Annotated in this window: 53 protein-coding genes, 2 tRNA genes and 1 pseudogene; 29 read left to right on the top strand and 27 right to left on the bottom strand. The window is 67.2% G+C overall.

What is annotated here, in order from left to right; all coding sequences use genetic code 11:
- Positions 1-74: 74 nt before the first annotated feature.
- Together BQ8420_RS01590 and BQ8420_RS32545 are read right to left on the bottom strand one after the other, a co-directional pair.
- Complete coding sequence (locus tag BQ8420_RS01590; RefSeq protein ID WP_087096000.1) at positions 75-506, bottom strand: hypothetical protein; 432 nt, start codon at positions 504-506, stop codon at positions 75-77.
- Complete coding sequence (locus tag BQ8420_RS32545; RefSeq protein WP_235005858.1) at positions 503-859, bottom strand: hypothetical protein; 357 nt, start codon at positions 857-859, stop codon at positions 503-505. Before BQ8420_RS32545 ends, BQ8420_RS01590 begins: the two co-directional genes overlap by 4 nt.
- A 381-nt stretch (positions 860-1240) precedes the next feature.
- Between BQ8420_RS32545 and BQ8420_RS01580 the strand changes: the two genes are divergently transcribed.
- The 4 genes and pseudogenes from BQ8420_RS01580 (at position 1241) to BQ8420_RS32540 (ending at position 8393) form a co-directional block, all read left to right on the top strand.
- Positions 1241-2653, top strand: coding sequence for a helix-turn-helix domain-containing protein (locus BQ8420_RS01580; protein ID WP_087095999.1), 1413 nt, complete (start codon positions 1241-1243; stop codon positions 2651-2653).
- A pseudogene (locus BQ8420_RS01575) lies at positions 2646-3179 on the top strand (flavoprotein); the annotation flags it as partial. The gene BQ8420_RS01580 and the pseudogene BQ8420_RS01575, both read left to right, overlap by 8 nt.
- A 2808-nt stretch (positions 3180-5987) precedes the next feature.
- A complete protein-coding gene (locus BQ8420_RS01570) occupies positions 5988-7070 on the top strand; it encodes a Fic family protein (protein ID WP_087095998.1) in 1083 nt (360 codons plus the stop codon).
- Positions 7071-7925: 855 nt separating this feature from the next.
- Positions 7926-8393 carry an HNH endonuclease gene (locus tag BQ8420_RS32540; RefSeq protein WP_235005857.1) on the top strand — a complete coding sequence of 156 codons (468 nt, stop codon included), beginning with the start codon at positions 7926-7928 and terminating at the stop codon, positions 8391-8393.
- A gap of 161 nt (positions 8394-8554) precedes the next feature.
- Here the strand turns inward: BQ8420_RS32540 and BQ8420_RS32160 are convergent, their stop codons facing one another.
- A complete protein-coding gene (locus BQ8420_RS32160) occupies positions 8555-9019 on the bottom strand; it encodes a hypothetical protein (protein WP_200815749.1) in 465 nt (154 codons plus the stop codon).
- Positions 9020-9247, bottom strand: coding sequence for a hypothetical protein (locus BQ8420_RS01550; protein ID WP_087095997.1), 228 nt, complete (start codon positions 9245-9247; stop codon positions 9020-9022).
- A gap of 190 nt (positions 9248-9437) precedes the next feature.
- On the opposite strand from BQ8420_RS01550, the gene BQ8420_RS01545 reads away from it, so the two are divergent.
- Both BQ8420_RS01545 and BQ8420_RS01540 read left to right on the top strand, forming a co-directional pair.
- Positions 9438-10292, top strand: a complete 855-nt coding sequence (locus BQ8420_RS01545; protein WP_255404774.1) for a helix-turn-helix transcriptional regulator — start codon at positions 9438-9440, stop codon at positions 10290-10292.
- Between the two features lie 10 nt (positions 10293-10302).
- On the top strand, positions 10303-10491 hold the full coding sequence (locus BQ8420_RS01540; RefSeq protein ID WP_087096022.1) for a DUF397 domain-containing protein: 189 nt from the start codon (positions 10303-10305) through the stop codon (positions 10489-10491).
- Between the two features lie 96 nt (positions 10492-10587).
- Here the strand turns inward: BQ8420_RS01540 and BQ8420_RS01535 are convergent, their stop codons facing one another.
- The 3 genes from BQ8420_RS01535 to BQ8420_RS01525 all read right to left on the bottom strand — a co-directional run bounded on the left by BQ8420_RS01535 (position 10588) and on the right by BQ8420_RS01525 (position 14395).
- A complete protein-coding gene (locus BQ8420_RS01535; RefSeq protein WP_087095995.1) occupies positions 10588-11502 on the bottom strand; it encodes a universal stress protein in 915 nt (304 codons plus the stop codon).
- A 90-nt stretch (positions 11503-11592) separates the two neighbouring features.
- Positions 11593-12510 carry a universal stress protein gene (locus tag BQ8420_RS01530; RefSeq protein ID WP_087096021.1) on the bottom strand — a complete coding sequence of 306 codons (918 nt, stop codon included), beginning with the start codon at positions 12508-12510 and terminating at the stop codon, positions 11593-11595.
- 94 nt (positions 12511-12604) lie between these two features.
- Complete coding sequence (locus tag BQ8420_RS01525; protein ID WP_087095994.1) at positions 12605-14395, bottom strand: MinD/ParA family protein; 1791 nt, start codon at positions 14393-14395, stop codon at positions 12605-12607.
- A gap of 180 nt (positions 14396-14575) precedes the next feature.
- Between BQ8420_RS01525 and BQ8420_RS01520 the strand changes: the two genes are divergently transcribed.
- Positions 14576-15544: an NAD(P)H-quinone oxidoreductase gene (locus BQ8420_RS01520; RefSeq protein WP_087095993.1), complete on the top strand. Its 969-nt coding sequence runs from the start codon at positions 14576-14578 to the stop codon at positions 15542-15544.
- Positions 15545-15577: 33 nt separating this feature from the next.
- Positions 15578-16129 (top strand): bacterial proteasome activator family protein, encoded by a 552-nt coding sequence (locus tag BQ8420_RS01515; RefSeq protein ID WP_087095992.1) that lies wholly within the window; start codon positions 15578-15580, stop codon positions 16127-16129.
- A gap of 96 nt (positions 16130-16225) precedes the next feature.
- On the opposite strand, the gene serS is transcribed toward BQ8420_RS01515, so the two are convergent.
- A complete protein-coding gene (gene serS / locus BQ8420_RS01510) occupies positions 16226-17521 on the bottom strand; it encodes a serine--tRNA ligase (RefSeq protein ID WP_087096020.1) in 1296 nt (431 codons plus the stop codon).
- Positions 17522-17667: 146 nt separating this feature from the next.
- Here serS and BQ8420_RS32155 point away from each other — a divergent pair, with 146 nt between their 5' ends.
- On the top strand, positions 17668-17838 hold the full coding sequence (locus BQ8420_RS32155) for a hypothetical protein (RefSeq protein WP_200815748.1): 171 nt from the start codon (positions 17668-17670) through the stop codon (positions 17836-17838).
- Positions 17839-17877: 39 nt separating this feature from the next.
- On the opposite strand, the gene pheA is transcribed toward BQ8420_RS32155, so the two are convergent.
- The 7 genes from pheA to BQ8420_RS01475 form a co-directional block, all read right to left on the bottom strand.
- Entirely contained in the window at positions 17878-18825 is a 948-nt protein-coding gene (gene pheA, locus BQ8420_RS01505) for a prephenate dehydratase (RefSeq protein ID WP_087095991.1), read from the bottom strand.
- 38 nt (positions 18826-18863) lie between these two features.
- Positions 18864-19481 (bottom strand): DUF4446 family protein, encoded by a 618-nt coding sequence (locus BQ8420_RS01500; protein ID WP_087095990.1) that lies wholly within the window; start codon positions 19479-19481, stop codon positions 18864-18866.
- Positions 19482-19517: 36 nt separating this feature from the next.
- Positions 19518-20372 (bottom strand): glycosyltransferase, encoded by an 855-nt coding sequence (locus BQ8420_RS01495; protein WP_087095989.1) that lies wholly within the window; start codon positions 20370-20372, stop codon positions 19518-19520.
- 5 nt (positions 20373-20377) lie between these two features.
- Positions 20378-20734, bottom strand: a complete 357-nt coding sequence (locus tag BQ8420_RS01490; RefSeq protein ID WP_255404771.1) for an STAS domain-containing protein — start codon at positions 20732-20734, stop codon at positions 20378-20380.
- A 108-nt stretch (positions 20735-20842) separates the two neighbouring features.
- Complete coding sequence (locus BQ8420_RS01485; RefSeq protein ID WP_087095987.1) at positions 20843-21448, bottom strand: ATP-binding protein; 606 nt, start codon at positions 21446-21448, stop codon at positions 20843-20845.
- 222 nt (positions 21449-21670) lie between these two features.
- Positions 21671-23602, bottom strand: coding sequence for a PAS domain S-box protein (locus BQ8420_RS01480; protein ID WP_087095986.1), 1932 nt, complete (start codon positions 23600-23602; stop codon positions 21671-21673).
- A 67-nt stretch (positions 23603-23669) separates the two neighbouring features.
- A complete protein-coding gene (locus tag BQ8420_RS01475) occupies positions 23670-24002 on the bottom strand; it encodes a rhodanese-like domain-containing protein (RefSeq protein WP_087095985.1) in 333 nt (110 codons plus the stop codon).
- A 78-nt stretch (positions 24003-24080) separates the two neighbouring features.
- Here BQ8420_RS01475 and BQ8420_RS01470 point away from each other — a divergent pair, with 78 nt between their 5' ends.
- From BQ8420_RS01470 to BQ8420_RS01425, 10 genes are all read left to right on the top strand, one after another.
- Positions 24081-24605, top strand: coding sequence for an SSI family serine proteinase inhibitor (locus BQ8420_RS01470; protein ID WP_087095984.1), 525 nt, complete (start codon positions 24081-24083; stop codon positions 24603-24605).
- Positions 24606-24930: 325 nt separating this feature from the next.
- Positions 24931-27357 carry a glycoside hydrolase family 3 N-terminal domain-containing protein gene (locus BQ8420_RS01465; protein ID WP_087095983.1) on the top strand — a complete coding sequence of 809 codons (2427 nt, stop codon included), beginning with the start codon at positions 24931-24933 and terminating at the stop codon, positions 27355-27357.
- 15 nt (positions 27358-27372) lie between these two features.
- On the top strand, positions 27373-28497 hold the full coding sequence (locus BQ8420_RS01460; protein ID WP_087095982.1) for a Gfo/Idh/MocA family protein: 1125 nt from the start codon (positions 27373-27375) through the stop codon (positions 28495-28497).
- A 37-nt stretch (positions 28498-28534) separates the two neighbouring features.
- Positions 28535-29536, top strand: a complete 1002-nt coding sequence (locus BQ8420_RS01455) for an ABC transporter permease (RefSeq protein ID WP_087095981.1) — start codon at positions 28535-28537, stop codon at positions 29534-29536.
- A gap of 1 nt (position 29537) precedes the next feature.
- Complete coding sequence (locus BQ8420_RS01450) at positions 29538-30680, top strand: ABC transporter permease (RefSeq protein WP_143847052.1); 1143 nt, start codon at positions 29538-29540, stop codon at positions 30678-30680.
- A gap of 12 nt (positions 30681-30692) precedes the next feature.
- Positions 30693-31736: an ABC transporter ATP-binding protein gene (locus BQ8420_RS01445; protein ID WP_087095980.1), complete on the top strand. Its 1044-nt coding sequence runs from the start codon at positions 30693-30695 to the stop codon at positions 31734-31736.
- Positions 31726-32781, top strand: coding sequence for an ABC transporter ATP-binding protein (locus BQ8420_RS01440; protein WP_087095979.1), 1056 nt, complete (start codon positions 31726-31728; stop codon positions 32779-32781). Before BQ8420_RS01445 ends, BQ8420_RS01440 begins: the two co-directional genes overlap by 11 nt.
- A gap of 73 nt (positions 32782-32854) precedes the next feature.
- A complete protein-coding gene (locus BQ8420_RS01435) occupies positions 32855-34738 on the top strand; it encodes an ABC transporter substrate-binding protein (RefSeq protein ID WP_087095978.1) in 1884 nt (627 codons plus the stop codon).
- A gap of 1 nt (position 34739) precedes the next feature.
- On the top strand, positions 34740-35657 hold the full coding sequence (locus BQ8420_RS01430; RefSeq protein ID WP_087095977.1) for a PmoA family protein: 918 nt from the start codon (positions 34740-34742) through the stop codon (positions 35655-35657).
- On the top strand, positions 35654-36355 hold the full coding sequence (locus BQ8420_RS01425; protein ID WP_087095976.1) for a cupin domain-containing protein: 702 nt from the start codon (positions 35654-35656) through the stop codon (positions 36353-36355). Before BQ8420_RS01430 ends, BQ8420_RS01425 begins: the two co-directional genes overlap by 4 nt.
- Positions 36356-36734: 379 nt before the next feature.
- Here the strand turns inward: BQ8420_RS01425 and BQ8420_RS01420 are convergent.
- Positions 36735-36817 (bottom strand) — tRNA-Leu (locus BQ8420_RS01420).
- A gap of 236 nt (positions 36818-37053) precedes the next feature.
- Here BQ8420_RS01420 and BQ8420_RS01415 point away from each other — a divergent pair.
- From BQ8420_RS01415 to BQ8420_RS01380, 8 genes are all read left to right on the top strand, one after another.
- On the top strand, positions 37054-37812 hold the full coding sequence (locus BQ8420_RS01415) for a DUF3662 and FHA domain-containing protein (protein WP_087096018.1): 759 nt from the start codon (positions 37054-37056) through the stop codon (positions 37810-37812).
- 244 nt (positions 37813-38056) lie between these two features.
- Entirely contained in the window at positions 38057-38605 is a 549-nt protein-coding gene (locus BQ8420_RS01410) for an FHA domain-containing protein (protein WP_087095975.1), read from the top strand.
- The gene (locus BQ8420_RS01405; RefSeq protein ID WP_087095974.1) at positions 38602-39918 is read left to right on the top strand and encodes a Stp1/IreP family PP2C-type Ser/Thr phosphatase; all 1317 of its coding nucleotides are present in this window, start codon (positions 38602-38604) and stop codon (positions 39916-39918) included. Before BQ8420_RS01410 ends, BQ8420_RS01405 begins: the two co-directional genes overlap by 4 nt.
- Before the next feature lie 4 nt (positions 39919-39922).
- Entirely contained in the window at positions 39923-41329 is a 1407-nt protein-coding gene (locus BQ8420_RS01400) for an FtsW/RodA/SpoVE family cell cycle protein (RefSeq protein WP_087095973.1), read from the top strand.
- Positions 41326-42795 (top strand): penicillin-binding protein 2, encoded by a 1470-nt coding sequence (locus tag BQ8420_RS01395; RefSeq protein ID WP_087095972.1) that lies wholly within the window; start codon positions 41326-41328, stop codon positions 42793-42795. Before BQ8420_RS01400 ends, BQ8420_RS01395 begins: the two co-directional genes overlap by 4 nt.
- On the top strand, positions 42795-44237 hold the full coding sequence (locus BQ8420_RS01390) for a serine/threonine-protein kinase (RefSeq protein ID WP_087095971.1): 1443 nt from the start codon (positions 42795-42797) through the stop codon (positions 44235-44237). The genes BQ8420_RS01395 and BQ8420_RS01390 overlap by 1 nt, the downstream gene beginning before the upstream one ends.
- Positions 44238-44344: 107 nt before the next feature.
- Positions 44345-46168 carry a Stk1 family PASTA domain-containing Ser/Thr kinase gene (gene pknB, locus BQ8420_RS01385; RefSeq protein ID WP_087096017.1) on the top strand — a complete coding sequence of 608 codons (1824 nt, stop codon included), beginning with the start codon at positions 44345-44347 and terminating at the stop codon, positions 46166-46168.
- A gap of 166 nt (positions 46169-46334) precedes the next feature.
- Positions 46335-46589, top strand: coding sequence for a cell division protein CrgA (locus BQ8420_RS01380; RefSeq protein WP_087095970.1), 255 nt, complete (start codon positions 46335-46337; stop codon positions 46587-46589).
- Positions 46590-46762: 173 nt separating this feature from the next.
- On the opposite strand, the gene BQ8420_RS01375 is transcribed toward BQ8420_RS01380, so the two are convergent.
- Both BQ8420_RS01375 and BQ8420_RS01370 read right to left on the bottom strand, forming a co-directional pair.
- Positions 46763-47662, bottom strand: coding sequence for a rhomboid family intramembrane serine protease (locus BQ8420_RS01375; RefSeq protein ID WP_200815746.1), 900 nt, complete (start codon positions 47660-47662; stop codon positions 46763-46765).
- A 35-nt stretch (positions 47663-47697) separates the two neighbouring features.
- The gene (locus BQ8420_RS01370; protein WP_087096016.1) at positions 47698-48222 is read right to left on the bottom strand and encodes a peptidylprolyl isomerase; all 525 of its coding nucleotides are present in this window, start codon (positions 48220-48222) and stop codon (positions 47698-47700) included.
- Between the two features lie 243 nt (positions 48223-48465).
- On the opposite strand from BQ8420_RS01370, the gene BQ8420_RS01365 reads away from it, so the two are divergent.
- Entirely contained in the window at positions 48466-49056 is a 591-nt protein-coding gene (locus tag BQ8420_RS01365; RefSeq protein WP_087095968.1) for a hypothetical protein, read from the top strand.
- A 45-nt stretch (positions 49057-49101) separates the two neighbouring features.
- On the opposite strand, the gene BQ8420_RS01360 is transcribed toward BQ8420_RS01365, so the two are convergent.
- The 9 genes from BQ8420_RS01360 to BQ8420_RS01325 all read right to left on the bottom strand — a co-directional run bounded on the left by BQ8420_RS01360 (position 49102) and on the right by BQ8420_RS01325 (position 55944).
- Complete coding sequence (locus tag BQ8420_RS01360; protein ID WP_087095967.1) at positions 49102-49755, bottom strand: DUF1707 and DUF4870 domain-containing protein; 654 nt, start codon at positions 49753-49755, stop codon at positions 49102-49104.
- A gap of 286 nt (positions 49756-50041) precedes the next feature.
- The gene (locus BQ8420_RS01355) at positions 50042-50371 is read right to left on the bottom strand and encodes a WhiB family transcriptional regulator (protein ID WP_087095966.1); all 330 of its coding nucleotides are present in this window, start codon (positions 50369-50371) and stop codon (positions 50042-50044) included.
- Between the two features lie 738 nt (positions 50372-51109).
- Complete coding sequence (locus tag BQ8420_RS01350) at positions 51110-52531, bottom strand: NAD(P)(+) transhydrogenase (Re/Si-specific) subunit beta (RefSeq protein WP_087095965.1); 1422 nt, start codon at positions 52529-52531, stop codon at positions 51110-51112.
- Positions 52528-52824: an NAD(P) transhydrogenase subunit alpha gene (locus tag BQ8420_RS01345; RefSeq protein ID WP_087095964.1), complete on the bottom strand. Its 297-nt coding sequence runs from the start codon at positions 52822-52824 to the stop codon at positions 52528-52530. Before BQ8420_RS01345 ends, BQ8420_RS01350 begins: the two co-directional genes overlap by 4 nt.
- Positions 52821-53972 (bottom strand): hypothetical protein, encoded by a 1152-nt coding sequence (locus BQ8420_RS01340; RefSeq protein WP_087095963.1) that lies wholly within the window; start codon positions 53970-53972, stop codon positions 52821-52823. Before BQ8420_RS01340 ends, BQ8420_RS01345 begins: the two co-directional genes overlap by 4 nt.
- Positions 53973-54239: 267 nt before the next feature.
- Positions 54240-54428: a hypothetical protein gene (locus BQ8420_RS01335; protein ID WP_087095962.1), complete on the bottom strand. Its 189-nt coding sequence runs from the start codon at positions 54426-54428 to the stop codon at positions 54240-54242.
- 68 nt (positions 54429-54496) lie between these two features.
- Positions 54497-54569: transfer RNA gene (locus tag BQ8420_RS01330), tRNA-Ala, on the bottom strand.
- A 238-nt stretch (positions 54570-54807) separates the two neighbouring features.
- Positions 54808-54930: a DLW-39 family protein gene (locus BQ8420_RS32535; protein ID WP_014912962.1), complete on the bottom strand. Its 123-nt coding sequence runs from the start codon at positions 54928-54930 to the stop codon at positions 54808-54810.
- Between the two features lie 180 nt (positions 54931-55110).
- Positions 55111-55944 (bottom strand): helix-turn-helix transcriptional regulator, encoded by an 834-nt coding sequence (locus BQ8420_RS01325; protein WP_087095961.1) that lies wholly within the window; start codon positions 55942-55944, stop codon positions 55111-55113.
- Positions 55945-56268: 324 nt separating this feature from the next.
- Here BQ8420_RS01325 and BQ8420_RS01320 point away from each other — a divergent pair, with 324 nt between their 5' ends.
- The gene (locus BQ8420_RS01320) at positions 56269-56577 is read left to right on the top strand and encodes a hypothetical protein (protein ID WP_087095960.1); all 309 of its coding nucleotides are present in this window, start codon (positions 56269-56271) and stop codon (positions 56575-56577) included.
- The last annotated feature ends 1094 nt before the right edge of the window (positions 56578-57671 follow it).

Genomic DNA, 57671 nt, shown 5'->3' with positions numbered 1-57671 from the left:
CGTGCCCTGGGCCCCGTGGTCTCGAAGAGACATCAGGGCACGCGGGGGTCACAGAAGCGCCGAAGGAAGGCCCCTCAGAAGGGTTGCCAGTCCTGGGCGCGCTGCACGGTATACACGGTCAGGTTGTCCACCGTCGCCCCGCACACCGCCCGGCGCTCGGACTCCACCAGTGCCGCCGCGACCAGCGCCACGTCATGCCGGGCGGCCGACTCGGAGGCCGAGAGCACCGGAGGCACGACCCGGCGGACATGGTTGCACGCCGCCCCGCCCGCGTCGTGGCAGAGCCCGACGACGTAGGACAGCCGCAGACGCCGCAGCGCGAGGGACGCGGGCAGCACGCACCGGTACCGTTCCACCAGAGGAGTTCCGTCCGGGCCGGTGGAGAGGGCTTCGTAGGTGATGGAATCCCAGTCCTCGAAGGAGATCCGCACCCGCACGCCCTGTTCCCGCGCCCAGGCGGTCAGGGTCTCCCGATCGGCGATCGGGACGGAGGGTTCTGTGGTCATCGCCGCACCGCCCCGACCGCGATGGCCGTGCGCACCAGGTCACGCAACTCGGCCATGTCGTCGAGGGCGGGAGTCGAACGCGCGATCTGCACCAGCAGATCGATCCCCCGCCGGTCCCGTTCGGCCCGCTGCGCGCGGCGCCGGTGCTCCAGGTGGGCGTAGGGGCCGCGTTGGAGGGAGTAGGCGCGGGGGTCGCCCGTGTCCATCACGATGGGGTCCGGTGCGGGCCACAACTCCGCCCGCGCTGGTGCGGGCAGGTAGTAGGCCCGGGGGCCGGTGCGGTGGTGCCTGCCGTGTCGTTTCGGTCGAATCAGAGTCACCCAAGCCCGAATCAGGGCGATAAGGTCGCTCACGTCAGCCTGCTTTCCTCAGGTTGGCCGCGCCCCCGGACGCCTTCCACCGCGTCGCGGGGGTCTGTCTTGTCATGGGTCAGCAGGCGAGACCACTGCCGTGGGACGGAGACGCCATGGTGGAGACCTGTCCCGTCCCCTTGCAGAAGGGGCACATCGCGGTACGCCTGGTCGGCTCCGTATCGGAGGGGACCCGAACGACGACCAAGCGCCGAGGGCGGACGGACTTCCAGCCCCGTCCGCGACATGACCTGCACGTGGTTGCGCTGCTGCTGTCCATGAGGCCAACAATCCCGATTCGGTTTCCCGAAACCCATTCCTCCTCGGGATGACAAGGGGGGATACTGGCCGTCCCCCCTGCACTCGCACCGCCGAGGAGTCACGATGCCGGGACACCCGATGAGCCGGATCACCATCCCGTCGTGGGCATGGGAACGCGAGCACACGGCGGAGTTCCTGAGAAGGCGCGATGTCCAGGCACTTTTCCGGTTCGGGCGCCAGTACGGCGGTGCGAGCCAGATGGCGATCTCGGCGGCGACCGGCCTCTCACAGGGACGGGTGAGCGAGGTACTGAACGGCCGCAAGACCGTCACGGCCTTCGAGGTGTACGAACGGATCGCCGACGGCTTCGGGATGCCCGACCGCGCGCGGATGCTGTTCGGCCTTGCACCGAAGAACCCCGGCACGTTCACTGGATCCGACAGCGCGGAGTCCTCGGCACCACCGAGGCGTCCCGCACCCAGGAGCCCGGGCCCGGGGGAGGATGAGAAGGTGCGACGTCGCGCATTCGTCGGACTGGCCGGAACCGCCCTGTTCCAGGCCACCACAGGTTCAGTGCTGGACATGGACGAGATCGCCGCAGCACTCACCAGGTACGCGGGAGGTCGTCGGTCGGCTGTGCGAGCGGCGACGAGTCTCGGCGAGCTCGCCAAGCGGACGCACGCGGCCAAGGCCGGATACCAGGCGTGCCATTACACGGCGGTGGCCAAACGGCTACCCGAACTGCTGCGCGGCCTGGATGACGCGATGTCCGGTGTCGAAGACGACGACCTCTCCCGGGTGCACGCGCTTCGGGCGGAGGCGTACCACGTGGCGGCGAGCCTCCTGCTCAAGTGCGAGGAGCGCGGTCTGTCCTACCTCGCGGCCGACCGAAGCATGCGCGCGGCCGAGGCGAGCGAGAGCCCCGCGGTCGTGGGTGCGAGCGCCAGGGCGTTCACCCGGGCGCTGATGCGTGAGCGCCACTACAGGGCGGCGACGGAACTGGCGACGAGCACCGCCGAACGGGTGGACAGCGCCACGGACGAGGCCACACCGGAATCCCTGTCGGTGTACGGGTCGCTTCTGCTGAGCGGTGCGGTCTCGGCGGCCAAGCGCGAAAACCGGGGCCAGGCGCTCAGCCTGCTTGACGAGGCCAGCGACGCGGGTGAACGGCTCGGCGGGGATTTCAACTACCAGTGGACCGCCTTCGGACCGACCAACGTCCTGCTGCACCGGGTGAGCGCGGCAGTCGAGTTGGGCGACGCGGGCAGCGCGATCGACTACGCGCGCCAGGTGCGGTTGGACAACATCGACGTGATGGAACGCCGGGTGACGCTGTTCATCGACGCGGCCCGTGCTTATCAGCAGTGGGGAAAGACCGAACACGCCTACCACGCGTTGCGCAACGCCGAGGAGATGGCGAGCGAGGAGCTGACCGCCCGTCCGGTGGTGCACCAGTTGATCAACGACATCCGTACCCGGGCGAGTGGTCACCTGTACGACAACGTCAGCGAACTAGCGGAAAGGGTCGGTGCCTGACTCAGTGAGTGAGCGGAAGACTCTCTACGTGGTGGTGTGCGCGGCAGGTCCGGCTTCGGATGTCGGCAAGCTGGTCGATCTGGCCCAGGAGCAGGGTTGGACCGTTCAGGTCATGGCCACACCATCAGCGGTGAGTTTCATCGACGTCGAGGCGCTGGAGAAGCAGACCGGCAGGCTGGTGCGTAGCCAACATCGCGCTCCAGGAGAACCGCGCTCTCCCAAGGCGGACGCCATCATCATCGCGCCAGCGACGTTCAACACGATCAACAAGCTGGCCAACGGGATCGCCGACAACTACGTCCTGGACGTGGTGAACGAGGCGATCGGGCTCGGCGTGCCGACCGTCGTCCTCCCGTTCATTAATTCCGCCTACATGAACCGTGAACCCATGGAACGCAGTATAAGGATTCTCCAAGAAGAGAATGTAAAAATCCTGATTGGAGAAGAATACTTTGAACCACACCCACCCGGATCAGGGGGCAGCAATATCAAAAACTTCCCATGGGAAAAAACTCTTATAGAAATAAGAAACACTGGCCATGCACTAGAAACAGCCAAGCCAGCACGGCAGAATACTGACCCAGAAATAAAGAAAAACTACCAAGGCGTCGGAATAGCTTCAGCTTTCATTCTTCTTGCCTTTGTAATCGTAGCATGCTCAACATTTTTCAATGTGGGCACGCCATGGCGCATTGCAGCATATATATCCGCTGCAGTTCTAGGCGGAATTGGAGCTGCTGGCGCGCTCTTCGACCTGGCAAAGATCCACAATCGAGAATCCCTCAGCAGCTTTGGAATATCGATCCTTTTTGCTGCATTAACAGCTTCCCTCATTTTTCCCATTTTCTACCTAGACACCCCGAACTGGCTGTCTGTACTCCTCTGGATTCCCGCAGGACTATTTCTACTTATATTTCTAGTCGGCCTTGGCATGGGAACATCAGAATCCATAGCTGAAAGGAAAATCATCATGAACACTGAAAGGCAAGGAGAGATTTCTAGTCAAAGTATTCGGAAAAACGAAAAAGGAACCCCCGAAAGACTCACCAGAGAGAACAAGATCACGCTCCTTGTAGGAGCAGTAACTGCCATATCGCCAGTGATTGTAGCCGCAGTACAGATCTATCTCACTGGAAATCAGCAGTGAGCGAACTTGCCGAGTTGGGCTGTATGGAATCAAGGCGACGGCGCGAGCGCCGTCGCGGTGGCACGCCGTCTGGCTCGGGCTGCGGGCTGGCGCCCGGTCCCGAGCCAGCAGCGGCCGGACCGGAGAGGCGGTACCACGATCGATTTCACAGACCCCGTACCACCTTCGGAAACAAAAATAGTATTCTACAACCAAGGCACATGCAAAGATGCCATTTCAATTATGCATCAATGCACTAGCCTAGACCCCTCCGCCTCAGATCAGCGATCATCCTCCAGTTCTTGTTCACATACATTTTGGATTCTCGCATCTTCTGAGTCTCGCGGAAATTGACCGGAAAATTTATTTTTCCACACCCCTGGAAATCCTCCACTTCCGCTCCAAGGTAATTCTTCGAAAAATTAGCCAGCAGCCTATCACTGGTTAGCAGCGAAGCCCTCCAACTATTCGCCACTGATAGAATGAAGATATCGTTTAAGGAGTTCCGATAGTCCAGCTTCACCGCATAAGTTCCCACAAAAGCGTGGAACATAGGAAGTGCAGAATTCATAGCCTCCCCATTTAGGGGTTTACAGCGAATTCTATGTTCATCAAGATAGTCCGCTCGCGATCTCATCTCGCGCAAAAATTTTAATCCGCCGGCGTCAGCACACATTGGAAAAAGCCACCCTTTTCGCTCATTTACAATCCGAGCGATTGCTGCATGCCCCGTCTCAACGATGGGGGGGGTAGTCGCGGCCGAAGTCGGCGACCAGCCTATCCAAATGGCGATCACGGTGCGCAGCTCCCCGCGAAGAATACTCCTTTACAAGGAGTCTCCAATCTTTTCGTTCCATGAGCTCGGCACGTCTCACTTTATGGAGCGCAGGAATCCAATAGGCAGGCTTCCCGGAACCTCTAACCCTCAAGAAAAAAAGCTCTTGCGCCGTGGTTGAAGTGATAAATACATCACCATCAGGCGGCGGTTTGCCTTTTCTACTAAGAGACACAATCTCCTGCGTGTCAAGGACCATCGCACCCATACAACCTCCTAATTCATAAGACAAAGCAACCTTACCGTCATTGGAAACGAAAAGGCTCGAATTTTCTAACTTAGATTATCTGGCCTGATCATTGTGACTGACAGTGTGCTGGTTCGCCAAGGAAATTCTTCCCTAGCACCCCGGACGTCCTCGGGTCGAGAGGCACCCGGTAGTGCAAGGAGGACTGGTGGTACCAGGGGGCTCGGCGCCCCCTGGACCCCTCCAAGCCCGCATGGGACCTGGCGCCGCATAGGACGCGTGGGGGTACAAACCGATCGCGCCAGAACCCATGCGGGACCGAAGCCGTGATTGCCGAATACTCGGGCTAAGGCATCTGTGGTGAGCCCACCAGGAACGTGAGGCCCACCTAGGTCGAAGGCACGTGGCAGCCCCACAGGGCATCGCACATTCATCGCACATGGCTCTGAGAAGGGGCCGGAAGCGCTGGGAAGCCCTCGGAACATCTACGCAGTTCACAAGGTGTTTCGTCGGTTTGTCGACAGGTCGCCAGGAACCCTCGGCACAACGGGGCTTCATGGGTTCAAATCCCATACCCTCCGCAGAGTCCCCAGGTTAGAGGCCTACGAGGAAGCAGAGAAGGCCGGTGAGCCGGTTCCATCGCACATGGACCGAGTCACTGGCCTTCGTTGTTCCCAGGGTCCGGCGGCGAACACCTTCTGCCGAGCCTCGCCCATCGCGTCCACGACCTTCGGCACTGCGCCGCGAGCCTCGCGCCGGCCTCGGGCACAGATTTGAAGATCGTCTCCGAGACGCTCGGGCACAGCAGCTATGCCTCCATCCGGGGTGACTCAACTGACGGAAGAGACCTGCTCTGCCAGGACACGACCAGCCGGGTAGGGGGTTCAGGTCGGTCACGAGAAAGTAGAGCTGATGTCGTGGGGTGGCTCGAAGCGATTCTTCGGAGACAGGGTCGGACTCTCTCGCCCGGCGTAGCCACGTCGTGGTCGTGATGTTGAGCAGCCAGGGCCTACGGCCGCACAGTCATGGCCGCCACAGAAACCGGTCCAGAACAAGCACTGACGAACGGAACCAACGGGTCGACCCGCGATGAGGACGTGTCAAAAAACCCGACATACTCCGGGAACATGTTAGTTTTTCCCAGGATTCTTAACACGTGACGCGGATATGTCGAAGGAGTTGACGCGTGTCCTGGAGCCCCGATGTTCCCTTCAACGATCTGCCCCCGCTGCCGCCGGCCGACCTCGACCTGGAGCCCAAATCCGTGCTCAAGGCGACCGTCCAAGCCCGAACGGCGCTGGCGACCCTCGCCCAAGCCAGCCAACTGCTGCCGAACCCCAACGTCCTGATCCACGCTGTCCCACTGCTCGAGGCGCAAGCCAGCTCCGAGATCGAGAACATCGTGACCACGGCCGATGAGCTGTTCAAGTACGCCGACTCGGGCGGAGGGGACCAAGCTACCAAGGAGGCACTGCGCTACCGGAGCGCGCTGTTCGCAGGGGTCGAATCGATCAGGAACCGGCCGCTCACGTCTGCGACAGCTGTCCGAATCTGCTCCGAGTTGCAAGGCCGGGAGATGGCCATTCGTGCGGTGGCCGGCACGCGCATCGCGAACCCGACCACACGGCAGGTTGTGTACGCCCCACCCGAGGGGGTCGACCTCATTCGCGAGAAGCTGTCAGCCTGGGAGCGATTCGTTCACGCTGAGGACGATCTTGATCCGCTAGTGCGCATGGCGGTGGCCCATTACCAGTTCGAGGCGATCCACCCCTTCCACGATGGCAACGGACGCACCGGCCGCGTCATCAACATCCTGATGTTGATCGAGGCTGGTCTACTGCACGACCCGATCCTCTATCTCTCACGCGCCATCATCACCCGCAAGAACGACTATTACCGGCTCCTGCGGGCCGTGACAGCTGATGGTTCCTGGATCGAATGGGTCCTCTACATGCTTGACGTTGTTCGCGACTCTGCAGTGTCAACGACACGAAAGATCGGAGCCATCCGCACGTGCCAGGAAGACATTGCCGAGCGAGCTCGCGCCGCCACCTCGGGTGGACGGGACTCACAGTTCTTGGCAGTGCTGTTCGAGCAGCCCTACTGCCGCATCAACACTGTCGCTGACCGATGCGGAGTCTCGCGCCAGACTGCGTCGTCCTGGTTGCACGCCTTGGTGGGGGCGGGGCTCCTGCTCGACGTCAAGGTCGGTCGAGAACGCCTCTTCGTGAACCACGAGTTCCTGGACGTGCTGACACGCCCCGAGTGAGCGGACGAGCGAAGATCGATGATCCCGGTCTCGCCAGTCGTCCACCGACGCCAGTTTGTTGAGCTCGGTGGGGCACTGCTGGATCTTACTTACGAGTTGATGCGCGACATCGGGTGAGGCGTGGTGGACCCGATCGTGGTGCCCGTCAGGTATTCGTGGTGCGGTCAGAGGCCAACCTGGCGATAGCCCGGGAGGTGGACGGAAGGTTCTCCCGCCGGTACGTCCAGCGCGTCAACTGCTTCCAGCGCTTGTACTCAGCCAGACGTAGAGACCGGTGGGCGACCGATCTGCCCGTAATGTTCGGTATCTAGGCTGGCGCCATGGGTCTGGCAGATGTCACACGGGACGCGGTTCTGGAAGCGATTCGGGAGTATGACGAGCTTGGTGGTGAGCTGTTCCTCCGTACCTATGGGTTCGAAGGATCCCGCTCCTACTTCCTGGTGCACGAAGGCAGGAGGTACGACTCCAAGGCCCTCTGCGGTGTCGCACACAAGCACGTGCAGGGCAGGCCCTCTGCTCCCGTCAGAGTTCTCCGGTGGTGCGGCCACTGTCGCGAAGAAGCTGGAGAGCCTGGGGTTCGAGGTCCGATCGTTCCCACAGCTTCCCTGGGTCTGGGAAGAGTTGGTCTTGGCGTGCGACCTCTTGGTGGAACACCGCTGGAAGACCTTGGACACCACTCGCCCAGAGGTGATCGCGCTATCCGAGCTTCTTCAGCTCCTTCCGCTTCACCCAGTGGAGAAGCGTCCGGAGGGCTTCCGGTAACCGAACAGCATCCGGCTCAAGACCGACAACATCCTCAACTGGCATCCGGACCGAGTCACGAAGAAGACCAACGGCAGCGCACTCGACCGCAAGGTGCTCGAAGCCTTTCTCGCGGAACCGGACCGCATGCGTGCAGCGGCCGAGAGCATCCGTCAGGGCGTGCGTTCCGGGGAGCTGATCGACCTCCCACCTGTGGAAGAAGAGGTGGAGCAGGACATCAGCGCACTCGAAGGCCGCCTACTCATACGCAAGCACTACGCCCGTGAGCGCAACCGCAAGCTGCGGTCTCAGAAGATCGATAAGGTCCTGGCTCAAGGCTCTCCCATCGCCTGTGAAGCGTGCGATTTCGACTTCGCCAGAACCTATGGGCCGCGCGGTGGCAACTACATCGAGGTGCATCACATCGTCCCCCTGCACCACATCGGGGAGAGCAAGACCCGTCTTGATGACCTCGCGCTGTTGTGCGCCAACTGCCACCGCATGATCCACGTATCCAGGCCTTGGCTGACCGTGGACGAGCTTCACGTCCTCCTTCAGGAGCAATCTCAGTCTGGGGACTGAGTAAGTCAGTCGGTTTATCGACATCTGCGCGTCGCTTCCCCTCTCCGAACTCTTCGGCGACGAGCAGTGTCCGACCTGGGCCATCTGCTGGCTGTGGTGGAGGGAGTGGGTCCCGCGCCCTCGCCGGGGGAACTCGCACGGTGGCGAGGGCGCGGGGGTCTCTAGCAGCCGTCGGGTTCGGTTAAACCCCAGTCCCGTTTGAAGCGCTCACCTTGGCGCTGCCAGGCCCGTTCCTCTTCGGGGGTGTGGGGGGCGTTCTCGGGGGCGGGGCCAGGAGGGTCACCGTGGTGGCGGCGCAGGCTCGCCTCCAGGAGTTCGGGCGTCGGCTCGATCTCGCTGCGCCAGCGGCTGCGGGGGTTCAGGTCGGTGGCCATCCAGAACTGCCCGGTCCAAGCGAAGCGGTGTGTGAGTCCCCAACGGGCGTACAGACGCGGCAGCACCGTGGTGGGCGGCTCCCACGTGGTGCCGTCGGCCTCCATGTGGTCACCGTCGTGGCCGGTGGGCCGACAGCAGCGACGGGTGAAGCCGCATGCGTTGAGGTGCGTCTCGGTGCACACCGGCACAGGGGCACCGAGCGATTCCGTGCGCGGCTTGGGGGCGGGACGCGGGTTCGTCAGATCGCTCATCTAGGCCACCACCGGGATGCGGTGGAGGCCATCGAGGACCCGGTGGAGCAGAGAGAGGTCGTCCATGGGCGGGCGGGGCTGCGGAATCTGCGGCGGGCGGGTGGCCGGCCACAAGTAGGCGTAGGCGCGCACCCGGGAGGCGCGGCGAGGACGGCGCTGACGAAGCACGTCTTCCGTGCGCCGGGGCACGGAAGCCGATCCGGACGGGTTCAGGTGTCGGGGCGCCATGAACGCACACCTCCTGGTTCGGGTGCCGGCTGGGAGGGCCGGCGGGATGAATACACTTCCCATATTGACCCTGTCAGACTGACACGTCAATAGGACTTTGTCAGACTGACCAGAATGCCCAGTTCTGCGAAGGAGCTTTATGATCCAGGAGGCGGAGAAATCTGAACTGGAAGAGAGAGCGACAGCCCTCGTGGCACCACCGAACCAGCCCAGCATCGAGCGGCGCAGACTCGCCGCCGAACTACGCGGCCTGCGCGAGGGCGCCAAGATGACTGTCGAGGAGGCCCGGACGGCACTCGGATGGTCATCGGGCCGCCTCAACCACATGGAGGGTGGACGTCACTCCGTTCCTGACACGTCCGGGTTCCGAGCCCTCCTCGATCTCTACGGCGTCACCGACCCACTTCAACGCGAAGCTCTTGAAGCACTCCGTCGCGAGGCGAAGGCTCGGCCATGGTGGAAGGACTTCGACGACGTCCTCACCGATGGCTTCCTTGGTTGGGAGGAACGAGCTCGTCGCATCTTCGCCTTCCACCCGATCGTCGTCCCAGGACTGCTACAGACCCCCGAGTACGCTGCGGCTTCGGCACGGGCTTCGCAGGCTCGCACCGAGGAGGAAGTCGAACGCATCGTCGCCGCTCGTGTGGAGAGACAACAGCGCGTTCTCGGCAAGGAGGGTGCTCCCGAGTTCCGGTGCGTCCTCGATGAGTCCGCTCTGCTTCGACTTGCCGCCATGCCATCCGAGCTGGCCAACGCTCAGCTTCGTCACCTGGTGGACATGGCCACCTCCGTCAACACCGTGGAGCTGCTGGTGTTGCCGATCAGTGTCGGCCTGCACGCGTCTCTGCACGGATCGACTGTTCTGCTGGAGTACGACGACGAACGGGACCCGCCGATCGTCTACCTCGAAACGCGTGGCCATGGCACCTACGTGACTGGCCTCGCGCAAGTAGCGGACTACCGCATGGCGTTGGACGCCGTGACAGCGGACGCTCTGTCCAAGAGTGTCGGCATCGAACTGATCGCCGGCATGATCACCGAGTAGAGAGGTGCCCGTGCACTCATCCCGTGAGTTCCACAAGTCCAGCTACAGCGCGAACGAGTCCGCCTGTGTCGAGGTCTCCGAGGGAGCGCACACCTGCGTCCGTGACACCCAGAACAAGGAAGCCGGGTACCTCGTCTTCCCTGCGGCGGAGTGGTCGACGCTGCTGGAACTCACTCGGCACGAGGCTCGAACGAAATAGCGAAAGCCCCCACCGTTGTCCGGTGAGGGCTTTCGTGTATTCATCCCAAGGGCACTCTATCCCGCTCCAGCGGCATGGGACAGGTGTCCTCGGCGACTACTCGTCTTCGTCGGCGTGCTTGGGCAGGACCACGACCGGGATCTTCGACCGGTGCAGGATGCCCTGGCTCACCGAACCCAACAGCAGGCCCCGAACACTCCCCCTGCCCCGGGAACCCACGACGATGGCGTCGGCCTCGGTGGAGGCCTCCAGCAGAGCGCTCACCGGGTTGGACCGGGACCGAACCACGGAGACCTCGACGTTGACGTCCTCGCGCTGGTCATCCATGACGTCCGCCAGCAGCTCCGCGACGAGCGCCTCGGACTGCTGCTCGAAAACGTCGTCCTGGGGCTGGTATCCCGCCGAGGTCATGGCGACCGGATCGTACGGGAACGGCACTTCCCAGCTGTTGACGACGACCAACTCGCCCTCGGTCTCGGCGGCCAGGCCCATGGCCAGACCCAGAGCACGGCGAGCGTTCTTGGAGTCGTCCACTCCGACGACGACACGGCCCAGCTTGGTCCTCGTGGGCTTGCCGTTCTCGGAGGGCACCACCACGACGGGGCAGGGTGCCTGAGCCGCAACACGGACGCTGACCGAACCCACGAAGAGCGCGGCAACGGATCCAAGCCCTCTGCTCCCCACAACGATGAGGTCGTGCGGGTGGCTCTGGCGGATCAGCGCCAGCGGCGCCTCCTCCAGCGCGGTCACGGTCTCGACCTTCAACGATGGCTGGAGCTCCGCGGCCTTCTCCCTCGCCGAGGTGACGACGGCGTCCGCCTGACCCGAGATCTCGCTGGTCGGCTGGAAGCGTTGCGGACCCCCGTAGGCCGAGACGATCAGCGGCATCCCCAGGGCGTGGACGATATGGAGCGAAACACCGCGTCGAACGGCTTCGGCCGCCGCCCATTCGAGTGCGGCCTGGGACTGGTCGGAACCGTCGACGCCGACGACGACCTTGTTGTCTGCCATGAATCCCCCTTAGTGCTGCTCACCATCATCACCGAGTAGAACAAATTCATGCCTGAACGGCACAGGCCGAAGGTCCCCGAAGCATGTCCATTAGTCCGTTTCGTCCGAATGTGGTGGCAGGACCGCCACCGGAACCTTCGCGTGGTGCAGGATCCCCTGGCTCGTGGAGCCCATGATGAGCCCTCGCACCCCTCCCCGCCCCCGGGACCCCACGACGATGAGGTCGGCCTCCTGCGAAGCCCTGGTCAGCGCCTCGACCGGGTCCTCCTGCATCCGCACGGCGGAGATGTCCAGGTCCTCCGTCTGATCATCGATGACCTCGGCGAGCACCCCCGCGACGATCTCCTCGGACTGACGGTCGAACACCTCTTCGTGCATCGCCCCGGCGTCCGCCGCCAGGGACTCGGTGTCCTGGGGCAGGGGCACCTCCCAGCTGTTGACCACCTCGACCGAGGAACCGGTGAGCAGCGCGTGCCGCAGGGCGAAGCGCAGCGCCCGACGTGAGGAATCCGAACCGTCGACCCCGACGACGACCTTCCCGTGACGCCGATCCTCCCCGGCCTCGGGCACCACGATCACCGGACAGGGAGCGTCCGAGGCGGTGCGGGAGCTGACCGAGCCGAGCACCAGGGCACGGACCGCGCCCAGCCCACGGGAGCCGACGACGATGACGTCGCCGTGCCGGGCCTCGTTGAGCAGGACCGCCGGTGCGTCCTCCGGCGCCAGGACGATGGCGACGTCCAGTTCGGGGCGGACTTCGCGCGCGTGCTCGGCGCTGTCGGTGAGCAACCGGTGCCCGGCCTCACGGGCCTGCTCGCTCGCCTCGTACCTCTCGGACCCACTGGTGGAGAAGACGCCCATCACCATGGGCATGTCCAGCCCGTGCACGATCCGAAGTTGTTCGCCGCGCCGGGCGGCCACCTCCGTGGCCCACACCAGCGCCGCGTGCGCGGCCGGTGTGCCGTCCACCCCCACGATGACCGCCGGTGGGCGCTCCTGAGCGTTCATGTCCACCCCTTCCCCTCACTTCCATTGTCGTGCTCGCGCGCCGGTAAACCAGAGAGGAGAGGGACAGAGGGTTGTGACCTCCCTCCCGTCGGGGTCAACGGCGGTGCGCGAAGGCCTCACCGACGTTCGCGGCCAGTTGCAGGTAGGCGTCCTTGGTGGCGGGGGCCAGACGATCGAGGTCGACCTCCGCGCCTTCCTCCAAGTGGCCGTCCCAGGGGACCCGCACGACGGACCGGCAACGACCGGCGAAGTGGTCCTCCAAGCGGTCGAGGTCGACACTGCTCTTGCTGTTGGAACGCACCATGGACAGCACCACGACGGCACCGGCCACGAGCGCGCCGTAGCCGTGCGCTTCGAGCCAGTCCAAGGTGGCGCTGGCGCTGCGCGCACCGTCCACGGAAGCGGAGCTGACCAGGACCACCTGATCGGCGAGGCCGAGGACACCGCCCATGGCCGAGTGCAACAGCCCGGTGCCACAGTCGGTGATGCAGATCGAGTAGAAGTGCTCGACGATGCGGGCGACCTCGCGGTAGTCCTCGTCGCTGAACGCCTCGGAGACGGCGGGATCACGGTCGGAGGCGAGGATCTCCAACCGGTTGGGAGCTTGGGAGGTGAAGCCGCGGATGTCGGCGTAGCGCGACACCAGGTGGCGTTCGTTGAGCAGGTCGCGGATGGTGGCGGCGGTCTCCAACCGCACCTTGTCCGAGAGGGTGCCGCGGTCGGGGTTGGCGTCCACGGCCAGGACCCGGTCACCGCGCAGGGAACCGAGGGTGGCGCCGAGGGCGACCGTGGTGGTGGTCTTGCCGACCCCACCCTTGAGGCTGAGCACCGCCACCCGGTGGTGGCCGGTGGCGACGGGCGTGGAGGCGCGTGCGATGAGTTCGCGTTCGCGCAGGACCTTGGGGGACTCACCGGGGTTGATCAGACCGAGGCTGGCGGAGTGCACGGCACGGCGCCAGCCTCCGGTGGGCCCCTGGCTCCGATTGCGGACCAGGGTGGCGGCGTTGAGCGCGTCGGAGGTCACCCCGGGCTCGCGCTCGGAACGTTGGAAGGGCGAGGACGCGCCACGGGGCACCAGATCGCCTCCGCGGTCCTGTGTCCCGGGACGTCCCGTGGTCCCCGGTCCCGAACCTGTCCCCCGCCCCGACCCCGGTCCCGTGGTCCTCGTCGTCCCAGAGGCTCCTGTCGTCCCGGGGAACTCTGCCGCCCTCGTGGTTGCGGCCAGACCGTTCCGACCACTCGGCGCCTGACCGGAACTCTCCGGGAAGGGGTCGGTGCGTTCCATCGGAGCCGACGAGGGCTCTTCCACGCGTTCGGTCCGCTCCGATTCCAGCGGCGGAAGCTGCTCGGGCTCGGGGACGTCCGAATCCCCGCGTATGCGACGGGGGCCGAGCGGGTCCTGCTCCTCGCGGCCGGGCCGCCCGAGTTTGGTGGGCCGTGGCGGGATCCGGGGTTCCTCCTCCCGCCACGGGTTATCCCCCTGTCCGGGCCTACGGCTCCCGGGCATGAGGCGGACCGTACCGCCGCTCGTCTCCTCGGGTTCGTCGACGGTGCTCTCGCCGTCCTCGTCCACCGCCGCCGCGGGCTCCGGTTCCGTTTCCTCCTCGGGAGCCGGTGCGGCGTAGGCGGTCCCGGGCAACGGCGGCGGTGGGGTGTCCTCGGGCAACCGCGCGTAGGGCGGGGGCGGGGGCGGCTCACCCTCGAACCCGCCGAACCACTGCTCACGAGGGCTGGGCGTGGACGGTCCGGGAACGGACGGGCCGGGCGTGGACTCGGTGGCCGGTTCGTCGAGTTCCTCCGCAGCGTCCAGGGGACGCCAGATCGACTCGGATCGGTCCGGCGACTCCGACTCGGCGCCTGACCCGTTGTGTTCGTGCTGTGCCACCGGGGTTTCTCCTGCGTCAAGGGGGCTGGCTGTGGAGGTGGGCCCTCCCGTGGGAGATGTCGGGATCGGCCCTCGGGGTTCTTTTACCCCCGCGAGACCACCCAAGCATCCTTTCCGGGTAACTGACCAGTGTTCGATCCCCCGATGTGCTCCCGGCCGGTCATGGGTACTGTCGGCCCCATGCACGCGATCCGAATCACCGAACCGGGCGGACCCGAGGTCCTGACCTGGTCAGAGGTACCCGACCCCGTCCTCCAAGAGGGTGAGGTCCTGGTGGAGGTGGCGGCCACGGCGGTCAACCGCGCCGACGTCGCCCAACGCCAGGGCAACTACGCGCCCCCGCCCGGCGCCTCCGAGTACCCGGGGCTGGAATGTTCCGGAACCATCGTCGAAGTCGGCCCCGGTGTCGAAGGCTGGTCCGTGGGCGACCGGGTGTGCGCCCTGTTGTCCGGCGGCGGCTACGCGGAACGGGTGGCGGTGCCGGCCGGCCAGCTCCTGCCGATCCCGCGCGGTGTGGACCCGGTGGAGGCGGCGGCGCTGCCCGAGGTCGCCTGCACCGTGTGGTCGAACCTGGTGATGGCGGGCCGGTTGCGCGCCGGCGAGACCGTGCTGGTGCACGGCGGCGGCAGCGGCATCGGCACGTTCGCGATCCAGTTCGCGCGCGCCCTGGGGGCCCGTGTGGCGGTCACCGCGGGCAGCGACGAGAAGTTGGCGCGCTGCCGCGAACTGGGCGCCGAGATCACCGTCAACTACCGGACCGAGGACTTCACCGAACGGCTGCGCGCCGAAGGTGGAGCGGACCTCGTCCTCGACATCATGGGCGGGTCGTACCTGGACGCGAACCTGCGTTCGTTGGCCACCAACGGCCGGCTCGTGATCATCGGCCTGATGGGCGGGCGCCGATCCGAGATCGATCTGGGCCGCATGCTGGCCAAACGGCTCTCCGTGCAGGCGACCACCCTCCGTTCCCGTCCGGCGACGGAGAAGGCGGAGATCGTCTCGGGAGTACTGGAGCAGGTTTGGCCGTTGGTAGAAAGTGGAGCCGTCCGCCCCGTCATCGACCGTACGGTGCCCTTGCGGGACGCGGCGGAGGCGCATCGTGTCATGGAATCGAGCGCGCACACCGGCAAGATCCTTCTCGCCCGTTGAACGCGCGCCCGACACAGCCGAACTAGGGGATCGATGAGCAAGGCAGACGAAGAGAAGGAGCCCCAGGTCCTGGTGGTGGGCGCGGACGCCGACCACGAAGACGTTGAGGGTGAGGGCGCGGAGGAGCCGCGCTCGCTCGCGGACATGGTGGAGCAGCCCGCCAAGGTCATGCGGATCGGCAGCATGATCCGTCAGCTCTTGGAGGAGGTGAAGGCGGCCCCGCTCGACGAGGCCAGCCGCTCCCGTCTGAAGGAGATCCACACCTCCTCGATCAAGGAGTTGGAGGACGGTCTGGCGCCCGAGCTGATCGAGGAGCTCGAACGGCTCACGCTGCCGTTCGCGGACGGTGCGGCGCCCAGTGACGCCGAGCTTCGGATCGCCCAGGCCCAGCTGGTGGGCTGGCTGGAGGGCCTGTTCCACGGTATCCAGACCACCCTGGTCGCGCAGCAGATGGCTGCCCGTGCCCAGTTGGAGAACATGCGCAAGGCGCTGCCGCCCGGGGTGGTCGGTCTCCAGTCGCAGGGTCAGGGCGGCCCGGGCGAGGAGCAGGACCGCTCGTCCATGGGATCGGGCCCCTACCTGTAGGGTTCCCGCCCTGAGCCCTCCGAACGAACGGGAGCCCGGAAGACCTCGGTCGAGGTCTTCCGGGCTCCCGTGAGTTCGTGCGCATGCGCGGGCGCGCTACTTCTTCTTGCCCTTGTTCTTGTCCTTGGCCGCCTGGATCGGCTCCAGGACTTCCTTGCCCAGGTAGGGACGCAGCGCCTCGGGGACGACCACGGAGCCGTCCTCGCGCTGGTGGTTCTCCAGGATGGCGACGATCCACCGGGTGGTGGCCAGCGTGCCGTTGAGGGTCGCGGCGAAGCGCGGCTTGCCATCCTCGTCCCGGTAGCGGACGTTGAGCCGACGGGCCTGGAACTCGGTGCAGTTCGAGGTGGAGGTCAGCTCTCGGTAGGTCTCCTGTGTGGGGACCCACGCCTCGCAGTCGTACTTGCGGGCGGCGCTGGTGCCCAGGTCGCCACCGGCGATGTCCACCACTCGGTAGGGCAGGCCGAGCTTGTCGAGCATCCGCCGCTCCCAGGCCAGGAGACGCTCGTGCTCCTCGTGGGCCTGGTCGGGGTGGGTGTAGACGAACATCTCCACCTTGTTGAACTGGTGGACGCGGATGATGCCGCGCGTGTCCTTGCCGTAGGAGCCGGCCTCCCGGCGGAAGCAGGACGACCAACCGATGTACCGGTTGGGCAGGGCGTCCGCGGGCAGGATCTCCCCGGCGTGGTAGCCGGCCAGGGCCACCTCGGAGGTGCCCACCAGGTAGAGGTCGTCCTCGGGCAGGTGGTAGATCTCGTCGGAGTGCTCACCGAGGAACCCGGTGCCCTCCATGGTCTCGGGCTTGACCAGGACCGGCGGGATCATCGGGGTGAATCCCTCTTCGATGGCCTGGTTCATCGCCATGTTGAGCAGGGCCAGCTCCAGCTGGGCACCCACACCGGTGAGGAAGTAGAAGCGGGCGCCGGAGACCTTGGCTCCGCGTTCCATGTCGATGGCGCCGAGCATCTCGCCCAGCTCCAGGTGGTCGCGTGGGGCGAAGTCGAACTCGCGGGGCTCGCCCACGGTCTCCATGACCACGAAGTCGTCGACACCGCCTTCCGGGGCGCCTTCCTCCACGAGGTTGGGCACGCGCACCAGGACGGTGTCGAGTTCCTCGCCCAGCTTCCCGGCCTCCGCTTCGGCCTCCTTGACCTCGGCGGCCAGGGACTTGGCCTTGGTCAGGAGCTCCTCGCGCTCCTCCGGGGACGCCTTGGAGACGGACTTGCCCACGCTCTTCTGTTCGGCGCGCAGGGTTTCGAACCGGGTCAGCGCGGAACGGCGGCTGGCGTCCAGTTCGAGCAGTCGGTCGGCGATGGAGGGGTCCTCCCCGCGGGCCCGCTGCGATGCACGGAGTCGTTCGGGGTCTTCTCGAAGAGCGCGAAGGTCGATCACGCCTTGCAGGTTACCGCCCGCCCCGGTCCGACCCCACATCTTTTGCTCACAGTCACGTCATGAACGGGTCGGTCCCCCGTCCTTCCCCTGAGAAGGGCCGCCAGGGGAGAGACACCGGCGGCGCGTTCGGATCGTGGGGGACTGTCATGAAACCGCTGGCTGAGATGACGACCGGGGAACTCACCGAGGCCTTGGAGTCGCTGGACGACATGGGTTCGGAGGACACCGCGCTGAGGTTGGCGCTGTACCTGGAACTGCGCCGGGCGGCGACGGAGGAGTGGGTGTTCGACGAGGGGGGCCTCTCCGAGACGGGGTGAGGAACCCGACCGGGCGACCGCCGGTGGTGGGCGGTCGCCTCAGTCGATCTCGCCGGCGCGGACGCGGGCGAGCCAGCGCTCCGCCTCGGCGAAGTCGGCGTCGGTGGCCGCGCGCGGCCGCAACTGCGGGTCGAGTTCGGTGCCCTTGCTGCGACGCGGGTAGCTGCCGAGGAACCGGACGTCGCGGCAGACCCGACGGATGCCCATGAGCGCCTCGCCGACACGGGCGTCGGCGACGTGGCCTTCGGCGTCGATGCAGAAGCAGTAGCTGCCGAGGCCGTCGCCGGTGGGGCGCGACTCCAGGCGGGTGAGGTTGACGCCGCGGACGGCGAACTGGTTGAGGACCTCGATGAGCGCGCCGGGGTGGTCATCGGCGATGAAGGCGACCAGGGAGGTCAGGTCGGCCCCGGTGGGTTCGGGCAGGGCCCCGGCCCGGGACAGGTAGATGAAGCGGGTGGCGGCGTCGGAGCGGTCGCCGACCCCGGTGGCCAGGGCGTGCAGCCCGTAGCGTTCACCGGCGATGACGGCGCAGATCGCGGCGTCGTAGGGCGATCCGGGTTCGGAGACGGCGCGGGCGGCGGCCGCGGTGGAGGACGCGGTGTGGGTGTCGGCGTCCGGGAGGTGCCGGGAGAGCCAGCCGCGGCACTGCGCGAGGGCGTGGGGGTGGGTGGCCACCCGTTTGACGTCCTCGATCACGGTTCCGGGTCGGGCGAAGAGCGCGAACTCGACCGGGACCGCGGTCTCACCGGTGATGAGCAAGGGTTCGCCGTTGATGAGTTCGGCGATGGTGGTGGTGACCCCGCCCTCGACCGAGTTCTCCAACGGCACGACCCCGCCGTCCACGGCGCCGGCGCGGACCGCGTCGAAGACCGCCGCCACCCCATCGCAGGGGACGCGGTCCTCCGCGAGCGAGTCGGGCCGCAGTGCGCGCAGGGCGGCTTCGGTGAAGGTGCCCTCGGGGCCGAGGTAGGCATAACGGTTGGGCATGCTGTTCAGGCTATACGGGACGTGTGGTCCGGGTGAGGTCAGTTCCGAGAGTTGGGCGTCACGGGTTCCGTCGCCTCGAAGTCGGAGGTCCTGGGTTCGGGAGCCCGCGTCTCCTCGATGCCGTCGGTGTCCTCCTCCGGTTCCCTCGCCGGCTCCTCCTGCGGCTCCTTCTCCGGTCGGGGCACCACGGTGACCAGGTCCTTCTCCGGCTCCGAGGACACGGTCTCGTCTTCGGTCGGTTCCGGCGCGGGCAGTGTCGAGCCGACCCCCTCACCGAGTCGGGCGGATCGGACCGCCCGGTACTCCTCGGGGCTGAGCAAGCCCTCGGACTCGCCCCGGGTGACGACCTTGGCGTAGGTGCGGGTTTCGGTGCGCCCGTTGATGGAGGTGAGCACCACACCGTCGCCGTGGCTGTTGAGCAGGGCGAGGGAGAAGGAGCGTGCGCCCGACATCTCCTCCAGGGCGTCGTAGTGCAGTACGGCGACGTCGCGGACGGTACGCGGGTCCGCACCGGTGCCGTTGACGTCGAGCGCGCGTTTGGCCAGGGTCCGGTATTCGTTTTGGGCCTCGCGTGCTTGAAGCAGCGCGTAGCCGCCGACGGCGAGGCCGATCAGCCCGAAGATCAGTCCGATGAGAGCCAGAGATGTAGTGAACACAGCGCGAGCGTACAGCCACGCAACGCACCGAGTAGGTTACTCTTCGCGTTTTTTGCGAGTAATCTGACCGATTTTCCGGGGTATTTCCCGACCCGTGGCCCGCGCACCATCAACAGTGCGTTCCCAGGTCCGACGCAGGGTCGGTCGCAGCTCCCTGGAGGTCAGCGCCCGGGCCACGTCCACGAACTGGTGCGCCCGGTGCACCTGCGCCCGCAGATCCGCCCCGGTCGCCCGGTGTTCCAGGGGCACCTCGACCTCCATCACACGGAAGCCGGCACGCAGGACGTCGATGCTCAGCCCGGTCTCCACGCCGAACCCCGGGGCCAGTGGTCTCGCCGTCTCGAAGGCCGCCCTGGTCAGACAGCGCTGCCCGTTCAACGGCTGCTCCGGCTCCCAGCCGGTGGCCTTGTGGACCCCTCCCCGGGCCAGGCGGACCACGAACCCGTGGCCGCCCAGGCGCATACGGGTGGCGGGGAACAGGGCGACGGTCATGTCCGCGGTGCCCTCCAGCACCGGGGTCACCAACGGGGCCGCGCCCTTGGCGCTGCCGGCGAGGTCGGCGTCGAGGAACAGCAGGTGGCGCGGTAGGCGCACGAGGCCCGACGCCGCCTCGTGTTCCTCCACGAGGCGGACCCCCTCCGCACCGGTCTCCATGGCGGCGCCCTTGCCGCGGTTGCGGCTGTGCCGGAACACGCGGGCTCCGGCCTCCAAGGCGAGGTCCACGGTGGCGTCCGTGGAGCCGTCGTCGACCACGACGACCAGGTCCACTCCGGGGAGCCCGCGCGCGGCGCCGACGGTCGCTCCGACGCGTTGGGCCTCGTCCTTGGCGGGGATCACCACCGCGACGGCCGCGCCGGCCGGCCCATGGGGCCGATACGGCTCCTGAGGCATGGCCGTTACTGTGCGCTCCCGGTACCCGCGACCACCGGCAACACGTCGAGGTCGGGGTGAATGGTGAAGACCTCGTGGAGCCCGGTGACCTCCAAGACCTTCATGACCGCGGGCCTGGGCGCCACGATCTCCAGGTCGCCGTCCTTCTCGCGGGCGCGTTTCATCCCCGCGAGCAGGACACTGATCCCGGTCGAGTCACAGAACTCCGTCCCTGACATGTCCACGAGCAACCGTCGCGTCCCCTCCTCAAGGGAACCGACGAGCTCGTCGCGCAACTGGGGTGCCGTGTACAGGTCGATCTCACCGCCAACGGTTACCACCGCGACGCCATCTTGAGATCGACTCGATATCTTCAACTCCACAGTCGTGACTGTAGCGCCCATGGCGAGGCCGGGCCACCTCGGCGACGGCGTTTCGCGCCATCGGTCACGTTCATCCGCTCCTGGGGCCGTGACCAGGAGCGAAGGGGGCTAGAGCAACGCGCCCCATGCCGGTTCGTCGCGGTGGACGTCCAGGTCGAGTTCGACGGCACCGTTCCCCTCACCGTGGGTCCCCGCATTCAGGAAGGAGACCGGCAGATCGGTCACGGCGTCGTCGTCATCGCTCGGCAGGTCCTCGGCGGTGATGTCCAGGACCGCCCAGACCGTGGTCGTGGTCGCGTCCATCTCGGTCCCCCAACGTCCTGCCAGGGTCTGGACGATGCCCAGGCCGCGACCGCCCAGTCCGGAGATCGAGGGGCGGGACACCCGCGGCATGGTGCTCGATCCACCGTCGCGGACCGCGATCTCCAACTGGGCACCGGAGGCCTCTTTGCCCGCTGCCAACCGCCAGGAGACACCGACGGTGTCGTCGGGCAGGGGTCCGGCGTGCCGGAGCGCGTTGCTGACCAGTTCGCTGATGACCAATGCCGCGTCGTCGACGAGGGAGTCGCGGATCCGCAGGGAACGCAGATCCGCGCAGAGGCCACGTCTGGCGTCGGTGGCGCTTGCGGGGACGTAGGGAAGAGTGACGCTCCGCTCGACCTTTCGAGGGTTCTGAGGGTCCCCTGCGTCGAGTGCGGTGTGGTCTCCTGTCACGGCTTTCGTCCCTGCGCGTTCGTGCTTAACAGCCGGCCCGGAACTCGCCCGTTGTATGACGGCGAATTCCACCAGGGGTGGAAATGCCCCGATCAACCGCCGAGGAAACCAACCCCGAGGTGAAACTACCGACACGGAACCCCGCACCGAGGCCTGAATCCCCGACATGACAGGAACTCCAGCGGTTTTCGGGTTTTCTGACACCGCTGTGGCCCGTGCGCTCTAGGCGCGTGTCGACGGCACCCCTTCGCTCTCCTCCTTAACGGAGGTTTCGGACAGGACCACGTCCAGGCAGGTGTCCTCGCCCCGGTGTCTCGGCACCGTGATCCGTATCCGGGTGCCCTTGGTCAACCGGTGCGCGCTCACCTCACCGCCCTGTTCCCGGACGAGTTGGCGCACGATGTACAGGCCGATGCCGAGGCCTCCGTAGCCTCGGCGGTCGCCCCGCTCACCGCTCTGGAAGAACCGTTCGAAGATCCGTTCCTCGTCACCGGGGTCGATACCGATGCCCTCGTCGTCCACGTGGATCGTGAGCGTGTCCTCGTCTTCGTCCTCGTCCACGCGCACCCGCACGTGGCCGCCCTCGGGAGAGAACTTCAGCGCGTTCTCCAGCAGTTGGTCCATGACCATGCCGGTGACCAGCGGATCCCCCACCGTGCACAGCGGGCCCTGCGAGTCCAGCACCAGCTCCTGTCGTTCGGCCAGCGGACGGAACGCCGCCACGGACTGACCGAGCAGCTCCACCAGGTCGAACGGGACCCGGTCCAGGGTCATCTCGCCGCTGTCCACGTCCGAGCCGAGCCGTAGCCTCTCCACCAGCTTGGCGAGGGCGCGCGCCCGGTCGAGGATGATCTCGCTGGCCTCCTGACGCCCGTCCGGTCCCAGCCGTTCGCCCTTGCGGGACAGCATCGCCGCGTACCCCTGAATGACCGTGACCGGGGTCCGCAGCTCATGTCCGGTGCTGGCCAGGAAGAACTCCCGTTCCTCCTCCAAGGCCTTCTGCGCCGTGATGTCGCGAAAGTCGACCACCCATTCGTCGGTGCTGGGGATCCGCGCCATGAGGATCTCCAGCCAACGGCCGCCCTCGTTCTTGTGCTTGACGGGATCGCCGTGCGCCACCGGGATGGGGAAGGGCGGGTGCTTGCCCTCCATCTCCTCGAAGGTGTAGCCGGTCAATTCGGCCGCGGAGCGGTTCCACTTACGGACCTTGCCGTTGATGTCCAGCACCGCGATTCCGTCCGCGCTGGAGTCCGCGACCGCCTGTTCCCGCGCCCGCTGAAGTTTGAGCTCCTCGTAGGCCATCGCGTTGCCGATCGCCACCCCGGCGTGCGACGCCAGTAGTTCCAGCAGCTCCAGTTCCACGTGCCCGACCTTGCGCCGGCTGTACAAGGCGTACAGGGCGCCGTAGGGCCGCCCCTGGGCGTTGGACACGCACAACGCGATGGTGTGCAATCCGGGCAGGTCCGCCCAGATGAGGTCCTCCAGGCTGCGGGTGTCGCTGTTGGCCAACAGCACGGACTTGCCGCTGCGCAGCAGCTCACCGAACAGGCTGGTTTCGAGCGAGGCGCTGAACCCGTACAGCTCGTCCGACAGGTGGGTGAGGCTGACCAGCCGCACCCTGTCCTCCTCCAGCAGCACGAACCCACCGGCGTCGGCGCCGGTGAGTTCGGTCAGGCTGCTGATGATCCGGTCCAGGACCGACTTGAGGCTGAGGTCCGCGTTGATGTCGGCGACGACGTCGGTGAGCCGCCGCACCAGGCGGGCACGTTCCATCGCCGAGGCCTGCGCCTGGACCTCCTTCTCCCGGGGGTAGAGGACCAGCACCCACCCGTTGTGGCCGCCCTGGTCGTCGTGCACGCAGCCCGTGCTGACCCGTACGTCCAGGGCGGTCCCGTCCCGGCGAAGCCTGCGGCTGAAGATCGTCAACGGGGTTCCGGCGCGCACCTGTTGGAGCACCGCGCCGTGCTCGGGCCTCAACTCCGGCGGGATGATCGGCAGCTCGCCACCGAGCACCTCGTCCGCGGACCAGCCGAACATTCGTTCGGCCGCCGGATTCCAGAAGGTGACTCGGAGCTCGCCGTCGATACCGATCACCGCGTCCGCCGAGGAGGCGAGCATGGCTTCGGCGCTGAGGGGCGCGCGCTCGGAACTCACGTCGTCATAGTGCCACTCGGGAGCCTCCGCGTGGCAGGCCTTTGCGTAATCCGTCCAGATTCGGCGCTCAGATCACCCGGGGCTCGCTGTCCGAATCGGTCTCCATGTCCCGTCCGGCCTGATCCCAGGCCTGCATGCCGCCTCCGACGTTCACCGCGTCCCAGCCGGCCTGGTTGAGCGCCGTGGTGGCCTGGGCCGAGCGCCCGCCCGCACGACAGATGACGTAGACCTTCTTGTCCTTGGGCACCTCACCGGCGCGCTCGCCCAGCGTGCCGAGCGGAATGTGCACGGCACCCGGGACGTGCCCCGCGTTCCACTCGTCGTCCTCGCGGACGTCGAGAAGGTAGACGCCCTCGGGCACCTCGCCGACCAGTACCTCGGCGACCTGTTCCCCGAACATGTGACCCCCTGTGTCAGGTATGTACAAAAAATGTGAGAACCGGAGGAACCGCGTGATCCGGATCTCCGTCAAAGCGGTATGCGTATGCACACCTTCGCGACGGCCCTGCCGACCCGCCTCGCCGCTCTCGCAGCCCTGGGCCTGCTTATCACGGCCTGCGGCAACGAGCCCGCCGAGGTGGACGCGCCAGGCTCCGACGCGGAAGCCCCCCAAGAGACCGAGACCGACGCCGCCGACGGAAACGACGAGGAGGCCGACGGTGGTGACGCCGCGGTGGAACTCGTGATCGAGACCTCCGTGTCCGGTGAGGACGGAACGCCCGCCGAGGAGGGATTCGAGGAGGGCACGTGGACACTGACCTGCGCGCCCGCCGGGGGCGACCACCCCGACCCGGAGGCCGCCTGTGCGGCGATCGACGAGCTCGGCACCGAACCGTTCACCATGGACACCTCCGACATGGCCTGCACCATGCAGGTCGGTGGCCCCGAAGAGGCTCGGGTGACCGGCCACGTCGAGGACACCGAGATCGACACCGAGTTCAACAAGCGCAACGGATGTGAGATCGACCGCTTCGGCGACGTCGAGGCCGTGCTCAACCCCTGATCCCTCACTGATCCGACGACCCCCGAGGGGCGGACCGAACACCGGTCCGCCCCTTTTTCGTGTGCCGTTTCGGCATGTGGACGTGATCACCTCCACTGATCCGAAAGTTTCGGAAACACATCGAACGAGAATTCCCTTCGGTCTCGCGTCCTCCCTCTCCACGGCCCCTGACCGGTGGAGCCTCGCGCAAATGTGTGATCCACCTCTCCCAAGGGGGGTTGACCCTACGGAGGCGCGAACGTACATTCACCGGCAACAAGTTTCGCGAAAATTTACGAAACTTTCGGAGTGCGCCGGTCATCCCGCGCCACCCCGTGTCCCCACCATGGAAAGGCACTCCTTGACCAGGTCATCCGCTCGCCCCACCGAGACACCCCCGGTGACGGCCGACCAGCACTGGCAGGACCCCACCGCGACGACCGACGAGCGCGTGGACGCGCTCCTGGCCGCGATGACCCTTGAGGAGAAGGTCTCCCAGCTGTACGGAGTGTGGGTCCATGCGAGCTCCGACGGAGAACCCGTCGCCCCGCACCAGCACGACCTCTCCCAGGAGCCCCCCGCCTGGGACCAGGTCATCAAGCACGGGTTGGGCCAGCTCACCCGCCCGTTCGGCACCGTCCCCGTCGACCCCGCCGAGGGTCGCGCCTCCCTGGCCCGCAGCCAACGCGAGATCATGGCCGCCAACCGCTTCGGCATCCCGGCCGTGGCCCACGAGGAGTGCCTGGCCGGCTTCGCCGCCTGGACCGCGACGATCTACCCCGTCCCCCTGGCCTGGGGCGCGTCCTTCGATCCGCCGTTGGTCGAGCGGATGGCCGCGCAGATCGGCCGGAGCATGCGCGCCGTCGGCGCCCACCAGGGGTTGGCCCCCGTGTTGGACGTGGTGCGCGACGCCCGCTGGGGCCGCACCGAGGAGACCATCGGCGAGGACCCCCACCTGGTCGGCACCGTCGCCACCGCCTATGTCCGCGGGCTCCAGTCCACCGGGGTGATGGCCACCCTCAAGCACTTCGCCGGCTACTCGGCGTCCCGTTCGGGCCGCAACCTGGCACCGGTGTCCATCGGTCCCCGCGAGTTCGCCGACGTCATCCTGCCGCCGTTCGAGATGGCGGTCCGCGACGGCGAGGCCCACTCGGTGATGCACGCCTACAACGACAACGACGGTCTGCCGGCCGCCGCCGACGAGGGCCTGCTCACCGGACTCCTTCGGGACACCTGGGGCTTCGAGGGGACCGTGGTCGCCGACTACTTCGGGGTCGACTTCCTGCACAAGCTGCACGGGCTCGCCGAGTCCCCCGCCCACGCGGGGGCCCTGGCCCTGGCGGCGGGCGTGGACGTCGAACTTCCCACCGTCCACTGCTACGGAGACCTGTTGGTCGAGGAGGTACGCGCCGGACGTGTCCCCGAAGCGACCGTGGACCGGGCCGCCCGGAGGGTCCTGCGCCAGAAGTGCGAGCTGGGCATGCTCGACCCGGGCTGGTCCCCGGAGGTCGCCGAGGACGAGGCCGTCGATCTGGACCCGGCCGAACACCGCGCGCTCGCCCGCCGACTCGCGGAGCGGTCCGTGGTGCTGCTCGACAACTCGGGCGCCGCCCTGCCTCTGCCGGAGGCCGGGGACGACGGCGCCGCGGACGTGGCCCTGATCGGCCCGCTCGCGGACACCGAGGACGCCATGCTGGGCTGCTACTCCTTCCCCGCGCACGTGGGGCGCCGCCACCCCGGTACCGAGACCGGGGTCGCCATCCCCACCCTGTTGACGGCGTTGCGCGACGAACTGCCCGGGCACCGGATCACCCACGCCGAGGGCTGTTCGGTGGACGGCGACTCCGTGGACGGGTTCGGCGCGGCGACGGAATCGGCCCGCTCGGCGCGCGTGTGCGTGGTCGCCTTGGGCGACCGCTCCGACCTGTTCGGCCGCGGCACCTCGGGCGAGGGCTGCGACGCCACCGACCTGCGCCTGCCCGGGGTCCAGCAGGAACTCCTGGAGGCACTCGTGGACACCGGCACCCCGGTGGTGGCGGTGCTGTCGAGTGGGCGTCCGTACGTGTTGGGGCCCGTGGCCGACCGCTTGGCCGCCTCCGTCCAGGCGTTCCTCCCCGGCGAGGAGGGCGGCCCCGCCATCGCCGGGATACTGTCCGGCCGGGTCGAGCCGGGCGGACGCCTGCCCGTGTCGATCCCCCGGGACCCGGGCGGCCAGCCCGCCACCTACCTGGGGGCGCCCTTGGCCGGAAAGAGCCAGGTCAGTTCGGTCGACCCCACCCCGCGCCACCCCTTCGGGCACGGGTTGTCGTACACGAGCCTCGAATGGGCCGCCCCCGAGATCGACGGCGGTCCCGTCCCGGAAACGACGGTCGAGGTGGCCACCGACGGCGAGGTGACCGTCGGTTGCACCGTCCGCAACACCGGTTCCCGGCCCGGCTCCGAGGTCGTGCAGCTGTACCTGTCCGACCCGGTCGCCCAGGTGACACAGCCGGTGCGCCGACTCATCGGCTACGCCCGCGTCGACCTCGACCCCGGCCAGGAGCGGACGGTGCGCTTCACCGTCCCCGCCGACATGGCCGCCCACACCGGTCGTGACCTGCGTCGCGTCGTCGAACCCGGAGAGCTCGTCCTCGGCCTGGCCGCCTCCAGCGCCGACATCCGGCACACCGCACGCGTGCGGCTCACCGGCCCCGCCCGGGTCGTCGACCACGGTCGCCGACTCGTCTGCGACACCCACGTGGAATCGGCCGGCGGCCGGATACCGCGTAACTGAGGAGGAAATCCCCCCATGAGCACCACGTCCCCCGAACCGGAGTCCCGCACCCGACCGATCACCGGCCCCGTCCGCACCGCCGTGGTCGGCACCGGCAACATCGCCCGCTTCCACACCGAGGCCCTACGCGGGCTGCCCGACCGGGCCGACGTCGTCGCCGCGGTGGACATCGACCCCGACACCCTCGCCACCTTCCGCGCGCACCACGCCATCCCGCGCGGGTACACGGACCTGACGACGATGCTCTCCGAGGTACGGCCCGACCTGGTGCACGTGTGCACCCCTCCGGGGGCGCACCGCGCCCAGGTCGAGGCCTGCCTGGCCGCCGGAGCGTCGGTCCTGGTGGAGAAACCGCCGGCGTTGAGCCTGGCCGAGATCGAGAGGATGGCCGCTGCCGAGGGCGGTGCGCACGGACCGTGGATGGCCACGGTCTTCCAGCACCGATTCGGTTCGGGCGCGCGCCGGGTACGGGCGCTCATGGACGCCGGTGTGCTGGGTCGCCCGCTCGTGGCGACCTGCCACACCACCTGGTTCCGTCCGCAGGAGTACTTCGACGTGCCGTGGAGGGGCAGGTGGGAGACCGAGGGCGGCGGACCCACCATGGGGCACGGCATCCACCAGATGGATCTGCTCCTGTCGCTGCTCGGCGAGTGGACGGAGGTGTCGGCGGTCGCTCGCCGGCAGACCCGCGACGTCGAGACCGAGGACCTGTCGATCGCCCGGGTGGACTTCGCCGGCGGCGCGGTGGCCAGTGTGGTCAACAGCCTGCTGTCCCCCCGGGAGGAGAGCCGGATCCGGATCGACTTCGAACGGGCCACCGTCGAACTCGTCCACCTGTACGGCTACGGGGACGACGACTGGACGATCACCCCGGCCCCGGGCCGCGAGGAGGAGGTCCTCGCGGCCTGGGAGGCGGGCGAGCACGGGGTGAACAGCGGCCACCACGCCCAGATCGTCCAGGTCCTGGACGCCCTGAGGAAGGGCACCGCTCCCCCGGTGACCTCGCGCGACGCCCTCGACACCATGCGCCTGATCGCCGGTGTCTACGCCTCCTCCTTCGAAGGCCGACCCGTCACCCCGGCCGACCTCGGCCCCGGTTCACCGTTCCACGACCGGATGAGCGGAGGCCGTTCGCTGTGAGGGCGCCCGGCCACGCGGCGGGCGAGGGGAGTCCGGCATGCGCCGGTACGTGACCCGCCGTGTCCTGTACATGATCCCCACCCTGTTCGCCATCTCGCTCGTGGCGTTCCTCATCATCCAGCTACCGCCCGGCAACTTCCTGACCGCCTACATCGCCCAACTGTCCGCTCAGGGGCAGGGCGTGGACGGCGCGCAGATCCGGGCCTTGGAGGAGCGCTACGGGCTCAACGACCCGGTCGTCGTGCAGTACTGGCGATGGATCTCCGGGATCGTCTTCCACGGCGACTTCGGACAGTCCTTCGAGCACCGGCGCGAGGTGTCCGACCTGATCTGGGACCGGATCGGTCTCACCCTGGCCCTGGCCGTCACCACGCTGATCCTGAGCTGGTTGATCGCCTTCCCGATCGGGGTGTACTCGGCGGTCCGCCAGTACTCGGCCGGCGACTACGTCGTCACCTTCATCGGCTTCGTCGGCCTGGCCACGCCGAACTTCATGCTGGCGCTGTTGTTCGCCTGGGTGTCGTTCCGCTACTTCGGGCAGAGCGTGGGCGGGATCGTCTCCCAGGAGTACACCGACGCGGCGTGGAACCTCGGCAAGGTCATGGACGTGGTGTCCAACCTGTGGATCCCGGTACTCATCATCGGGACCGCGGGGACCGCGGCGCTGATCCGCGTCCTGCGCGCCAATCTCCTCGACGAGCTGCGCAAACCGTACGTGACCACCGCCCGGGCCAAAGGGCTCCCGGAGTGGCGGCTCATCCTCAAGTACCCGGTGCGCATGTCCCTGAGCCCGTTCATCAGCACCATCGGCTGGATCCTTCCGACCCTCGTGGGCGGCGAGGTGATGGTCTCCATCGTCCTGAGCCTGGAGACCACCGGCCCCCTCCTGGTCAACGCCCTTCAGAGCCAGGACATGTACCTGGCCGGGAGCTTCATCCTCGTCCTCGGCTCCCTCACGGTCGTGGGGACGCTCCTGTCCGACCTGCTGCTGGCCTGGTGGGACCCCCGGATCCGACACCAACACGTGGAGAGGGTCTGACATGGGACTGTTCCCCGACCGCCCCCTCCCGCGGGACGCCGCCGCCGACGACGCGGGCGGGTCCCCCGGCGACGTCTCCCAGCGGGTCCTCATCCGTCGTCGGTTCACGCGCAACAGACTGGCCGTGTTCGGCGCCCTGATCCTGTGCGGGTTCGTACTGGTGTCGGTCTTCTCCGAGTTCCTGTCACCGAGCACGCCCTACGCCTACGACGCGGACCGCACCCACGCGCCGCCGCAACGACTGCACTTCGTGGACACCTCCGACGGGTTCGACCCCGGCATGTACGTGTACGACTACCGGGTCGAACGCGACGAGGAGACCTACGCCAACACCTACGAGGTGGACGAGTCCACCAAGGTCCCCGTCGGGCTGTTCGTTCAGGGCCAGGAGTACGAAATGTGGGGGCTGATCCCCATGGACCGGCACCTGATCGGCGCGAAGGACCCCGACACGGAGGTGTACTTCCTCGGTGCCGACCGCAACGGCCGTGACATGGCCTCACGGATCATCCACGGCACCCGGGTGTCCATGTCGATCGGCCTGGCCGGGGTAGCGCTCTCGTTCGTGCTCGGTGTGGTCCTGGGCGGGGTGTCCGGCTACTTCGGCGGGCGGACCGACAACTACATCCAGCGGCTCATCGAGTTCCTGATGTCCATCCCCACCATCCCGCTGTGGATGGGGTTGTCCGCCGCCGTCCCCAGCGACTGGGGCGCGATCCAGACCTACTTCGCGATCACGGTGATCCTGTCCCTGATCGGCTGGACCGACCTGGCCCGCGTGGTGCGCGGACGCTTCCTGTCGCTGAGACAGGAGGACTTCGTGACCGCCGCCCGGCTGGACGGTTGCGGCACCGGTCGGGTCATCGGCCGCCACATGCTGCCCTCCTTCACCAGCCACATCATCGCCTCGTTGACGTTGGCGGTGCCGTTCATGATCCTCGCCGAGACCTCGCTGTCCTTCCTCGGCCTGGGCCTGCAACAACCGGTCGTGAGCTGGGGCGTGCTCCTCCAGGAGGCGCAGAACATCCACTCGATCGCCAACGCCCCCTGGGTTCTGTTGCCCGGGGTCGCGGTGACGATCGCCGTCCTGGTCCTCAACTTCGTCGGCGACGGAATCCGCGACGCCGCCGACCCGTACAAGTAGGGAGGTTCCGCCATGACCGACGACGTCGTCCTGGACATCCGGGACCTGCGGACCCATTTCCGTACCGACGACGCCGTGATCCGCGCCGTCGACGGGGTGGACCTGACGGTGCGCCGCGGTCGGACGCTGTGCGTGGTGGGGGAGAGCGGGTGCGGCAAGAGCGCCATGGCGCGCTCCGTACTGCGCCTGGTCGACCCGCCCGGGGAAGTGGTGGGCGGGCGCGTCCTCCTGTACCCGCCCGACGACTCCCCCGACACCGAACCCGCCGACCTGGCCGCGCTGCGCCCCAACGGCAAGGAGATCCGCTCGGTCCGTGGCCGGGACGTGGCCATGATCTTCCAGGAACCGATGTCGTCGCTGTCGCTGGTGCACACCGTCGGCAACCAGATCGGCGAGTCCCTGCGCGTGCACACCGGCATCTCCCGGAAGGAGGCCCGCGCACGCTCGGTGGAGCTGCTCGAACGGGTCCGGGTCCCCGGCCCCGAACGGGTCGTGGACTCCTACCCCTTCCAGCTGTCCGGGGGCATGCGCCAACGGGTCATGATCGCGATGGCCCTGGCCTGCGACCCACGCGTGCTCATCGCCGACGAGCCCACCACGGCCCTGGACGTGACCACCCAGGCACAGATCCTCGACCTCCTCGCGGACCTGCGCCGCAACATCGGCATGGGCGTCCTGTTCATCACCCACGACATGGGCGTGGTCGCGGAGATCGCCGACGAGGTGGCCGTCATGTACCTGGGCACCGTGGTCGAGCAGGGGCCGGTCGACGAGATCTTCCACGATCCTCGGCACCCCTACACCCGGGCCCTTCTGGAGGCGGTGCCCAACTTCGGCGCCGCCGACCGTGCCCGGCTGACCACCATCCAGGGTTCCGTCCCCGCCCCCGGCACCGAACTCCCCGGATGTGTGTTCCACCCTCGCTGCCCGGAGGCGGTCGAAGGGCTGTGCGACACCACCACCCCTCGGACCACGGTCCCCGCCCCCGAACGCAAGGTCCGGTGTCTGCTCCGCGAGGACACCGCCGACCGTGAGGAGACCGCCGATGTCCGCTGAAGCCGTCCTGAGCCTGCGCGACCTGAAGGTGCACTATCCCGTGCGGGGCCGCCGGTCACGGCGAGAGGCCGAATACGTGCGCGCCGTCGCCGGGGTGGACCTGGACATCCACCCGGGGGAGACCGTGGGGTTGGTCGGCGAATCCGGGTGCGGCAAGACGACCCTGGGGACGAGCGTGATGCGCGCCCGTCCCGAGGCCCGCGGCGGCATCCTCTACCGGGACTCCCGGAACCGGGTCCTGGACGCCCTGCGCCTGCCCCGCGCCGACGAGAAGGTGTACCGGCGCGAGGTGCGCATGGTGTTCCAGGACCCGCACTCCTCGCTCAACCCGCGGATGACGTTGCGCGACATCATCGCCGAACCACTGCGGATGCTCACCGACCTCACCCCCAAGGAGGTCGAGGCCCGGGTCCGCGACATCACCGAACGGGTGGGCCTGCACCCCGACCACCTGCGCCGCCATCCGCACGCGTTCTCCGGAGGTCAACGCCAGCGGGTGAGCATCGCCCGCGCCCTGGTTCCGGGGCCACGCCTGGTGGTGGCGGACGAGGCGGTGAGCGCTCTGGACACGTCGGTGCGCTCACAGATCCTCAACCTCCTACAGGACCTCCAGGACGAGATGGGGTTGACCTACCTGTTCATCTCGCACGATCTGTCGGTGGTGGAGCACGTGTGCGACCGCGTCGCGGTCATGTACCTGGGCCGGATCGTGGAGGTCGCCCCCACCAAGGAACTGTTCCGGGCCCCGCGACACCCGTACACCGAGGCGCTGATCTCGGCCGTACCCGTACCGGACCCACGGCTGCGCGGCTCACGTGAACGCATCCGCCTCACCGGTGAGGTCCCCGACCCCTCGAAGCCGCCGGCCGGCTGCCCCTTCCACCCCCGCTGCCGGCACGCCACCGAACTGTGCGCCACCGAGACGCCCGCCCCGCGTACCGACCCGCCGGGGCGCACGGTCGCCTGCCACCACGCCGACGACCTCGAACTGGCCGGTGCGACCGGCCGGGCCCATCCCCCCACCACCTCTCAGAGGCAGGAGTAGGTACATGAGACGACATCGGAGCACCGCGGCGAGGCGGCACCTGGGAACGACGGCGGGAGTCGCGGCGGTCGTGATGGCCACCGGCTGTTCGTTCTTCTCGTTCGACCCGGACGTCGAGGACGGAGCCCAAGGGGAGGGCACCGGCGAGGCGCCGATGCTCGCCGCCCTGGTGGAGAGCGGCGACCTGCCGCCGTTGGAGGAACGGCTGCCCGACGAACCGCTCGTCGTGGAGCCCAACGACCGGATCGGTGTCTACGGGGGCGAGTGGAGCACCGCCCTGGTCGGCGCCCATGACTGGCCGTGGTTGGGCCGTACGGTCGCCTACGAGAACTTCGTCCGTTGGGCCCCCGAGTGGGACGAGGCGATCCCCAACCTCGCCACCGAGTGGGAGTACAACGAGGACGCCACGGAGGTCACCATCCACCTGCGCGAGGGGATCAAGTGGTCGGACGGGGAACCGTTCACCGCCGACGACGTGGTCTTCGCGCTCAACGACGTCTTCAACAACCACGACCTGTCTCCCATGGCGGCGTCCGACCCGGGCACCGCGGAGAAGCTCGACGAATACTCGCTGACGATCACCTTCGACGACCCGAACGCCCTGTGGATCGAGAACAACTTCATCCTGTACCAGCTGGTGGAGAAGCCGCTGCACTACCTGGGCGAGTTCCACATCGACCACAACCCGGACGCCGACGAACTCGCCGAGGAGGAGGGGTTCGCCGACTGGGTCGAGATGTTCGACGCCAAGGCGGGCGTGCTGAGCTCCGTCCAGTACTGGCAGAACGCGGACATGCCGACGCTGCGCGCCTGGCGCGTGGTGGAGCCCCTGGCGGACTCCGGTCAGATGGTCCTGGACCGCAACCCCTACTACTGGAAGGTCGACCCCGAGGGCAACCAGCTGCCCTACATCGACCACGTGGAATTCGACATCATGCAGGACGAGGAGGTCATGCTGGTCCGCGCCCTCAACGGCGAACTGGACATGCACTCCCGTCACTTCAACACCCTCGCCAACCGGCCGGTCCTCGCCGAGAACCGAGAGTCCGGGGGCTACGGGTTCTTCGACCTGGTGCCCGGCGAGATGAACACGGCGATGATCTCCCTGAACCTCTCCCACGAGGACGACGACCTGCGGGAAATCTTCAACGACCACGACTTCCGGGTGGCGCTCTCGCACGCGATCAACCGCCAGGACATCATCGACGTGATCTACCAGGGGCAGGGCGAACCCTGGCAGGGCGCCCCGCGCGAGGAGAGCCCGTTCTACAACGAGGGGCTCGCCAAGCAGTACACCGAGTACGACGTCGAGCTGGCCAACGAGATCCTCGACGAGGCCGGCTACGACGAGCGCTCCGGCGGGGTGCGCGTCGCCCCGAACGGCGCCCCGGTGAGCTTCGACCTGTCGGTACCCACCGACTTCCGCCCGGACATCATCGACTCCATGGAGATGGTCGTCGGTTTCTGGGACGAGCTGGACATCGACGTGGACCTCGACACCGAGGACCGGTCGTTGTGGCAGAACAACCGCGAGGAGAACGAGCACGACGCGAACGTGTGGTCCGGTGACGCCGGTCTGCGCGACGCGATGTACGACGCCCGCTGGTACGCCCCCGTGCACGACGGGGAATCCAACTTCGGCATCCCCTGGGCCAAGTGGTTCCGATCCGACGGTGACGACCCGCGCTCCATCGAGCCCCCGGACGAGGTCAAGGAACACCTGGAGATGTACGAGGCGGTCGAGGGCGAACCCGACCCGGAACTCCGCGACGAGTTGATGGCGGACTTCCTGTCCGTCTCCCAGGAGCGGTTCTACGCCATCGGCATCAGCCTGACCCCGCCCGGCTACGGGATCGTCGCCGACCACTTCCACAACGTCCCCGAGTCGATGCCCTCGTCTTCGGTCTACAACGACCCGGGCCCGACCAACCCCGAGCAGTACTTCATCGAGGAGTGAGATGGACGGCCTCGGCCTGCTGCATGAAGAGAACCAATCCCTGCGCCTGACCCACGGGGGTCAGGAGATCGCCCGCTACGTCCACAAGCCGTGGGACCGCGCCCTGGAGTCCCCGCGCCCGTACTTCCACCCGCTGCGCACCCTGCGCGGCAACGAGGTGAGCCTGTACCGGCCGCACGACCACGTGTGGCACAAGGGGATCGCCTGGTCGTTGCCGAACGTGGGACCGGCCAACTTCTGGGGCGGCCCCACCTACCTCCGCGAGGAGGGCTACCGGCAGCTGGACAACAACGGTTCCACCGATCACCGGGGCTTCGACCGGATCGATGCGGACCCCGACCTGATCACGATCACCGAGCACCTGGAGTGGAACACGCAACAGGGTGCCCGATGGTTCACCGAGAACCGGGAAATCCAGGTCACCGCGACCCCGGACCAGGACGCGTGGACCCTGGTCTTCGAAACGGCGTTCACCAACGTCACACGAGCACCGATCACCCTCGGCAGCCCCACCACCGAGGGCAGGCCCAACGCCGGTTACGGCGGCCTGTTCTGGCGGGGCCCACGTTCCTTCAGCGGCGGTCTGACCCGTACCGCCGCCCAGGAGGGCACCGACGAGCTCATGGGGGTCTCCTCCCCTTGGCTGTCCTTCACCGGCAGGCACGACGCCACAGACGACTCCTCGACCCTGGTGTTCGTCGACGCCCCGGACAACCCCGGCCACCCGGTCAAGTGGTTCGTGCGCAGCAACATCTTCGCCTGCGTCTGTCCGGCCCCGTTCTTCGATCAAGAGGTGGACATCGAACCCGAGCAGACACTCACCTACAGGTACGCCGTGGTGATCGCCGACGGTGACCCCGGGGCTTCCGGCTGCAAGGACCTGGCCGACCTGGGGCTGAGCGCCCTGGAGCCCACGTGACCCCGTTCCCGGGGGGAACCGCCGTCTCCCATCTGTGGGTCTACGACTGGCTCGCGGAGGACGGGGTGTCGGGTGGTTCCCCCCACCTGCACACCGCGTCGGCCGAGGGCTACGTCGTGATTCGCGGCCGAGGGACCCTGGAGACCCTCAGCGGCGCGGGCCACCAGAAGACGACGCTCCGCCAGGGGACCCTCCTGTGGTTCACCCCTGGGACGGTGCACCGCCTGATCAACAACAGCGGCGACCTCGAACTCCTCGTGGTCATGCAGAACGCCGGTCTGCCCGAATCAGGCGACGCCGTCCTCACCTATCCCCGGGAGTTCTTGGCGGATTCGGACGCCTACCGGGAAGCGACGGCCGTCGCTTCGCCCGAAGAGGCGAGACAACGCCGCGACCTGGCCGTCCAGGGCTACCTGGAGCTACGAGAACAGGTCCGACGTGAAGGGCCCTCGGCCCTCACCGACCTCCACAGGTCCGCGGTCGACCTGGTCCGCGACAAGGCCGTGGGGTGGCACCACCACGTCCAGCGGGGCGTCGTCCAACAGGCCGAGAGCGCTCAGGGGCACCTGGACGCCCTTTCCAGGGGTGATGGAGACCACCTTTCGGAAGCCGCCGTGTTCACCGCCGCAGAGGGGTCCAGAACGGGCATGTGCGGTGATCTCAGGGTCTGGGACCTCGATGGCGCCACGGCCCTCTGAGCGATCCGCCCTCCGTGACCGATTCCGGCCTCGGAGGGCGGGTTGCCCCGAACCTAACGATCCAAGATCGTTGATACTGCTTGCCCCCCATTACGGACCACCCGAAAAGACCCCCATGAGAGCCATCGTCGAGCCCTGCCGACACCGTCAGGTGTCGAGCGTAGCGAGGTGGTGGCCGAAGGCCGGCGACCGAGTGCAAGCACTCGCCGCGGGCGAAAGCACACCTCGACCAAGCAGGCGCCGCGTCCACCAGCAGACTCGCGCCACAGCGGACCGAGCGGCGCACCGGGGGGTTTGGGGGGTCGCCCCCCAAAGGACACAACGAAAACGACCCTGGGAGTCGGCCGAAGGCCGACGACCAAGGTCGTTCAGAGTAGAGTGGGCGAGGAGGGATTTGAACCCTCACATCCTTTCGGACACACGGACCTGAACCGTGCGCGTCTACCGTTCCGCCACCCGCCCGAGTGACTTTCATTAAATTATAGTGCCAGGTGATCCAGCGTTTTGGCCGGTTCGTCCTGGCGACAAGAAGAAGACTAGCACGGGCCTGAAGCGGGTCGCACATCGTTTGTGGTCGGCCCCGATCGTGGCCGTTCAACGTCGTCGACGGGGGTGCACCTGAAACCACGGGCGCCCCAGCCCGGTTACGATCGTCTACACATACGGAGTGGAGTACAAAAGGGAGGTACCTCGTGGGAGTGCTCCAACGCTTCGAGCGCAGGCTTGAGGGCATGATCGAAGGCACCTTCGCGATGGCCTTCAAGTCGGAGCTCCAGCCGGTCGAGGTCGCGAGCGCCGTTCAGCGAGAGATGGACGAGCGGGCCGCTATCGTCGCCCAGGGTCGGACACTGGTCCCGAACGACTTCATCGTCGAGTTGTCGGCCAGTGACAAGGAACGCCTGGAGGTGTACGCCGACAGCCTGGGTCAGGAACTGTCGAAGCTGGCCCGTGACTACGCCACCGAGCAGGGTTATTCGTTCGTTGGCCCGGTACGGGTGCAGTTCCGTTCGGACGACGGCCTGAAGACCGGCCGGTTCCGGATCCGTTCCGGTGTCGTGCGCGGGAGTCTGGTGGAGGGCGGTGAGCTCCGCCAGCCGGTGGGCGATCCGGCTCCGGGCTCGGCGCAGCGTCAGATGGGCCGTCCTCGGTTGCTGATCTCCCCTGGTGGGGCGACGGCCGAGGGCAACATCGCCAGCCAGGGTATGCAGCAGTCGTTCGAACTGACCACGCCGGTGACCTTGTTGGGTCGCGGCACGGACTGTGATCTGCGTCTGGTGGACAACGGTGTCTCTCGTCACCACGTGGAGATCCGCGTGGACGGCGACGAGGTCATCTTGGAGGACAGGGGTTCCACGAACGGGACCTTCGTCAACGGGCAGCAGGTCAGGCAGGCTCGGCTGGTGGACGGCACCCGGATCAGTCTGGGTCGTACCACCATGACGTTCCGTCGCGACTGATCGCTTTCCCGGCAGGTCGCCCATTCCGGCCCCTCCCGGACCGCAACCAACCGCCTCTCTTCGGCGTCTGAAGGTTCGAGTCCGGCGGTGGGCCGATACGGGTCCACTGTCGAAAAATCCGGCCGGGAGGGTAGTCTCCGCGAAGACCTGACCGATCGGGCACAATGGCCGCGGCCGGATGGGCCGCGGATCAGCGACCCAGACTCACCGACCCGAAGGTGGGGCAGACACGGTGGCGGCGCCGATGACCGCCACCCCGGCCGAAGCACGACAGGGGCTGAAGAGCAGTTCGATGTCCAACTTGACCCTCATATTGATCAAGATCGCGTATCTCGCGGTGCTTTGGCTGTTCGTCCTCATGGCGGTCGGCGTTATCAGTACGGACCTCTTCGGTCAGTCGAAGAGGAAGTCCCGCAAGAAGAAGTCACGATCGGCTCCGCGTCCCGCGCAGCGTCGCTCCTCTTCCTCCTCTCAGGGGCGTTCGCAGCGTGCGCCGCGCAACGAGCCCACGGTGTTGGCCGTGACCCAGGGCCCATTGACGGGTACGACGGTCAACCTCTCCTCTCAACCCATCCTCATCGGTCGCGCCCCCGACTCGACGTTGGTCATCACCGATGACTACGCGTCCGGGCGGCACGCGCGTGTGTACACCGAAAGTGGCCGCTGGTTCGTCGAGGACCTCAACTCCACCAACGGCACCTACTTCGGCCAGCAGAAGCTGAACCGCCCCCAGCCCATCACGGTGGGTCAGCCCATCCGTATCGGCAAAACCGTCCTGGAACTGCGCAAATGACAATCGCTCTCCGATACGCGGCGTACTCCGACGTAGGATGCCTCCGCGAAGGCAACGAAGACTCCGGTTACGCCGGTCAGCACCTCCTCGCGGTGGCCGACGGCATGGGCGGGTACGCGGGCGGCGAGGTGGCCAGCTCCATCGCGATCTCGTCGATCCGCAGTCTGGACACCTCCGACGATCCGCGGGCCGAGGAGATGGCCGAGGTCCTGCAACAGGCCGTCGAGAAGGCCAACGAGTCCTTGGCCCTCCGGATCCGGCAGGAACCCCAGCTCGAGAACATGGGCACCACCCTGACCGCCATGCTGTGGTCGGGTTCGCAGGTCGCCCTGATCCACATCGGTGACTCGCGCGCCTACCTGATGCGAGGTTCGCGGTTCGAGCAGATCACCCACGACCACACCTTGGTGCAGACCCTCGTCGACGAGGGGAAGATCACCGAGGAGGAGGTCGCCACCCACCCGCAGCGGTCCCTGATCCTGCGTGCCCTGGATGGCAAGACCCCGGTCGACCCGGACATCTCCATCAGCCGTGCCAAGGCCGGCGACCGCTACATGCTGTGCTCCGACGGGTTGTCGGGCGTGGTCAGCAAGAAGACCATCCACGAGACCCTGGCCACCGAGAGCGACCCGCGTGCGGCGGCCAAGAAGCTCATCGAGTTGGCGATTCGCGGCGGCGGTCCGGACAACATCACCGCGGTGGTCGCGGACGTCATCGAAACGGACGGCGACCACGACGGCCCGACCGTGGGTTCCCAGACGGTGGGCGCGGCGGACCAGGGTGAGGTGACGACGGGACCGAACGAGTCGAGTCCCGCCAGACGGGCGCAGGAACTGCGCGGCAACGGCGGCGACACCGCCGAGATGGACCCCATCGACGAACAGGCACCGGCGCCGCCCGGGACGTACGGCGCGTCTCCCTTCGAGGAGCGGGCCTACGACGCTCCGGACGGTCGTGGCCAGGATTCGGAGCCGGAATACCGGACCCGTAGTTGGTGGCCGATCGTCCTCGTCTTCGTCATCGTGGTCGGCGCGATCGCCGGTGGCGGCTACTACTTCGGGCGTCAGTACATCGAGAGCCAGTACTACGTGGGTGTCTCCTCCGACGGCTCGGCCGTCAGCATCTACCGGGGCATCGACACCAACATCGCCGGTTTCGACCTGTCCGAAGAGGTGGAGTCGACCGAGCTCCAGCTGGACTCGCTCGCCCCCACCGACCAGGAAGCCCTTCGGAACAACATCGACGCGAACGACCTCGCGGACGCCCAAACGAAGGTCGAGGAGCTGCAGAGCGAGACCGAGGAATCGGGGTGACCCTGTGATCACCTCGAAACCCGAGGCACCGACGGCACTGCCGCCGGTCAAACGGCGCAACGCCGAACTGGTCCTGGTCCTCCTCACCATCGTCATCATGATGAGCGCGATGGCGATGGCCGGTCTGAACCTCAACAACCAGGTTCCGGGCGCGATGTGGGGCTACGGCCTCATCTTCGGCGCGCTCGCGCTCGCCACGCACATGGCGCTGCGCTTCATCGCCCCCTACGCGGATCCCCTGATCCTGCCCTGCGCACTGTTCCTCAACGGGATCGGTGTGGCGATGATCTGGCGTCTGGACGCGGCCGACTCCGGCGACATCGAGCACGCCGGCATCGGCATGCAGCTGGTGTGGACCGCGGTCGGCATGGTGTTCTGCATCGCCCTGCTGTTCTTCCTGAAGGAACCGCGGATCCTACAGCGGTACACCTACTTGAGCGCCCTGACCGCGCTCGTCCTCATCGCGTTGCCGATGATCCCCGGCCTGGGCATCAGCGAGTTCGGTGCCCGCCGATGGATCGGCATCGGTCCGTTCACCATGCAGCCCTCCGAGTTCGCGAAGATCGCACTGGTGATCTTCCTATCCTCGTATCTGGTCACCAAACGCCAGGTGCTGTCGTTGGCGGCCAAGTCGATCAAGGTCGGCCGGTTCAAGATCCTGGACCTGCCGCGTGCCCGTGACTTCATGCCGATGGTCGTCGGCTGGGTCGCGGCGATCGGTCTGCTGGTCATCACCAAGGACCTCGGCACCTCGCTGCTGCTCTTCGGCACCTTCCTGGCGATGCTGTACGTCGCCACCCAGCGATCCTCCTGGGTGTTCATCGGACTCACCATGTTCATCGGTGCGGCCACCGCCGCGATGTACATCTTCTGGCACTTCCGCCAGCGGGTGGACATCTGGTTCCACGCCTTCGACCAGGAGGTCTACGACCGGGTCGGCGGCAGCATGCAGATCGTCCAGGGCATCGTGGGCATGGCCTACGGCGGCCTGTTCGGTACCGGTTTCGGTGGCGGCCAGGCGCACAACATCTTCGCCGCGGACAGTGACTTCATCTTCGCGTCCTTGGCGGAGGACCTGGGTCTGACCGGGCTCCTGACCATCCTGATCGTGATCTTCCTACTGGTTCAGCGCGGCATGCGCATCGCGCTGGCCTCCCGGGAGCTCTTCGTCAAGATGCTGGCGAGCGGCATCTCCTTCGTCATGTGCTTCCAGGTGTTCGTCGTGCTGGGCGGACTGACCAGGATCATTCCGCTGACCGGTATGACCACACCCTTCCTGGCCGCGGGTGGCTCCGCGTTGATGGCCAGCTGGTTGATGGTCGGTCTACTGCTCCGGATGAGCGACAACGCGCGCAAACCCGCGCCACAGGCCATCCAGGACGAAGGGGCCACACAGGTGATCCAACGATGAACACACCCATCCGACGCCTGAGCGTCTTCTCCATGATCCTGTTCGGCGCCTTGATGGCCCAGCTCACCTGGATCCAGGGGTTCCAGGCCGAGGCCATTCGGGACCACCACCTCAACACCCGTCAGTACAGCGAACGACTCACCGAGATGCGGGGACCCATCGTCGTCGGTGGGGAGAACGTCGCCTACTCCGAGAACATCGCCGCCGAGGACGACCCGGCCCGCTACCAGCGCGTGTACGAGGGCGGCCCCCTGTACACCCCGGTGGTCGGCTCCTTCCGCAGCTACGGCGCCGACGGCATCGAGGAGACCGAGAACGCGCTGTTGGACGGCACCGACGATCGGCTGGCGGTGCGCAACTTCCGTGACGTCATCACCGGCCGTGAGCCCGAGGGGGCGCGCGTCGAACTGACCATCGACCCGGCTGTGCAGCAGGCCGGTTACGAGGGCTTCGAACAGCTGGGCAAGAACGGCGCCGCGGTCGCGATCGACCCGAGCAGCGGGGCGATCCTCGGATCGGTCTCCTACCCCTCCTTCGACGCCAACGAGGTCGTGAGCATCGAGGAGCTCACCGCCTCGGTCGAGAACTTCGACGCCTTGGCCAACGACGAGAACCAGCCGCTGCTCAACCGGGCGCTGAACGAGCGCTACCCCCCGGGTTCCACGTTCAAGGTCGTGACCGCGGCCGCGGCCATGGAGCACCTGGACGCCGGACCGGACTCCACGATGGAGGCTCCGGACGTCCTGGAGCTGGGTCATCCGCTGCCCAACGCCACCCCGGGCGGTACGTGCAACAACGAGCAGCCCGACACCCTGGCGCACTCGATCCAGATCTCCTGCAACACCTCGATGGCGAACTGGGCGATCGAGATGGGCGGTCAGGCCCTGTCGGACCAGGCGGAGGCGTTCGGCTTCGAGCCGAAGCTCTCCGAGTCGGACGAGGACGTGCTGAACGTTCCGATGCCGGTCACGCCGAGCCTCGCCCCCGTGGAGGATGACCGCAACATCCTGGGCCGTGCCGGTATCGGCCAGTCCAACGTGGAGGCGACCCCGCTACAGATGGCCATGGTGGCCGCCGGCGTGGCCAACTCCGGTGAGGTCATGCAACCGCACCTGGTGGACTCGGTGCGCGACTCCGACCGCACCGTCGTCACCCAGACCACCCCCGAGGTCTACAGCCAGGCCATGAGCGCCAGCACCGCGTCCGACCTGACGGACATGATGGTCATGGTGACCGGGCCCGACGGCTCCGGAACCAATGGCGCCATCCAGGGCATGGACGTGGCCGGCAAGACCGGTACCGCCGAAACCGGTGGCGAATCCGGCACTCACAACTGGTTCATCGGGTTCGCCCCCGCCGATGATCCCCAGGTCGCGGTCGCGGTCGTCATCGAGCACGGTGGCGGCAGCGGTGGCGAACTGGCCGCGCCGATCGCGCGCAACATGATGGAGGCAGTGGTTCTGTAGTGAACGCCTACGAACCGTCTTCCCACAACGGTCCCGGTGACCTCACCGGGACCGTTCTGAGCGACCGATACCGACTCGAGGAGCAGATCGGCTCCGGCGGCATGGGCACCGTGTGGCGGGCGACCGACACCCTGCTCAACCGTTCGGTGGCGGTCAAACTGCTTCATCCGGCCCAGATGGCAGAACCGACCGCGCGTGAACGTTTCCGTACGGAGGGCCGGATCACCGCCGGTCTGTCCCACCCGGGGATCGCGCAGGTCTACGACTACGGTGAGGAGCCCGGACGGGCCTTCCTCATCATGGAACTCGTGGTCAGCGAACCCCTGTCGCAGGTGCTGCGGGAGCAGGGGCGGCTGAGCGCGGACCAGACCCTCGACTTCGTGTGTCAGGCCGCCAAGGCTCTGGCGGCCGCGCACGCCCGTGGCGTGGTGCACCGGGACATCAAACCGGGCAACCTGTTGGTGAACGGGGACGATCAGCTGAAGCTCACCGACTTCGGTATCGCCCGCGGGGACATGTCGGTGACCCTCACCCAGACCGGCATGGTGATGGGCACGGCCCAGTACATTTCGCCGGAACAGGCGTCGGGACGACCTGCGACCGCGGCCTCGGACCTGTACGCGCTGGGTGTGGTGGCCTACGAGTGCCTGGCCGGACAGCCGCCGTTCACCGGCGACAGCCCGGTGGCGTTGGCCCTGGCGCACACGCGCGACGACCCGCCCTCGTTGCCGGAATACGTTCCGGACGACATCGACGACCTCGTCTTCTCCCTGTTGGAGAAGGACCCGGAGGACCGGCCGTCCTCGGCCGGGGAGGTCGCGCACCTGGCGGCGGTGATCCGGTCCAACGCCGGTACCGGACCGCCCACCCCCGCCACCGGATTCAACGGCATGGCGCAGACCAGGGTGGTCGGCGCGGTACCGGACTTCGGCCCCCGCAGCGGCGCCACCTCTCCCGTAACACCTGATCAGGGCACGGATGCCACTAGGCTGGCGGAGAATCGAGGCTCTGGTCGACAGGTCCGGACACCGGTCGTACTCGCGGCGGTGGCCGCGACGGTCCTCATCGTGGGCGCGGCGGTGGCCGGGTTCATGATGGGCGACAACGGCGCCGAACCGGTCAACAACAGCAACCCGCCGGCCGTCACCGACGAGTCTCCTTCTTCCACCCCCAGCGAGGAACCGGAGGTCACCGAGGAACCCGACGATCCGGAACCGGTTCCCGATACCCCTGAGTGGACCCCGCCCCCTCAGGACTGGGACCAACCCGAGTCCCCGTTGCCGGGAGAGGGCGAAGAGGAGCCCACCCCGCCCGAGGACGACGTCACCGATCCTCCCGAGGACGACGTCACCGACCCGCCCGAGGACGACGAGACCGGCGGCGGGCAGGATCCCGGCGAAGATCCCGGAGGCGGCGACGGTGGCGGCGGTGAGGGGCCCTGATTCGACGGCAGAGACCACAGCCTGTGACCATGCAATGAGCGAGAGACTCTCAGGGTAGGCGGCGGCCCTCGGGCGGCCACCGGAAGACACGAGGATTAGTGCACGACATGTCCCAGCCCCGGCTCCTCGGCGGACGATACGAACTCGACACGGTCATCGGGCGCGGTGGCATGGCCGAGGTATTCCGCGCACGCGACCTGAGGCTCGACCGGCTCGTCGCGATCAAGACCCTCCGACACGACATGGCCCGGGACCACGTGTTCCAGGCACGGTTCCGCCGTGAGGCCCAGTCCGCGGCCTCCCTGAACCACCCCGCGATCGTCGCCGTGTACGACACCGGCGAGGACTTGATCGACGGTGTGTCCATCCCGTACATCGTCATGGAGTACGTGGACGGGCGGACGCTCAAGGAGCTGCTCGACGACGAGCGCAAGCTGCTCCCGGAGCGTTCGGCGGAGCTGGTCGACGGCATCCTCAAGGCCCTTGAGTACAGCCACGACAACGGCATCGTGCACCGGGACATCAAGCCGGCGAACATCATGTTGACCCGCAACGCCGACGTCAAGGTGATGGACTTCGGTATCGCCCGGTCCATGGGCGACGACCAGGCGACGATGACGCAGACGTCGCAGGTCATCGGCACCGCCCAGTACCTCTCGCCGGAGCAGGCGCGCGGTGAACGCGTCGACCCGCGCAGTGACATCTACTCCACCGGTTGCGTGCTGTACGAGCTGCTCACCAACCAGCCGCCGTTCACCGGCGACTCCCCCGTCTCCATCGCCTACCAACACGTCCGCGAGGATCCGGTCCCGCCGTCCGAGGTGGACCCGCAGGTCCCGGACTGGCTGGAGGACGTCACCCTCCGAGCCATGACCAAGGACCGCGAGGAGCGCTACCAGAACGCCGCGGAGATGCGCGCCGACATCCAGCGCGGTATGGCCGGGATGCCCACGCAGGCGGGCACCATGGCGATGGCCGCCGCCGGTGCGACCACGGCGTTGCCGCCCGCGAACGGCAACGGGTACGACGACTACGACGACGGTTACGACGACTACCGCGATGACAAGAAGAGCGGAAGCAAGACGGCCCTTTGGGTCCTGCTCGTCCTGGGTGTCATCGCCTCGATCGGACTGGTCTTCTTCCTGATGAGCCAGGGCGGGTCCGAGGAGGCCGAGGCGGGCACCGTCCCCGACGTGTCCGGCCAGTCCCAGGAGGAAGCCGAGTCGGCTCTGCGGGGGGAGGGCTACGAGACCTTCACCGTGGACACACAGGCCGACGACGAGGTCGAGGAGGGGACGGTCATCGAGACCGACCCAGCGGCGGGATCGGATGTCCCGTTCGAGGAATCGATCGTCATCATGGTCTCCTCCGGCCCTGGAGCCCTGGAGATCCCGAGTGTGGACGGGCAGACGGAGGCCGACGCGCAATCGACCCTGAGCGAAGCGGGGTTCGAAAACGTCACCACCGAGTCGCAGGCCCACGAGACGGTGGCGCAGGGCAACGCGATCGGCACGGATCCGTCGGCCGGCAACGAGGTCGCTCCGGACACGGAGATCTCCCTGAGCATCTCTTCCGGTCCCGACCAGGTAGGGGTCCCGGACCTGCAGAACATGTCCCGTGACCAGGCACAGAACGCCCTGGAGCAGGCGGGCCTGGTCGCGCAGTTCGAGGAGCAGGAGAACGCGGACCACCCGGCGGAGACCACCATGAGTCAGTCCCCCGCCGCCGGACAGAACGTGAACTCCGGTACCACGGTGACCGTGACGATCGCCATCGCTCCGGCGGACGAGCCGTCGGAGCCGGACGAGCCCACGGATCCCGAGCAGCCCACGGATCCGGAGGAGCCGACCGACCCGGGAGGGCCGCCGGGGAACGGCCCGCCGGGAGACGGCCCGCCGGAGGACGGTTTCGCGATCCCGCGCCGAGGCTAGGGAACGCGCGTGGTCACAGGAAGGGCCGTACCCGAAGGGGTGCGGCCCTTCTCGTGGTTGCGGGACCGTTGGGTTTTCGGGACCTCCCTGACGGTGACTCTCGCACCGACCGGGGCGTAGACTGTGGACTTATTCCGAACCGCCCCACAGTCCTGGAGCAGCGAGCGTGCCCAAGTCCCGCAGCGATCGCAAGAAGAAGGCCGTTTACACTCCGCCTCCTTCCAAAGAGCAGCCGAAGGTCAGTCCCCGTTGGCTGGTGCCGACGATGCTGGGCTTCTTCATCTTGGGCATTCTCTGGATCGGCGTGTACTACATCGCGGGTTCCCAGATCCCGTACATGCAGGACTGGCACAACTGGAACCTGCTGATCGGGTTCAGCGGCATCATCGTCGCGGTCATCCTGTCGACCCGCTGGCACTGACCCCCGCCACCCTCTGACAACGGCGGATCCCTTCGTCCCGCCTTGATCCGGTTTTCCACAGAGTTATCCACAGGTTGTGGGTAACTCTGTTCGACATGTCCGGACCCAGTACGACCTGGGAATACGTGGAGGCCCTCGGAAAGCGTGCTCTCCGGGGGCCTCCACGTGAGTGCTCAGACGAGGAAGGTCATCCACAGCCTCGGAGCCACCAGGGTCAGCACGACCAACAGGACCGCGAAGGCCGCCAGGAGCAGAGCGTGCACCATGGTGCGCCGCCCCGCGCCGGCGTCACGGCCCGGCAGGTAGGCGAAGACCGCCCCGATCAAAAGCCCCCCGACCAGACCACCGATGTGGGCGGTCCAGGAGATGTTCGGTACCAGGAAGGTGATGCCGAGGTTGAGGGCCAGCAGAACCATGATCATCCGCGTGTCCAACCGGAGCCGCCGACCGATCACGAACACCGCGCCGAAGAGCGCGAAGATCGCCCCGGACGCGCCCACCGACCCCTGAGCGGGTGTGGCGAGCAGAGTGAGCACCGAGCCGGCCAGGGCGCCCAGGAACCACAGGGCGAGGAACCGCCCGTGGCCCAGCCACCGTTCCAGCTGCGGTCCCAGGATGAACATCGCGTACCCGTTGAACAGCAGATGGAAGACCCCGGCGTGCAGGAACGCGCCGGTGATGAGTCGGTACCACTCGCCGTACTCGACGACACCGAACCCCCACATGCTGAACAACTCGGTCAGCGGCGACAGTCTCGCCTGACCGATGGGGTCCGAGGTCCCCAGTTGGAGGACGAAGCCCCCCACCATCATGACCAGGATCGTCCAGGTCACGTACGGCTTGTCGACGACCTTGCCCCCGAAGGTGGTCCGGGCCGACCGCACCTTGCGGTTCCCCTCCGACACACACGAGGGGCACTGGAACCCGACGGACGCCTCGACCATGCAGTCGGGGCAGATCGGTTTTCCGCACCGCGTGCAGCTCACTCCGGTCTCCCGGTCGGTGTGCCGGTAACAGGTGCGCGGCGCCCCGGAGCCCGGTGTGGAGCCTGAGGGAGGGGGAGATGCGGTCATGGGCGTCTGGTCACTCCTTGGTTCTCACCGCGTCTTTAACGGGTGATCTCGATGCTGTTGATCACCACGTCCTCGCGGGGACGGTCCTGGGCGTCCGTGGCGACCTTGCTGATCGCGGTGACGATCTCGGAGCCCTCGACCACCTCACCGAAGATGGTGTGGCGGCCGTCGAGCCAGTTCGGCTCGGCGACGGTGATGAAGAACTGCGAGCCGTTGGTGCCCGGACCGGCGTTGGCCATGGCCAGCAGGAACGGACGATCGAAGCGGAGGTCGGGGTGGATCTCGTCCTTGAAGGTGTAGCCGGGGCCACCGCGACCGGTGCCCAGCGGGTCGCCACCCTGGAGCATGAAGCCGTCGATGACACGGTGGAAGATCGTGCCCTCGTAGAGGCTGTTGTTGGACGGCTTGCCCGTGGCGGGGTCCATCCACTGCTTGGAGCCGTCGGCCAGCCCGATGAAGTTGGCGACCGTCTCCGGCGCCTGCTCCTCGAACAGCTTGACGACGATGGTTCCCTTGGAGGTGTTCAGCCGCGCGGTGGGCTGAACCTTGGAGTCCGACACCACAGTGCCTTTCGGTCGAGTGAGATTACGTGCTCACGTTACCGTTCCCTCCACGGCGGTTCGGTTGATGTCGAACGACCGCGCACAGTGTCGAAACGTAGATCACAGACGCAGAGGACGTATGTTGAGATAACACCCGGATAACGGGGAAGGACGACGAACAACACCATCCATGGTCCGACATGTCGACCATCGGGTGGAGTGAACGTACGAACCGGCGAAACGATCGAAGGAGCTGACGACGTGCCGATCACTGCCAAGCGTCGCAAGGCGCGCAAGGAGGCGGAGGTTACCCTCGCCCGCCTGCAGGACGTGGCCAGGGAACAGGCCGACCGGTTCGGCCCCTATGCCGACCAGGCTCGGGACCAGGCGGCCCTGAAGGTCCTCCAGGCACGTGGCTGGACCGCACCTCGGCTGGAGACGGCCGCACTGCGTGTCGAGGACACCGTGGCCCCGCGGGTGGCGGGCATGCTGACCACGGCGGCCCAGCGGATCGACCCGAAGCCCGCGCGTCGTGGGCTGCGGATGTTCCGCGGCGGTGGCCGTCGGATCCCCCGCGGTGTCGTGATCGGCGGCGCCGCCCTGGTCGGCGGCGTGGTCGTGTTCTCACTGATCCGCCTGCGCCAGGCCTCCCAGGACGCCGAGTGGCAGGAGCACTTGGACCAGGCCCGGGACCAGGTCCGCGAGACCCGGGAGAACCTGGAGGAGAAGGCCTCCGATGTGGCGGACAGCGCCGCGAAGAAGGGCAAGGCCAACTCCGCCAAGGTCAAGGAGAAGGTGCGCGCCACCACCGGTGAGGGTCGTGTTCAGGACAACGGCCGGCCCGGCAAGTGAGCCTGTACCTCGGGCCCGGGGATTTCTCCCCGGGCCCGAGGTGTCTCACTGATCCTGGTCGTCCTTGATGAAGCGAAAGGTCAACGGGTAACGCCAACCGTTGCCCATGAGGTTGGTGGCGGCCGCTATGACCGGCAGGATGACCCCACCGACGGCCACGGCCACCAGCAGCACGATCGGCAGCACCAGGATCGACAGCACAGCGCTGCTGAGGATGGCGACGAGCCACCAGAGCTGGAAGTTCAGCGCCTCCAGCGCGTGTCTGCGCAGGAAAGTCGAACTCTGCGGACTGATCAACAGGGCCAGCAGCGGTCCCAGAAGAGGGAAGAAGAACGCCGAGGCGTGACTCAGGCCCGCCCCGACCTTCTCCACCGGGTTGTCGGTCCGCAGATTGCGTGGGTCGTTCGGGCCACGTTTACCGCCCCGGAACCGGCCCTCGCGGGCCTGCCCCGGAGGGGTGTGTCCGTTGAACCCCTGAACGCCCAGATCCGTCGTGAGCGGGACGAGATCGGAGGACACCTTGGCCCGCATGGCCCGGTCGACCCGTTCGTCGAACTCGTCTTCCTCCAGCTGACCCTGGGCATAGGCCTCACGGAGAACCTCCGTCACGGCGTCCCGGTCTGCGTGGGTGAGACGGACCTGCGGCTTGGGCTCGTTCGGGACCCACGGCCGTGGGTCCCGCCGGCTCTGCTCTGACATCCCCACTCCCAAAGACTGTGTGGGGCTCGACCGTACGAGGATGATCGCGCCCTCCTCCATCATGCTGCATGGAGGCGGGTGCGGATATGGGGGTCGTCCCTGATCCTCCCCTGATCCGCCGGTCCTCCGAAAGGAGGTGGCGGTTTCCGACCTTCGGCCCGTCCAGCCGGGTCGGACATGTCGACGAACGGGTGATCCCCTCGCTCCGCGCCCGGCCTCCCTCACAGCCTCGCGCGAGCATCCTCGTCACGGTCGCGTCGGGGCTCCCCTCCCCAACGCCCTCGGGTCAGTGCCCGGCGGCGACGGCCGGCACGCTGCGCACCGGCTCCTGTTCGGTCCTTTCCTCCTCGTAATGCTTCTCCGCACTGGTGAGAAGGTCGTACCAGCTGGCAACGTCCTTACGGCGGCGCAGCAGAGCGCGACGCTCGCGCTCGGTCATGCCACCCCAGACGCCGAACTCGATCCGACTGTCCAGGGCCTCGGCGAGGCACTGGGTGCGGACCGGGCAACCACGGCAGATCAGCTTGGCGCGATTCTGTGCGGCTCCCTGGACGAATAGTGCGTCGGGGTCGATTTCGCGGCACTTCGCACGGGCCGCCATCTTCTCATTCCACATGTTGCCCCACTCCCAAGATCAGCATGTGTGGTGATCGAAACCCGCCGACCGGCTGTCGGCGGACGAGGGGTTCAGCGGACCGATCCGAGGACTTTGCAAGAGGCCGGACGGGGGGCCGTTCGGCTCATCTTCGGGGGTCGTTCGTTTCGGCGCGCTGGGTTCCTCGTTGTCGTTGGTGTCGAAACTACGGATCGTCCCAGTTCACCAACAGACCCCAAGAGGCCTATTTCTCATATGGCCCACTAGGACCATTGCCTCCGCAGAGAGTGTCATCATACACACACGGAGAGTCACTACATGTGATAGGAGCGGTCTCCAGCGAAAGGAAGGGAAGGTCTTCTTCGAACCTTTCTTCCACGACCTTAGTGACCTGCGATTTCACGTCATCCCATGAGCGACTCACCCCACACGGACAGGCCTGACCGAACCGGGTGGGCGGACACGGAACCCACCCGAAGGGACTAGAGAGCACCCTCCGAAGACCACGCTGAGCAACCCCACCCGCCGCCCATTCCCCACCCGCACCGAGCACCCTTGAACTACTATTCAGTAACCCAGACAAATGGGCCGCCACGGCACTCTGGGCCCCCTTTCCAAACGGGCGAAGATCCCAAAGAATGGTTATCCGCGCGAATGCTTCCCCGGGCCCGATTCACGACATCCCCACCCCGGTACCGTCCCCTCCTCCGACCGACGTCCTGATCCGCGGATCAGGACGTCGGTCGAAGAAACCGGTGCTCAGGGGGTCGGGACCCCGGCACGGAACTCTCGGACCAGGTCCTCCAGGACCTGCTTGGCGTCACCGAACAGCATCGTGCAATGGTCTCGCTCGAACAGCTCGTTCTTGATGCCCGCGTACCCGGGGGACAGGCTCCGCTTCACCACCATCACCCGCCTGGCGTTCTCCACGTCCAGGATGGGCATACCGGCGATCGGTGACCCACTCGCCTGGTTGGCCGCCGGATTGACCACGTCGTTGGCCCCGACCACGATCACCAGGTCGACGTTGGGGAAGTCGCTGTTGACGCGCTCCATCTCCACCAACCTGTCGTAGGGGACGTTGGCCTCGGCCAGCACCACGTTCATGTGTCCGGGCATACGACCGGCCACCGGATGGATGGCGAACCGGACCTGGACCCCCTGTTCGGCCAAGGCGTCGGCCAGGTCCGCGGCGGGCTGCTGGGCACGGGCCGCGGCCAGCCCGTACCCCGGCACGATCACCACGTTCCGGGCCGCCTCCAACACCATCGCGGCCTCCTCCGGGTCCGAGCCCACGACGTTCTCGTAGGAGTCCCCCTCGCCCGAGGCGACCTCGTCCAGACCACCGGCGAAGACGCTCCACAGCGTCCGGTTCATCGCCACGCACATGATCTGGGTGAGCATCAGACCCGCGGCGCCCACGATGATGCCGCCCATGATGAGCATCGTGTTCCCGATCGCGAACCCGCTCGCGGCCACCGCCAGACCCGACACCGAGTTCAGCAACGAGATCATCACCGGCATGTCCGCCCCGCCCACCGGGGCCACCGCGAAGAAACCGACGGCCAGGCTGAACAGGAGCAGGAACAGGATCGCCAGGGCCGCGTGCCGGACGTCCACCAGGGACAGCGACAGCGCCATGGCGACCACGGTCAGGATCGACGCCCCCACGACCAGCGGACCGCGTCCCGGGACCCGGGTGAGCCGACTCAGCCTCCCCCACAGCTTGGCCTCGGCGAGGATCGACCCGGACAGGGTCGCCGCACCGATCACCACTGAGACGGCCAGGGCCAGCCCTGCCATGGCCCCCATGAGGCCGATGGCGCCCTCCCCCGCATCGGGGAAGACCACCTCCTCCCAGAACAGCGCCAGCCCCACCAGGGCCGCGGCGGCTCCACTGAATCCGTTGAACCTGGCCACGACCTGCGGCATGGAGGTCGCCGAGGCTCGTAGGACCGTGATGACGCCGACCGTGCCACCGGCGGCCAGGCCGAGAACCATCCAGGTGTAGTTCACCAGGCCCATCTCGACCAGGGTGATGACCACGGCCACCAGGACACCCGAGGCCAGGATGAGGTTCCCCGTGCGCGCGGTGCGCACCCGGGCCAGACGTTTGATCCCCAGGACGAAGAGCGCCACCGGGACGAGGTAGGCGAGTTGGGTGATCTCCTCGGCGCTCATGAACGCTCCTTCTTCCCCGGGGTGAAACTGCCCAACATGCGATCGGTGACCATGAAGCCGCCCACGACGTTGGCGGTGGCGAAGGCGACGCCCAACGTGGCGAAGACCGTCGCGACCGCGCCGGAGGTGGCCCCGGCCAGGACCAGGGCGCCGATCACGACCACCCCGGACATCGCGTTGGCCCCCGACATCAACGGTGTGTGCAGCATCGGCGGGACCTTGGTCAACAGCTCGTAGCCGAGGAAGGCCGCGAGGACGAAGACATAGATCGAGAGGATCAACGTTCCGGTCATGATGCGGCCTCCGTGGTGTCCTGGGCGGATGCCAGCGCCGCCGCGGTGGGTTCGTGCAGTACCTCGCCGCCCCTGGTGAACAAGAACCCCGCGAGTTCGGGGTCGGCGTCGACGTCCAGTTCCCCTTCGTCGGTGACGATCCGGGCCAGCAGGTTGACGACGTTGCGGGCGTAGAGGGCACTGGCCTCGCGTGGCATGGACGCGGCCAACCGGGGTGCGGGGATGACCCTCGTGCCGCTCCGGTCCAGTGGTTCGCCTGAGCCGCTCAACTCGCAGTTTCCGCCGTCCTCGGCCGCCAGGTCGACGACCACGGAACCTGCGGGCATCCGATCGACCATCTCGGCGGTGAGCAGTACGGGGGCGTCACGTCCGGGGATCTGCGCGGTGCAGATGACCGCGTCCGCCTGGGCCACGTGCGGAGCGAGCGCCTCGTGCTGGGCTCGTGCGAGGTCCGCGCCCAGGTTCTTCGCGTACACGCCGTCGCTCTGGTCGGTGACCCCCGGAATGTGCACGAAGTCGGCCCCCAGGGAACCGACTTCGTCGGCCGCGGCGGCGCGTACGTCGTTGGCCTTGACCGTGGCGCCGAGCCGCTTGGCGGTGGCGATGGCCTGGAGGCCGGCCACACCGACGCCGAGGACGACCACGCGGGCGGGCTTCACGGTGCCCGCGGCCGTCATGGACAGCGGAAAGAGCTTGTCGATGGCGTTGGCGGCGATGAGGACGGCCTTGTAACCGGCGATCCCCGCTTGGGACGACAACGCGTCCATGGCCTGCGCCTTGCTGATCCGCGGCACGAGTTCCATGGCCAGCGCCGTGATCCTGCGTTCGACCAGCGCTAGCGCGAGATCGGTATTGTGAACGGGGCGCAGGAACCCGATCAGGGCCGAGCCCTCGGGGAGGGCTGCGATCCGTTCGGGGGAGGGCGGGGCCACCGTCACCAGGGCCTCTGACGTGGCGAGGAGCTTGTCCGCGTCCACGACCGTCGCCCCGGCCTGCCGGTAGGCCTCGTCGTCGTGCCCGGCGGCGGTGCCCGCCTCGGTCTCGACCTCGATCTCCAACCCTCGATCGACCAGTGTCGCGACGGTCTCGGGTGTCGCTCCCACTCGCCCGTCGCCGGGATCCTCCGACCGTGCGAAGGAAAGTCGCATGCCTCATCACCTTCCGAATGGCGTGGGCCGGCGACAGTGGCCTGTGCGCGCGGCCGGGCCGTGGGGGACGCCTGGTGTCCGAGGGGGACATGCGGTGGCTGTCGAGGCGTGGTCCCCGCGGTGAAGGGCGGAGCGCGCTGTCGGGGATGGGGGGTGTGGGGCCGGTTCACTCTCCGGTTCGAGTGGGGTGGCTGTCGTCGGCTAGGACTGTCTACTTACCCGCTCCAGTGGCACGGATCACGTTCCGCGTCGCGTGGGCGGGGAGCGTCACCCGGAGCGGAAGGTCCGACGGTGGGTGTCGGGCGCAGCACCGAGAACTTCCTCGTCGACGTCCTCGTCCGTGCGGGAGGGAAGGAGCGGCGTGCGTTCGTCACCGACCGGGACATCTACGCCACGACCGCGCCGCTGGCGGTAGAGGCGGTCGAACGGATTCTCAGTGGGCGTGTCGTCGACCATGGAGAGGGAAAGACGAAGCGACCCGTGCCAGCGCTTACACGCGCGAGCAGGGTCGCTTCGGAGTGGAGTGGAGCCAAGGGGAGTCGAACCCCTGACCTCCGGTATGCAAAACCGGCGCTCTGCCAGCTGAGCTATGGCCCCGTTCGGTTCCGGGCCAGGCCCGTTCAACCATTGCAGAGCATACCCGCATCGGCGGGTGGTCCGGCGCATAAGACAGGGGGCCGGACACAGCACAAAGCCGTGGGTCGCACCACGGGGTTGTCGGCCCACCCACGTCTTCGTGTCACTAGCGGACGCCGGGCGACACACGTGGTGTGCACAATCGAACCCGCGCCGGGAACCCACCGGCCCCCTGTCGATTGGCCGGGAGGGTCCGCGATCAGCTCTCGCTGGCCGCGGTGGCTTCCGTCCACAGGTCGAGCTCGGCGCGGTCCGCCTGGATCTTGCGGTAGACGGCGAAAGCCCCGAGGGCCACCAGCGCCAGAACGATGATCTTCTTCACTGTCCGGACCCTTTCTCTGTTGGAAAACCGGTCGTACACACGGGCTCCCGCCGTTGGGCGAGGGCACCGAGGGCAACTTTATGAGGTTGTCACCTAGCAGACTAGCAAGCGTTCGCGGGCGGTCCCCGCCATGGTGGACCGATTCACACCGGGTTTCTCGCGTTGTTCCGGTTTCCGGCCTCAGGTGAGCAGTGCCATCCGGCGGAGTATCCCCACCGTGACCTGAGGACTCGCGGCGATTCGGGTGAGTCGATCCCAGACTTCATGGCAGGAACGAACCGCTTCCTCGGACTCGACGATCGCCCCGCCCTGGGTCGCTTCGACGTAAGCGAGGTCGGCCTCGTCCTCCTCGAACCCCATGATCGAGAACGGGCCGGCCAGCCCGGGGTGGGGCCCCGCCGAGGTGGGGAGGAGCTGCACGGTGACGTGGTCGGAGCCGGTCGCGAGTTCCACCAGGCGGCCCGTCTGCGCCCGAAGCAGCGACAAGTCCGTGGCGACACGTTGGAGCGCGTCCTCCTCGACGACGGCGTGATAGCGGCCGAGAGCGCCGGACTCCAGGATCTCCTGGCGTTTGAGGTGTGCGGCGACCATGCGTTCGGCCCCGTGTTCACCATGGCCCAGAGAACGCGCCACGGTGGCGGTGTAGTCGGGCACCTGGAGCAGGTCGGGGACGAGGATCCCGGCATAGGTCCGCACGGCGACCGCTCCGGCCTCGTTGCCCACGTAGGCGGAGGAGACGACGTCCTCGTACTCGGTCCACCAGGGACGAAGCCGTGACTCACGGACGAGGGTCAAGATGGCCTCGCGTCGGCCCCCGGTGACCCCGTAGAGCCTCAGCAGGGCGGAGATCTCCATGACGGAGGGCCACTTGCGGATCCCGGTCTCGATGTGGCCGAGTTTGGCCGGCGACCACTCAAGCTCCTCGGCCACGTCGTTGAGGGTCATCCCGGCCCCCACACGGTGGCGGCGGAGCTCGGCGGACAGTCGACGTCGGCGGACCGTGGGACTGGTCATAACACTGATCCAATGACGCAGAGTGTTGGGAGTGTCCTCCCAGCGAAACACGGTGCCTAGCATCTAGCAATGCGTTTCTAGAAAACTGCTGCCGATTCGATGCAATAAGGACAAGAGGGTTCGCTTCTCCTTCGCTGATTCCAGGCATTTGTTACGATGGGTGAGGGAAGTTCGGTGTTGGGTGGTCACCTGACCCACAGGAGGTCGCGTACTCGTCGTGGCCCTCTGGCGACGCAGCGGACCCAACCGGGGCGCGTCAAGAGGCGCGTACGATGCAGGAGGTGCTCGCCTCGGCGGGCGTACCCGCACATGTAGAGGAAACCCATGAGCTACCCGCTTGACGACGCAGAGCAGCTGATCGCGAACGCGGAGGCCGAGATGCCACCGAGTACCCGGTCCCGTCTCATCGCGAAACTTCGTATGGGTAAGCACATCGACGACGCGGCCACAGAACTCGGGATCGGTCCCAAGCAGGTGTTCTCGACGGCCCGCATCCTCACCGCTTTCGGCGACCAGCTGGACGCCACCCTCACCGAGCAGCGTGACCCTTCCCTGCCGCACGGAACTGTCACCGGTTACAACAAACGCTGCCGTTGCCCCGAATGCCGAGCCGCACTCCAGCAGCGCATCTGACCCCGAAAAGGTCGATGTCCGCTTTCGGCCACCGCTCGCCACCTGCGAAAACGGGTTGTTAACCCAGACTTCTCGAACCAATACGGTTCCCCGAGGCTTATGAGCCGTGGGTTCTGGGGAGATCGCTGGCATGAACGAGAACGTGGACTGGTCGGCAATGACCGAAGAGGATTTCGTTGCGCTGCTGCGGCAGCTCATCGAGGCCCCGGAGGTCGACGACGACTAGGGCCTGATTCCCCGTGACGGCCCGGCTCCGGACCGTCAAGTACGGCCCGTGCCCACCGCGGGTCGATCCTCCTCCCGGTGTCTTCACCTCCCGGTAGCTGTGGCTGTGGTTGTGGCTGTGGTAGTAGCGGCGACTGTGGCGGTAACAGTGACTGTGGCGGTAACGGTGGCCACAGGGACGGAGAAGGCGACCGCCCCATGGAGCCCGTACACGGGTTCCGACCTCGGGGCAGGGTTCCGGCGCGATCGTGCCCCGGCACGCGCTCCGGCCCCTTGGAGACCGGCGGTACCTCGTCGTGCCCCAGGGGCATAACTGCGCACGGGCAAAGGCGCGACGGCTCCCTCTTCCATCGCGCGCCCGGTGCCAGGGGCTTGGCCCGCACCCCGCACCCCGCACCCACAGATGTACCGGCGCGTGCGGAGGCCCGTGCATGCAGAGGTCCACGCGGGCAGAGTCCCAGCGCGCGATCTATACGGTCGTGGAGCAGTCGCTTGGGGCATCCCACGGTCCCGCCTAGCAAGCCGAGTCGTCCCCTCGCGTTCCGGCCTCTCACACCCTTTGTAGAGCTTCCAGGGTGTCCAGGCTCGCGCTCCGCACGACCTTCCGTCTTCCGCTGACAGGCGGCAGTCGGTCGCTGTTTGCCGTCCACTATCTACTGTCCGGTGAAAGACCGCAGACCTCGGCGTCTCCTCGGAGAGACCGGGGCAGAAGGCGGGGTGGAGGACCACCAAGAGCACGGTGTATCAGGAGCACAGGTCCGCGGAGAAGCAGGTAATCGAAATGCTCAGTGGGTGGGTCGGGTGTGTTGGTGGGGCATCTGAGGGGGTGGTCCTGCTGGTTGTTGGGCGGGGTTGCGGTGGGTGTGTGG

Origin of the sequence: Nocardiopsis sp. JB363 (genome assembly GCF_900143625.1) — a bacterium.
Classification (GTDB): domain Bacteria; phylum Actinomycetota; class Actinomycetes; order Streptosporangiales; family Streptosporangiaceae; genus Nocardiopsis.
This window is presented reverse-complemented; position numbering and strand designations above follow the sequence as displayed.

What these genes read in the sequence shown, in the direction of transcription:
- BQ8420_RS01495 (WP_087095989.1), bottom strand. Translation starts at nt 20,372, where the DNA reads ATGCCTCAGGAGCCGTATCGGCCCCATGGGCCGGCCGGCGCGGCCGTC.
- BQ8420_RS01350 (WP_087095965.1), bottom strand. Translation starts at nt 52,531, where the DNA reads ATGAGCGCCGAGGAGATCACCCAACTCGCCTACCTCGTCCCGGTGGCG.
- BQ8420_RS01450 (WP_143847052.1), top strand. Translation starts at nt 29,538, where the DNA reads ATGGGACTGTTCCCCGACCGCCCCCTCCCGCGGGACGCCGCCGCCGAC.
- BQ8420_RS32160 (WP_200815749.1), bottom strand. Translation starts at nt 9,019, where the DNA reads ATGAGCGATCTGACGAACCCGCGTCCCGCCCCCAAGCCGCGCACGGAA.
- BQ8420_RS01355 (WP_087095966.1), bottom strand. Translation starts at nt 50,371, where the DNA reads ATGTGGAATGAGAAGATGGCGGCCCGTGCGAAGTGCCGCGAAATCGAC.
- BQ8420_RS01465 (WP_087095983.1), top strand. Translation starts at nt 24,931, where the DNA reads ATGGAAAGGCACTCCTTGACCAGGTCATCCGCTCGCCCCACCGAGACA.
- BQ8420_RS01515 (WP_087095992.1), top strand. Translation starts at nt 15,578, where the DNA reads ATGAGCAAGGCAGACGAAGAGAAGGAGCCCCAGGTCCTGGTGGTGGGC.
- BQ8420_RS01440 (WP_087095979.1), top strand. Translation starts at nt 31,726, where the DNA reads ATGTCCGCTGAAGCCGTCCTGAGCCTGCGCGACCTGAAGGTGCACTAT.
- BQ8420_RS01345 (WP_087095964.1), bottom strand. Translation starts at nt 52,824, where the DNA reads ATGACCGGAACGTTGATCCTCTCGATCTATGTCTTCGTCCTCGCGGCC.
- BQ8420_RS01580 (WP_087095999.1), top strand. Translation starts at nt 1,241, where the DNA reads ATGCCGGGACACCCGATGAGCCGGATCACCATCCCGTCGTGGGCATGG.
- BQ8420_RS01530 (WP_087096021.1), bottom strand. Translation starts at nt 12,510, where the DNA reads ATGAACGCTCAGGAGCGCCCACCGGCGGTCATCGTGGGGGTGGACGGC.
- BQ8420_RS32155 (WP_200815748.1), top strand. Translation starts at nt 17,668, where the DNA reads ATGAAACCGCTGGCTGAGATGACGACCGGGGAACTCACCGAGGCCTTG.
- BQ8420_RS01395 (WP_087095972.1), top strand. Translation starts at nt 41,326, where the DNA reads ATGAACACACCCATCCGACGCCTGAGCGTCTTCTCCATGATCCTGTTC.
- BQ8420_RS01410 (WP_087095975.1), top strand. Translation starts at nt 38,057, where the DNA reads ATGACCGCCACCCCGGCCGAAGCACGACAGGGGCTGAAGAGCAGTTCG.
- BQ8420_RS01445 (WP_087095980.1), top strand. Translation starts at nt 30,693, where the DNA reads ATGACCGACGACGTCGTCCTGGACATCCGGGACCTGCGGACCCATTTC.
- BQ8420_RS01375 (WP_200815746.1), bottom strand. Translation starts at nt 47,662, where the DNA reads ATGACCGCATCTCCCCCTCCCTCAGGCTCCACACCGGGCTCCGGGGCG.
- BQ8420_RS01340 (WP_087095963.1), bottom strand. Translation starts at nt 53,972, where the DNA reads ATGCGACTTTCCTTCGCACGGTCGGAGGATCCCGGCGACGGGCGAGTG.
- pheA (WP_087095991.1), bottom strand. Translation starts at nt 18,825, where the DNA reads ATGCCCAACCGTTATGCCTACCTCGGCCCCGAGGGCACCTTCACCGAA.
- BQ8420_RS01360 (WP_087095967.1), bottom strand. Translation starts at nt 49,755, where the DNA reads ATGTCAGAGCAGAGCCGGCGGGACCCACGGCCGTGGGTCCCGAACGAG.
- BQ8420_RS01455 (WP_087095981.1), top strand. Translation starts at nt 28,535, where the DNA reads ATGCGCCGGTACGTGACCCGCCGTGTCCTGTACATGATCCCCACCCTG.
- BQ8420_RS01320 (WP_087095960.1), top strand. Translation starts at nt 56,269, where the DNA reads ATGAGCTACCCGCTTGACGACGCAGAGCAGCTGATCGCGAACGCGGAG.
- BQ8420_RS01405 (WP_087095974.1), top strand. Translation starts at nt 38,602, where the DNA reads ATGACAATCGCTCTCCGATACGCGGCGTACTCCGACGTAGGATGCCTC.
- BQ8420_RS01335 (WP_087095962.1), bottom strand. Translation starts at nt 54,428, where the DNA reads ATGGTCGACGACACGCCCACTGAGAATCCGTTCGACCGCCTCTACCGC.
- BQ8420_RS01325 (WP_087095961.1), bottom strand. Translation starts at nt 55,944, where the DNA reads ATGACCAGTCCCACGGTCCGCCGACGTCGACTGTCCGCCGAGCTCCGC.
- BQ8420_RS01550 (WP_087095997.1), bottom strand. Translation starts at nt 9,247, where the DNA reads ATGGCGCCCCGACACCTGAACCCGTCCGGATCGGCTTCCGTGCCCCGG.
- BQ8420_RS01470 (WP_087095984.1), top strand. Translation starts at nt 24,081, where the DNA reads ATGCGTATGCACACCTTCGCGACGGCCCTGCCGACCCGCCTCGCCGCT.
- BQ8420_RS01520 (WP_087095993.1), top strand. Translation starts at nt 14,576, where the DNA reads ATGCACGCGATCCGAATCACCGAACCGGGCGGACCCGAGGTCCTGACC.
- BQ8420_RS01590 (WP_087096000.1), bottom strand. Translation starts at nt 506, where the DNA reads ATGACCACAGAACCCTCCGTCCCGATCGCCGATCGGGAGACCCTGACC.
- BQ8420_RS01475 (WP_087095985.1), bottom strand. Translation starts at nt 24,002, where the DNA reads ATGTTCGGGGAACAGGTCGCCGAGGTACTGGTCGGCGAGGTGCCCGAG.
- BQ8420_RS01430 (WP_087095977.1), top strand. Translation starts at nt 34,740, where the DNA reads ATGGACGGCCTCGGCCTGCTGCATGAAGAGAACCAATCCCTGCGCCTG.
- pknB (WP_087096017.1), top strand. Translation starts at nt 44,345, where the DNA reads ATGTCCCAGCCCCGGCTCCTCGGCGGACGATACGAACTCGACACGGTC.
- BQ8420_RS01460 (WP_087095982.1), top strand. Translation starts at nt 27,373, where the DNA reads ATGAGCACCACGTCCCCCGAACCGGAGTCCCGCACCCGACCGATCACC.
- BQ8420_RS01435 (WP_087095978.1), top strand. Translation starts at nt 32,855, where the DNA reads ATGGCCACCGGCTGTTCGTTCTTCTCGTTCGACCCGGACGTCGAGGAC.
- BQ8420_RS01535 (WP_087095995.1), bottom strand. Translation starts at nt 11,502, where the DNA reads ATGGCAGACAACAAGGTCGTCGTCGGCGTCGACGGTTCCGACCAGTCC.